This window comes from Pseudomonas sp. BF-R-24 (assembly GCF_019947335.1).
GTDB classification, from domain to species: Bacteria; Pseudomonadota; Gammaproteobacteria; order Pseudomonadales; family Pseudomonadaceae; genus Aquipseudomonas; species Aquipseudomonas jessenii.
In genome coordinates, this window is sequence record NZ_JAGYGG010000043.1 from 1 (window position 1) to 47,518 (window position 47,518).

At 58.6% G+C, this 47,518-nt stretch carries 41 protein-coding genes and 2 pseudogenes; 23 read left to right on the plus strand and 20 right to left on the minus strand.

Features of this window, described 5'->3' with window-relative positions:
• Positions 1-92: 92 nt before the first annotated feature.
• The 5 genes from KGA98_RS24485 to KGA98_RS24505 are packed head-to-tail and all read right to left on the minus strand — an operon-like array spanning position 93 to position 3,674.
• The gene (locus tag KGA98_RS24485) at positions 93-572 is read right to left on the minus strand and encodes an Lrp/AsnC family transcriptional regulator (RefSeq protein WP_007974731.1); all 480 of its coding nucleotides are present in this window, start codon (positions 570-572) and stop codon (positions 93-95) included.
• A gap of 12 nt (positions 573-584) precedes the next feature.
• A complete protein-coding gene (locus KGA98_RS24490) occupies positions 585-1,346 on the minus strand; it encodes an ABC transporter ATP-binding protein (protein WP_223504181.1) in 762 nt (253 codons plus the stop codon).
• Positions 1,347-1,402: 56 nt separating this feature from the next.
• On the minus strand, positions 1,403-2,113 hold the full coding sequence (locus KGA98_RS24495) for an ABC transporter permease (protein WP_102700408.1): 711 nt from the start codon (positions 2,111-2,113) through the stop codon (positions 1,403-1,405).
• Complete coding sequence (locus tag KGA98_RS24500; protein ID WP_263287921.1) at positions 2,110-2,877, minus strand: ABC transporter permease; 768 nt, start codon at positions 2,875-2,877, stop codon at positions 2,110-2,112. Before KGA98_RS24500 ends, KGA98_RS24495 begins: the two co-directional genes overlap by 4 nt.
• Before the next feature lie 17 nt (positions 2,878-2,894).
• Positions 2,895-3,674 carry a transporter substrate-binding domain-containing protein gene (locus KGA98_RS24505; protein ID WP_090455199.1) on the minus strand — a complete coding sequence of 260 codons (780 nt, stop codon included), beginning with the start codon at positions 3,672-3,674 and terminating at the stop codon, positions 2,895-2,897.
• 621 nt (positions 3,675-4,295) lie between these two features.
• On the opposite strand from KGA98_RS24505, the gene KGA98_RS24510 reads away from it, so the two are divergent.
• Together KGA98_RS24510 and alr are read left to right on the plus strand one after the other, a co-directional pair.
• Positions 4,296-5,342 (plus strand): ornithine cyclodeaminase, encoded by a 1,047-nt coding sequence (locus tag KGA98_RS24510; RefSeq protein WP_223504183.1) that lies wholly within the window; start codon positions 4,296-4,298, stop codon positions 5,340-5,342.
• Between the two features lie 249 nt (positions 5,343-5,591).
• Positions 5,592-6,830 carry an alanine racemase gene (gene alr, locus KGA98_RS24515; protein ID WP_223504185.1) on the plus strand — a complete coding sequence of 413 codons (1,239 nt, stop codon included), beginning with the start codon at positions 5,592-5,594 and terminating at the stop codon, positions 6,828-6,830.
• Positions 6,831-6,995: 165 nt separating this feature from the next.
• Here the strand turns inward: alr and KGA98_RS24520 are convergent, their stop codons facing one another.
• Positions 6,996-7,688, minus strand: a complete 693-nt coding sequence (locus KGA98_RS24520) for a GntR family transcriptional regulator (RefSeq protein WP_154909053.1) — start codon at positions 7,686-7,688, stop codon at positions 6,996-6,998.
• A 325-nt stretch (positions 7,689-8,013) separates the two neighbouring features.
• Between KGA98_RS24520 and KGA98_RS24525 the strand changes: the two genes are divergently transcribed.
• Positions 8,014-8,748, plus strand: coding sequence for an amino acid ABC transporter ATP-binding protein (locus tag KGA98_RS24525; protein ID WP_150813079.1), 735 nt, complete (start codon positions 8,014-8,016; stop codon positions 8,746-8,748).
• Positions 8,749-8,771: 23 nt separating this feature from the next.
• Here KGA98_RS24525 and KGA98_RS24530 read toward each other — a convergent pair whose 3' ends face one another.
• The 7 genes from KGA98_RS24530 to KGA98_RS24560 form a co-directional block, all read right to left on the minus strand.
• Positions 8,772-9,884, minus strand: a complete 1,113-nt coding sequence (locus tag KGA98_RS24530) for a CapA family protein (RefSeq protein ID WP_223504187.1) — start codon at positions 9,882-9,884, stop codon at positions 8,772-8,774.
• 89 nt (positions 9,885-9,973) lie between these two features.
• Positions 9,974-10,930: an ornithine cyclodeaminase family protein gene (locus tag KGA98_RS24535; RefSeq protein WP_150813081.1), complete on the minus strand. Its 957-nt coding sequence runs from the start codon at positions 10,928-10,930 to the stop codon at positions 9,974-9,976.
• A 160-nt stretch (positions 10,931-11,090) separates the two neighbouring features.
• A complete protein-coding gene (locus KGA98_RS24540; protein WP_150813082.1) occupies positions 11,091-11,480 on the minus strand; it encodes a RidA family protein in 390 nt (129 codons plus the stop codon).
• A gap of 11 nt (positions 11,481-11,491) precedes the next feature.
• Positions 11,492-12,583 carry an amino acid ABC transporter permease gene (locus KGA98_RS24545; RefSeq protein WP_159389913.1) on the minus strand — a complete coding sequence of 364 codons (1,092 nt, stop codon included), beginning with the start codon at positions 12,581-12,583 and terminating at the stop codon, positions 11,492-11,494.
• The gene (locus tag KGA98_RS24550) at positions 12,573-13,709 is read right to left on the minus strand and encodes an amino acid ABC transporter permease (protein WP_223504188.1); all 1,137 of its coding nucleotides are present in this window, start codon (positions 13,707-13,709) and stop codon (positions 12,573-12,575) included. Before KGA98_RS24550 ends, KGA98_RS24545 begins: the two co-directional genes overlap by 11 nt.
• Positions 13,710-13,771: 62 nt before the next feature.
• The gene (locus KGA98_RS24555; protein ID WP_154909049.1) at positions 13,772-14,794 is read right to left on the minus strand and encodes an amino acid ABC transporter substrate-binding protein; all 1,023 of its coding nucleotides are present in this window, start codon (positions 14,792-14,794) and stop codon (positions 13,772-13,774) included.
• A gap of 209 nt (positions 14,795-15,003) precedes the next feature.
• Positions 15,004-16,008: a LysR family transcriptional regulator gene (locus KGA98_RS24560; protein ID WP_154909048.1), complete on the minus strand. Its 1,005-nt coding sequence runs from the start codon at positions 16,006-16,008 to the stop codon at positions 15,004-15,006.
• A 160-nt stretch (positions 16,009-16,168) separates the two neighbouring features.
• Here KGA98_RS24560 and KGA98_RS24565 point away from each other — a divergent pair, with 160 nt between their 5' ends.
• The 12 genes from KGA98_RS24565 (at position 16,169) to KGA98_RS24620 (ending at position 31,718) form a co-directional block, all read left to right on the plus strand.
• Positions 16,169-16,924, plus strand: a complete 756-nt coding sequence (locus KGA98_RS24565) for a class II aldolase/adducin family protein (RefSeq protein ID WP_150813087.1) — start codon at positions 16,169-16,171, stop codon at positions 16,922-16,924.
• On the plus strand, positions 16,921-17,850 hold the full coding sequence (locus tag KGA98_RS24570) for a 2-hydroxyacid dehydrogenase (RefSeq protein ID WP_154909047.1): 930 nt from the start codon (positions 16,921-16,923) through the stop codon (positions 17,848-17,850). The genes KGA98_RS24565 and KGA98_RS24570 overlap by 4 nt, the downstream gene beginning before the upstream one ends.
• Before the next feature lie 22 nt (positions 17,851-17,872).
• A complete protein-coding gene (locus KGA98_RS24575) occupies positions 17,873-19,111 on the plus strand; it encodes a Zn-dependent hydrolase (protein WP_223504220.1) in 1,239 nt (412 codons plus the stop codon).
• 175 nt (positions 19,112-19,286) lie between these two features.
• The gene (locus KGA98_RS24580; RefSeq protein WP_095966169.1) at positions 19,287-20,615 is read left to right on the plus strand and encodes an MFS transporter; all 1,329 of its coding nucleotides are present in this window, start codon (positions 19,287-19,289) and stop codon (positions 20,613-20,615) included.
• Between the two features lie 80 nt (positions 20,616-20,695).
• The gene (locus KGA98_RS24585; protein WP_223504191.1) at positions 20,696-22,021 is read left to right on the plus strand and encodes an OprD family porin; all 1,326 of its coding nucleotides are present in this window, start codon (positions 20,696-20,698) and stop codon (positions 22,019-22,021) included.
• 59 nt (positions 22,022-22,080) lie between these two features.
• On the plus strand, positions 22,081-22,470 hold the full coding sequence (locus KGA98_RS24590) for a RidA family protein (protein WP_150758548.1): 390 nt from the start codon (positions 22,081-22,083) through the stop codon (positions 22,468-22,470).
• 3 nt (positions 22,471-22,473) lie between these two features.
• Positions 22,474-23,091: an RraA family protein gene (locus tag KGA98_RS24595; RefSeq protein ID WP_223504193.1), complete on the plus strand. Its 618-nt coding sequence runs from the start codon at positions 22,474-22,476 to the stop codon at positions 23,089-23,091.
• 214 nt (positions 23,092-23,305) lie between these two features.
• Positions 23,306-28,138, plus strand: a complete 4,833-nt coding sequence (locus KGA98_RS24600) for a M10 family metallopeptidase C-terminal domain-containing protein (protein WP_223504195.1) — start codon at positions 23,306-23,308, stop codon at positions 28,136-28,138.
• A 270-nt stretch (positions 28,139-28,408) separates the two neighbouring features.
• Entirely contained in the window at positions 28,409-28,864 is a 456-nt protein-coding gene (locus tag KGA98_RS24605; protein WP_154946429.1) for a glycine zipper 2TM domain-containing protein, read from the plus strand.
• 200 nt (positions 28,865-29,064) lie between these two features.
• Positions 29,065-29,880 (plus strand): AraC family transcriptional regulator, encoded by an 816-nt coding sequence (locus tag KGA98_RS24610; RefSeq protein WP_223504197.1) that lies wholly within the window; start codon positions 29,065-29,067, stop codon positions 29,878-29,880.
• Positions 29,881-29,990: 110 nt separating this feature from the next.
• Entirely contained in the window at positions 29,991-31,067 is a 1,077-nt protein-coding gene (locus KGA98_RS24615; protein ID WP_223504199.1) for a threonine aldolase family protein, read from the plus strand.
• Between the two features lie 192 nt (positions 31,068-31,259).
• Positions 31,260-31,718 carry a metallophosphoesterase family protein gene (locus KGA98_RS24620; protein WP_223504222.1) on the plus strand — a complete coding sequence of 153 codons (459 nt, stop codon included), beginning with the start codon at positions 31,260-31,262 and terminating at the stop codon, positions 31,716-31,718.
• A gap of 19 nt (positions 31,719-31,737) precedes the next feature.
• Here KGA98_RS24620 and KGA98_RS24625 read toward each other — a convergent pair whose 3' ends face one another.
• A complete protein-coding gene (locus KGA98_RS24625; protein WP_223504201.1) occupies positions 31,738-32,196 on the minus strand; it encodes a winged helix-turn-helix transcriptional regulator in 459 nt (152 codons plus the stop codon).
• A gap of 135 nt (positions 32,197-32,331) precedes the next feature.
• On the opposite strand from KGA98_RS24625, the gene KGA98_RS24630 reads away from it, so the two are divergent.
• Positions 32,332-33,609, plus strand: coding sequence for an MFS transporter (locus tag KGA98_RS24630; protein ID WP_223504203.1), 1,278 nt, complete (start codon positions 32,332-32,334; stop codon positions 33,607-33,609).
• Here KGA98_RS24630 and KGA98_RS24635 read toward each other — a convergent pair.
• Complete coding sequence (locus KGA98_RS24635) at positions 33,568-33,999, minus strand: GFA family protein (RefSeq protein WP_223504205.1); 432 nt, start codon at positions 33,997-33,999, stop codon at positions 33,568-33,570. The genes KGA98_RS24630 and KGA98_RS24635 overlap by 42 nt on opposite strands.
• Before the next feature lie 193 nt (positions 34,000-34,192).
• Positions 34,193-34,438, minus strand: a complete 246-nt coding sequence (locus KGA98_RS24640) for a hypothetical protein (RefSeq protein WP_150672513.1) — start codon at positions 34,436-34,438, stop codon at positions 34,193-34,195.
• 330 nt (positions 34,439-34,768) lie between these two features.
• On the opposite strand from KGA98_RS24640, the gene KGA98_RS24645 reads away from it, so the two are divergent.
• The gene (locus tag KGA98_RS24645; RefSeq protein WP_154909037.1) at positions 34,769-36,091 is read left to right on the plus strand and encodes a DUF1329 domain-containing protein; all 1,323 of its coding nucleotides are present in this window, start codon (positions 34,769-34,771) and stop codon (positions 36,089-36,091) included.
• Between the two features lie 354 nt (positions 36,092-36,445).
• Here KGA98_RS24645 and KGA98_RS24650 read toward each other — a convergent pair whose 3' ends face one another.
• The 3 genes from KGA98_RS24650 to KGA98_RS24660 all read right to left on the minus strand — a co-directional run bounded on the left by KGA98_RS24650 (position 36,446) and on the right by KGA98_RS24660 (position 40,853).
• Complete coding sequence (locus tag KGA98_RS24650) at positions 36,446-36,607, minus strand: DUF2986 domain-containing protein (protein ID WP_154946418.1); 162 nt, start codon at positions 36,605-36,607, stop codon at positions 36,446-36,448.
• A gap of 165 nt (positions 36,608-36,772) precedes the next feature.
• Positions 36,773-39,196 (minus strand): flavin-containing monooxygenase, encoded by a 2,424-nt coding sequence (locus KGA98_RS24655; protein WP_223504208.1) that lies wholly within the window; start codon positions 39,194-39,196, stop codon positions 36,773-36,775.
• Positions 39,183-40,853 carry a GMC family oxidoreductase gene (locus KGA98_RS24660; protein ID WP_223504210.1) on the minus strand — a complete coding sequence of 557 codons (1,671 nt, stop codon included), beginning with the start codon at positions 40,851-40,853 and terminating at the stop codon, positions 39,183-39,185. The genes KGA98_RS24655 and KGA98_RS24660 overlap by 14 nt, the downstream gene beginning before the upstream one ends.
• Positions 40,854-41,076: 223 nt before the next feature.
• Between KGA98_RS24660 and KGA98_RS24665 the strand changes: the two genes are divergently transcribed.
• Positions 41,077-42,102, plus strand: coding sequence for an AraC family transcriptional regulator (locus tag KGA98_RS24665; protein ID WP_223504212.1), 1,026 nt, complete (start codon positions 41,077-41,079; stop codon positions 42,100-42,102).
• 79 nt (positions 42,103-42,181) lie between these two features.
• On the opposite strand, the gene KGA98_RS24670 is transcribed toward KGA98_RS24665, so the two are convergent.
• Entirely contained in the window at positions 42,182-42,748 is a 567-nt protein-coding gene (locus KGA98_RS24670) for a nucleotidyltransferase family protein (protein WP_223504224.1), read from the minus strand.
• A 228-nt stretch (positions 42,749-42,976) separates the two neighbouring features.
• Here KGA98_RS24670 and KGA98_RS24675 point away from each other — a divergent pair, with 228 nt between their 5' ends.
• The 5 genes and pseudogenes from KGA98_RS24675 to KGA98_RS24690 all read left to right on the plus strand — a co-directional run bounded on the left by KGA98_RS24675 (position 42,977) and on the right by KGA98_RS24690 (position 47,347).
• The gene (locus tag KGA98_RS24675; protein WP_057714870.1) at positions 42,977-44,314 is read left to right on the plus strand and encodes an MFS transporter; all 1,338 of its coding nucleotides are present in this window, start codon (positions 42,977-42,979) and stop codon (positions 44,312-44,314) included.
• Between the two features lie 114 nt (positions 44,315-44,428).
• A complete protein-coding gene (locus tag KGA98_RS24680; protein ID WP_223504214.1) occupies positions 44,429-44,965 on the plus strand; it encodes an AAA family ATPase in 537 nt (178 codons plus the stop codon).
• A gap of 215 nt (positions 44,966-45,180) precedes the next feature.
• Positions 45,181-45,483, plus strand: a pseudogene (locus KGA98_RS28790) (PAS domain-containing protein); the annotation flags it as partial.
• Between the two features lie 288 nt (positions 45,484-45,771).
• Positions 45,772-46,746 (plus strand): annotated as a pseudogene (locus KGA98_RS28795) (methyl-accepting chemotaxis protein); the annotation flags it as partial.
• A gap of 265 nt (positions 46,747-47,011) precedes the next feature.
• Positions 47,012-47,347, plus strand: a complete 336-nt coding sequence (locus KGA98_RS24690) for a hypothetical protein (RefSeq protein ID WP_223504218.1) — start codon at positions 47,012-47,014, stop codon at positions 47,345-47,347.
• Positions 47,348-47,518: the final 171 nt, after the last annotated feature.

Here is a 47,518-nt window from a genome sequence, read left to right on the forward strand (position 1 = left end):
TCGCGAAGGCGCAGGGTCATCCAACATCAATGTCGACTGACACACCGCCTTCGCGAGCAAGCCCGCTCCCACAGTTTTTATCCGTTTGATGCTTACTCCATCGTGGTCTTGACCATCGCCAGTTCCGGGTGGCTGACCAGCTTGTCGATGTGCAGGTCCGGGTCGTCAAACCAGACTTCGGTCAACACCCGGTAATGTTCCATATCACGGCAGCGCATGCGCAGGCTGTAGTCGAACGCACCGCTGATCAGGCGACATTCCAGCACCTGAGGACAGGCGCGGACCTTGGCCTCGAAGGCCTTTTGCGCCGCGCGTCCGCTCTGGTTCGACAACGCCACCAGCACCAGCAACGACAATCCCGGCGTCAGCTTTTTCTCATCGAGAATCGCACCATAACCGCGAATGACCCCGAGCTGTTCCAGCTTGCGCACCCGTTCCAGACACGGCCTGGGGGTCAGGTGTACGCGCTCGGACAGCTTTTGATAGGTGATGCGCCCTTCGTGGCGCAACACTTCAATGATTGCCTGATCGATACGATCAAGCACGATCGACAGATCGCGGATATCCGCCATGTACGCCTTGCCTCACTTCAAACGACCCGATAGAAATTGCTGCAAACGTTCGCTGGTTGGCCGGTCGAGTATCGTAGCATCACCCTGCTCTTCGACCCGCCCCTGATGCAGGAACAACACCTGGCTGGAGACCTGCCGGGCAAAGCCCATTTCGTGGGTCACCATCAACATGGTCCGGCCCTCTTCGGCCAGTGCCTGAATGACCTTCAGGACTTCACCCACCAGTTCCGGGTCGAGCGCCGAGGTTGGCTCGTCGAACAACAGGATTTCCGGTTCCACCGCCAGGGCACGGGCAATCGCCACCCGCTGTTGCTGCCCGCCGGAAAGAAACGCCGGGTACTGATCGGCCACCCGTTGCGGCAGGCCGACTTTGTCCAGATACGCCCGAGCGCTCTCTTCGGCGGCCTTGCGATTCATGCCCAGGACTCGACACGGCGCCAGCATGATGTTCTCCAGCACGGTCAGGTGGCTCCACAGATTGAAATGCTGGAACACCATCGCCAGTCGCGTGCGCAAACGCTGCAACTGCTTCGGATTGGCAACGCGCATGCCGCCGACGCCCTGGCGGGTGAGGACTCGCTCGCCATCCAGAGCAATGGCGCCTTCGTCCGCCCGCTCCAGAAAGTTGATGCAGCGCAGCATGGTGCTTTTGCCCGAACCGCTGGCGCCGATCATGCTCACCACGTCCCCTGCCCTCGCGTTTAACGAGACGCCCTTGAGTACTTCGTTGTCACCAAAACGTTTATACAGATTTTCAACCGTGAGTTTGTACATGCGAATACTCCTGAAGCGGCACACTTATCGGCGCCGCTCTGGATAAAGAATGGAAGTCAGTGGGCCGGGCCTAGAAAGCTCAGCCAGCGTTTCTCAGCCAGGCGGAACGCACCGACCAGCCCGAACGACAGCACGAGGTACAGCAGGCCGGCGATACCGAATGCCTGAAACGTCATGAAAGTCGCGGCGTTGGCGTCCCGGGCGATTTTCAGGATGTCCGGAATCGTTGCGGTGAACGCCACCGAAGTCGCGTGCAACATCAGGATCACTTCGTTGCTGTAGTACGGCAGCGCGCGGCGCAGCGCCGAAGGCAGGATCAATTGCAGATACAGGCGCCAGCCACTGAGTCCATAGGCATGGGCCGCTTCGATTTCACCGTAGGGAATGCTGCGGATCGCTCCGGCGAAAATTTCCACAGTGTAGGCGCAGGTGTTGAGCGTGAACGCCAGCAAGGTGCAATTCATGGCGTCGCGGAAAAACGCTTCGAGCAATGGCTGCGAACGGACCACCGCAATGCCGTAGATCCCGCTGTAGCAAATCAGCAACTGGATATACAACGGCGTGCCGCGAAAGATGTAGGTAAACAGCTGAACCGGCCAACGCAAGACACCCCAGCGCGAGACGCGCAAGATCGCCAGGGGCAATGACAGGAAAAACCCCATGGCAATACTCGCCACCAGCAGCCACAGGGTCATCGCCAGACCGGTGAGGGTCTCGCCATCGCTGAACAGAAAGGGTTTCCAGTATTCGGCAATCAACTCGATCATCGCGCCATCCCCCGTACACCCTGGTTGTAGCGCCGTTCCAGCACACGCAAAACGTAGTTCGAAGCGCTGGTGATCAGCAAGTAAAGCGCGGCGGCCAGCAGCAGGAAATCAAGCATATTGAACGTACTTTTACCGGCCTCCTGCGCGACTTTGACCAGGTCCGACAAACCGATGATCGATACCAGAGCCGTGGCCTTGAGCAGCACCAGCCAGTTGTTGCCAAGGCTCGGCAATGCAAAACGCATCATTTGCGGGAACACCACGAAACGAAAGCGCTGCCAACGGCTCAGGCCAAAGCACGCCGCGGCTTCCTGTTGACCGCGCGGCACACTCAGAATCGCCCCGCGAAAGGTCTCGGTGAAATACGCCCCGTAGATAAAACCAAGGGTGATGATGCCGGCCACGAATGGGTCGATTTCCATGTAGGGCCAGCCCATGGCCTCGGTCAGGGCGCTGAGCCAGCCTTGCAGGCTGTAGAAAATCAGCAGCATCAACACCAGGTCGGGCACGCCACGGATCAGTGTCGTGTAAAAGGTCGCCGGGAGATTCAACAGTTTCAGCGGCGACAGTTTGGCCGCCGCGCCGAGCAGCCCCAGCGCCATGCTCACCAAAAGTGCGAGCGCCGACAGTTTGAGGGTGACCCAGGTGCCGTGCAGCAACAAAGGGCCATAGCCTTGCAGGGCCGAAAGATCGAGCCCCAGAATATTCAGGAAGGAGTTCACGCCAGTCACCTGTCTTGATGCGCCCCGGTCGCAGCGATACATCGACCGGGGCACGAGGATCAGTTGTTGTAGAGGTCCAGATCACCGAAGTGTTTCTGCTGGATCTGCGCGTAGATGCCCTTGTCGTGCAGGGCCTTGATGGCGGCGTTGAGCATGCCTTTGAGTTCTTCGTTGTCCTTGCGCACACCAATGGCGATTTCCGACGGCACCAACGGGTCGCTGATGCCTTCGCTGTTTTGGAAGTCCGCCCCTTGTGGCGAGGTCAGGAAACTCATCTGCGCTTGCAGCTTGTCCTGGATCGACGCATCGAGACGGCCAAATACCAGGTCGGCATAGACCTGATCCTGATTCTGATAGGCCCGCAGCTTTACCCCGCCTGGCCCCAGTTTCGCCTTGGCGTAGGTTTCCTGAATCGTGCCCTGCATGTAACCGATGGTTTTTCCGCGCAGCGATTCGGCGGTAGGCAGCAGTCCGGAGTCTTTGCGGGTGACGATGGCGGTCGGTCCTGCGTACAGGCGATCGGTAAAGTCGATCTGTTTTTTGCGCGCGTCGGTAACGGTCATCGAAGATTCGATGGCATCGAACTTACCGGCCTTGAGCCCCGGAATCAGCCCGTCGAAATCATTGCTGACCCACACGCAGGTCAGCTTCAGCTCGGCACATATTGCATTGCCCAGGTCCACGCCGAAGCCCTGAACCCCGCCATCGGCCGTGGTGGATTCAAAGGGTGGGTAGCTTGGGTTGACGCCAAATCGCAGCTCCTTCCATTCCTTGGCACTGGCGCCCGTGGTGCAGCAAAGCAACGCGAGTGCCGGCAAAGTCAGCCATTTGATGTTCATTTTCTAGAGTCCCGGATTATTTGGATTTATAGCGATCCGGCGCTTGCGTCGGACCACACTTTTTTGACAGGGGCAGAGAGTCGATGCGGTCTTCACCGCAGCCGTTTTTGTTGTTGTTTTCGACTGGAAGGTGCCAGTCGTCGGAGTTGCACTCCATCTCGGACAGCGATCAACAAGCGCTTGAAATGGACCGTCAGAATGCCAATTGCCGGGAGGGTGCTGGTGTCGTAACCCCACGTTCAAACAGCGTGCCTGTGCTGAACGAAGGGCATTCACAGCCGATTCTGTCGCCCACTGTGTCCCCACATAAAAGGGAGCGGCACAGGACATGTGCTTGTCTTTGAGGCCTTCTTTACCTGCATGACGATGCTTCGTGAAGCACATCGCGCTTGAGCCGTGCGAGCGAGATGCGAGTGGTCACTGTCCCCCGGCCGATTCCGCTGTGCGCTCTGTGTTTTTCGACTTCTCTCGCTGTGTCCAGGGTCAGTATTGGCCGAAATCTTCTCTCCATTGCCTCGACAATAGGTCCGTTGCAAACACATGGACCGCCTCCTGAGTCTCAGCCGCCAAAGCGAAAGGCAGTCCAGACCGGCACACCATAAAAGCCCAAAGGAACCCAATATGACCCGTTACATTGACGTCAATGATCTGAGCCGTCTCGTCCAGGAAAAAGGTTTGCCTCGTTGCCTGATCGAAATGGCCGAGTACATCCGTCAAGACTACGTACGCTGGCCGGATTTCGAAAAATGCGCGCGCCTGGCGAACCACTCCCCCGAGGGCGTCATCGAGCTTATGCCTGTGTCCGATGCCTCGCTCTATGCCTTCAAGTATGTCAACGGGCATCCGAAGAACACGCACAATGGCATGCTGACGGTCATGGCGTTTGGTGCACTGGGAGACGTCGATACCGGCAAGCCTGTCTTGCTGAGTGAAATGACCCTGACTACCGCCATTCGCACCGCCGCCACTTCTGCACTCGCCGCCCGCTACCTCGCCCGACCGGAAAGTCGCCGAATGGCACTCATCGGCAACGGTTCACAGAGCGAATTCCAGGCCCTGGCATTTCATACGCTGCTGGGCATTACTGAAATCAGCCTCTACGACATCGATCCTGCCGCGACGGCGAAGCTGGTAGCCAACCTGCGGGCCTACCCCGCCATACAGGTGACCGTTGCCAAAACCGTCGCGGAAGCCGTACGTGGGGCCGATATCGTGACCACGGTCACGGCCGACAAGGCCTACGCAACGATTTTGACGCCTGAGATGATCGAGCCCGGGATGCACCTCAACGCAGTGGGCGGCGACTGCCCCGGCAAGACCGAACTGCACCGAGACATCGTGGAGCGTGCGCGAGTCATGGTTGAGTACGAACCACAAAGCCGCATTGAAGGCGAAATTCAGCAGATGCCCGCCGACTCACCGGTGATCGAATTCTGGAAAGTCATCAATGGTCAGACCCAAGGTCGCCAGCATGCCGAGGAAGTCACCTTGTTCGACTCGGTCGGCTTCGCCATCGAGGACTACTCCGCCTTGCGCTATGTGCTGGATGTTGCAAGAGCGCTCAACATTGGCAGCGACATCCAGCTGGTGCCGGAGCTGCAGGATCCCAAGAACCTGTTCTCGTTGCTGCAACCTTCAGCAACTGACGATGTAAGGCTTCGGGCTTAACTGCACTCGACACTTCGAAGCGTTTACCTGGCGGCCCCTTCGGCTGCCAGGCGGAACCTTGAACAACCCCTCGGTCGTTTGAGCCATTTTTACAGCGCCATCCGCTGCGCCAGCGGCCTGGATCCACATAAACAAACGACGCCTTTGCATAAAAATTCCATGGCTGCTCGCCCCATGCCTGATGGACCTGGCTGATGCCAAATCCACGCCAGCATGCGGGCTTTCCTCATCCACTATGGAAGACTCGATATGCCACGTTTCATGCTCAGCACGCTGACGCTCGCCCTGGCCTTGACGGCAATGATGCCGGTAGTCAATGCCGCCCCTTTACTCGATCCCACACCTGCACACGCTCGCGTCGACAATCAATCAGGCCAGGCCAATACCTGGCTGGAGATTGATCAGGCTGCCTTCGAAGGAAACATCACCAGGCTTCAGCAACGGCTGGCGGGTAAAAGCCAGATGTGTGCCGTGATGAAAGCCGACGCTTATGGAAATGGCATAGGTTTACTGATCCCTTCCGCCATCCGGATGGGCATCACCTGTATCGGCGTGGCGAGCAATGAGGAGGCGCGTGTTGCACGGGAAAAAGGCTTCAAGGGACGCCTGATGCGTTTGCGCAGCGCTACCGTTGATGAAGTCGAGAATGCACTGCGCTACAACATCGAAGAACTGGTAGGCAATCTGGAGGTTGCACGCCAGCTCAATGCACTGGCCACCCGCAAGGGCGTGAAGCTGCCGGTCCACCTGGCGCTGAATTCGGCGGGCATGAGCCGCAACGGTCTGGAAATGAGCACGGCTGAAGGACAACAACAGGCGGTGGATCTGACCAGGCTGGATCATCTGAATATCGTCGGAATCATGACCCACTTCCCAGTCGAGGAGCGTGAAGATGTGCTGCAGGGCCTGGCGAAATTCAAGGAGCAGTCCGGCTGGTTGATCGAGCACGCCAAACTGGACCGCAGCCGGATCACCCTGCACTGCGCCAATACCTTCACCACCCTTGAGGTGCCGGAAGGTTGGCTGGACATGGTTCGCCCAGGGGCAGCACTTTATGGCTACCCGGTGGGTGGGCATAACGAATTCCAACGGGTGATGCAGTTCAAATCACGGGTCGCGGCGGTCAATGCCTACCCGGCGGGCAGTACGATCAGCTACGACCGCACCTTTACCCTGAGCAAAGACTCGTTGATCGCCAACATCCCGGCCGGCTGCTCCGATGGTTATCGAAGAGCGTTTTCCAACAAGGCTTCAGTTCTGATCCGCGGCCAACGCGCGCCGGTGATCGGCAAGGTCACCATGAACACGCTGATGGTCGACGTCAGTGGTATCAAGGGCGTGCAGGCGGGAGATGAGGTCGTTCTCTACGGCAAGCAAGGTGATGAAGAGATTACCCAGACGGAGCTTGAGACCATCAACGGCGCATTGCTGGCGGACCTGTACACGATCTGGGGCAACTCCAATCCGAAAGTCTTGAAGTCCAAATAAGGGAAGCCTGATACCAGTCACTTAACGAACGCAGGACATCTGTAGGAGCCGAGCTTGCTCGCGATGGACGTTAACGATAACGCGTGTTTTCTGAATACACGCGCCGCCTTGAGTCCATCGCGAGCAAGCTCGGCTCCTACACAGACCTCATCGATACAGTCCCGATCAGTTTTGCTCAAAGTGATCTTTCAGGTACTCAGCCGCCTCATCCGACGCTTGCTTGACATGCTTTGTCATCAACGCAACCGCCGCCTCCACATCTTTAGCCCGATACGCCGCAAGGATCGCGCGGTGCTCGTCCTGGCTATCAATCCCTGCTGAGCGCAGCTGCATGTAGATATGTGTATAACGCTGCGCGACGGTGTGCGCACGGATGATCATGTTTTCCAGGTGCTTCATTCGCGCAGGAGCATATAGCGCCGTATGAAGCGAGAGGTTCCATTGGCTGCTCAAGATCGGATCGTGAACTTTCTCGAACTCATCGATGATGCGTTCGACAGCATCAAGTTGCTCGGGTGTCGAAAGCGGTACCGAATGGCGCACAGCCAGTGGCTCCAGAACCGCCCGCAACTCAAAGCACTCATTCATTTCATGCCGGGAGGGCTGCGTCACCATAAAGCCACGGTTTGGCAGGAATTGGACCAGTCCCTGCCCTTCAAGCTCGCGCAGCGCTTCGCGAACCGGCACCTTGCTAGTGTTGAGTTCGGTAGCGATCAGGTCCTGACGCAGAGGTTCGCTACCGGAGAGCGCGCCGGTGACGATGGCTTCTCTGATAACGGCCGCAACAAATTGCGGTGCGGACACGCGTGCCAGCGGGATCAGTCCTGCAATGTATTTCAGTGGTGATTGGTTAGACATATGACACTAAGTGGCCAGGGGCGATTTAAAGGCGTGTCTGGGTTTGGCAGATACGAGGAACAACTACATCACTGTGGACAACCGTATACGATTATACGAAAACGGACAAGGACGGCATCCTCGGCCTGCCCTCTCGAACTTCAGTCCAATCCCTCGCCCCATCCATCTGAAATACAAGTCTCATTCATCGTTTTGTTGTTGTCGCTGACGGATCTATAATCGTATACTTTCTACAGTAGGACGGAATGAAAACACCCTGGTTTGCCGTTTGCGATCAGGTCCTCGTCCCTCTTGCGCCATCTGCAACCACATCAGGACAACCACCGTGATCAACATAAAAAATGTTTCCAAGTGGTACGGTAACTTTCAGGTACTGAGCGACTGCTCTACCGCAATAAAAAAGAGCGAAGTCGTCGTAGTGTGCGGCCCTTCCGGCTCTGGCAAATCAACGCTGATCAAAACGGTCAATGCGCTGGAGCCCTTCCAGAAAGGCGAAATTGTCGTCGACGGTATCAGCCTCTCGGACCCGAAAACCAACCTGCCCAAGCTACGCAGCCGGGTCGGCATGGTGTTTCAACACTTCGAGTTGTTTCCGCACCTGTCCGTGACGCAAAACCTGACGCTCGCCCAGATGAAGGTGCTGGGCCGTGGCCAGGACGAGGCGCTCAAACGTGGACTGAAAATGCTCGATCGTGTTGGCCTGAGCGCCCACAAGGACAAGTTCCCAGGGCAGCTCTCAGGTGGTCAGCAGCAGCGTGTGGCAATTGCTCGTGCATTATCCATGGACCCGATCGTCATGCTGTTTGACGAACCTACCTCCGCCCTGGACCCGGAAATGGTCGGAGAGGTTCTAGACGTCATGATCAAGCTCGCAAACGAGGGCATGACCATGATGTGCGTCACCCACGAAATGGGCTTTGCCAGGAAAGTCAGTGATCGTGTGATTTTCATGGACGCGGGAAAAATCATTGAAGACTGTAAAAAAGAAGAGTTCTTCGGCTCTCCCGAAGCACGCTCCCCTCGTGCCAAGGACTTCCTGTCAAAGATCCTGCAACATTGATCACGCGGAGTCGCCAAGGGGACTCACCAACGCAACTCAAAGGCATTTTTCGCGCCCGGCTGGATGCTGCTGCCCAAGCGTGCGCACTCGCGAGAAAGGGTGTCGTGCAGCCATTGACGGTCATCCCCTTCGGCGCGACAGATGCGAAAGCGACGCAGGCGGGTGGGTACCAAGTCCAGCGACTGCAGGTGCCCGCCCGGGTCCAGCGAGGCAAAGTATAGAAACCCCAGGTCGCCGCGAAAGGCTGTGTAGCCCTCGATGCCTTCGTAATCGTTCAGAAGATCACCGCAGCCATAGAGAATCAGGCGTTCGCGGTAGACCTCGATGCCTTTGACGTGGTGCGAGGAATGCCCGTGCACCACGTCAACTCCGGCCTCGTCGATCAAGGCATGGGCGAACCAGCGCTGCTCGCGCGGGATATCGAACCCCCAGTTGTCGCCCCAGTGAATGGAGGCGACCACCAGATCCCGCGGTTTTTTGCCCTCGAGAATCCGTTTGGCCACAGGGCGCAGGCTTTGCATCGACAGATCCTCCAGCCGCGCGACGCCCGCGCCCCTATCCGTGGCGGTCCAGTCCGACGCAATGCCGCTGTCGGGTGTGCCGAGGCCAAACACCAGCAGGCGCCGTCCGCCAGGCTGCAGCAACACGGCGGGCGCTTCGGCAGATTGCCGGTTGTGCCCGGCGCCGGCGCTGCACATACCATTGCTCGCCAGGGTATCCAGCGTGTCGGCCAGGCCGGTTGCCCCCCAGTCCAGCACATGGTTGTTGGCCAGCACGCAGCAGTCGATGCCGGCTGCGCCGATGGCCGGGAAGTTCTCCGGGCTCATGCGGTAGTTGATGCCTTTTGGCTCCGGTCGTCCGCGGCGAGATACCGCAGTTTCCAGATTGATGATGCATGCGTGTGGCTGGCGAAGTTCGAACTCATCCAGCGCAGCGCCCCAGACATAGGTGAAATCGACTGGGCGAGGAATCGGGCCATTGACTCGTTCTGCCAGCCGGACGTAGTCGCCGGCATTCTTGACGTAAGCTTCGTAAAGCCGCGGATCGCCAGGATGCGGCAGTACTGCATCGATGCCGCGGGCAGTCATGACGTCGCCGCAGAGAAACAGCTTAAGCGTATCGGTAACAGCTGCCATGGCACCCTCCCGAATATAAGCCGGGGGATGTTTCCATCCCCCGGCTTATTATTACGCTGAAATAGGCAGAACGACTTCTGAACCTCTACTCAGTTGTTCTTCATATGCAACTGATAAAGCTCATTGGCAATGGCGATATCCTCCAGCCCCAGCCCGATTGAGCGGAAGAAGGTATGGCGCTCGGGATCGGGAAGTCGGGCGGCTCCCGTCATCAGCTCGGGCAAATCTCCGCAAATACTCTCGGGTAACCAGCCATGCTGGTCTTTTGCCAAGCGCATTTCCCCTGCGCTGTCGGGCGTTGTAGCCCGGTAATCGCAATAGACGCTCATGTTCAGCAAGGACTCTGGCGGTACTTCATGTGCCAAGGGTGCATTGGTACAAATGGAAGTGATCAGCGCCGGTTTTTTCAGCGTGACAGGGTCAAGCACCGTTCGACCGGCCGAGGTGCACAGCATGATGACATCCGCATCTTCGACCGCACTGGCCAGTTCGGTATGAATGCTCACGCGGGGATCTATGTCCCGGAGCGCCTGCTGTTCGGACGCTGGCAGAGCGTCAATATTAGGTGCATACAACCTGATATCCCCCCATTCGCGCAGTGCCAGGACATGCCGGGCATGAGCCTGGCCCAGCCGCCCTACTCCCACTACCGCCAGCTTGCTGACATGCGCGGGCGCGAGCAAATCGACGGCGAGTGCGGTGGTTCCCGCCGTTCGCTCAACCGTCAGTTGTCCCGAATCACAGAGCAAACGGGGTTGACCGTCATCCATCGACATCATCAACGTCCAGGCCGTCACCAGAGCCCCTTCCGGAAGCGGGATATAGGGCGAGAGCTTTGCACCAAAGACCCGCTCCTCGGCAAGCGTTCCGAGGTAGCTGATAAAGTTGCCCTGCCCATTGGGAAACGGATTGCGCAGTTGTGGCGGTTGCACAGCCTTTTCCTGTCCCAACGCCAGGAACATACGACGCAATGCGGACAGCACATCAATCTGATCGATCAGTTTGGCCACTTGAACTGAATCAAGTACGGCAATGTCATTTTTCATCGAATTCATTCCTTCATCGAGCATCTGACAGAAAACCTAAAACGTCGAAACCACTCGGTTCGAGTTCATGGGAAAGAATATTCAAACAACTAGTTGAATAGCTTGAAGCTACCAAGAGAACTGATACTTCTTACTCAATACAACCCTACACATCGGTTTTCTAAAGATGGGCAACCACATCGATTTCAATATCAAACGGAAACGGCCAAGGCTTGACTGCAACGAATGAGCGGACGGGTGGATTCTCAGGGAAATACTTGCGATACACTGTGTTTACCTCATCCATCATCGATGGATCCGTCACGAAGATCGTGGTTTTCACGACGTTATCGAGGCACGATCCTGCCGATTCAAGAACAACTTTCATCACCTGCAATACAGCATGCGTCTGTTCAATAATAGTGCCTCGAACTATATTCCCGGTCAGTGGATCGAGCGGCGGCAGGCCACAGGTATAGAGCATCGAACCCGAACGAATCAGCAAAGAAGTCGGTGTATTCAAACGTCTGAGCGCGTCAGATAAAAACGGTACTTCTATTATTTCTTTCATGGAGGCATCCATTATTGATACAGGCGGGCCCTACGTTCACGCTCAATCGACGCAACGTAGTGTTGGATATACATGCAGATAACGAAGTAGATGACGCCGACAAACAGATAGAGCTCTTTGTAGAACCCTTGCCAGTTTTCGTCATAAAGGCTTGATCTTGCCGATCCAAGCAAATCGAAAAGTCCGATGATCATCAACAGCGAACTGTTCTTGACGAACGCGATGGCGATGTTGGCAATCGGTTGCAGCGAATGGGCGATGACTTGCGGCAAGATGACGTAGGCATGACTGCCCCAATAACCGAACCCCAGGCTTGCCGACGCTTGGCGCTGACCGACTGAAAGTGCTTGCAGGGCACCGCGCAAGGCTTCGGAAAAGTAAGCGGCGGTAAACAACGAGAGACCGATACCTGCCCGAAAAAGCTTGTCGAAAATAAGCTCGTCCGGAAGTATCAACGGAATGATCGCAAAGGTCATGAAGACAATAGTGATCGCCGGAACACTGCGAATGAGATCCACATAAAGCCGGCACGGAACAGAGACAAGCGGCATCTGCGACCGACACCCCAACGCCAGCAGCACACCCAGAGGGAACGCACACACGAGGCCGGCAATGCTGATCAGCAGGGTGATCGGCAGTCCACCCCAACGCGCACGATCCACTGACTCAAGACCGAACAGTCCGCCACTCATCAATAGATAACCAATCAACGCGGCCAGTACCCACAACACAATGGCCACTGTGTGATGGCGGACTCGAATCAAACACCAGAGCGCAACGGCCGCGATCAATGCAACGAAAGTGATCGGACGCCAAAGCGATTCCGGAGGATAGGCCCCGAACAGGATGAGATTGAGCTTGGTGCCGATGAACGCCCAGCAAGCGCCTCCGTTCTGGTGGCATTGCGCGGCATCGCCGCTAAAGGTTGCATCAAGCAACAGCCATTTGAAGATATCTGGGCCAACCAAAACGACGCCCCAGAGAAAAAGCGCGCCGAGCACAATCCGGCTTGGCATACCCGAGCCCAGGCCTTTCAGACGCTGGATCAGCGTCAAGGGTGCGACAATCGACACTTGGGCACCATTATTCAGATCACCAGACATAATGTTTCTCCCAAAGACCGATTACCCGCGTCGTAATAATGTTTACCGTGACGTAAACCAGCATGAAAATGCTGATCAATTCGATGGCCTGCCCCGTTTGATTCATGGCGGTATTTCCCGCCGAGACCAGTTCCGGGTATCCCACGGCAACACCGAGCGAACTGTTTTTCATCAAGTTCAGGAGTTCACTGACCACCGCCGGCATCGCGATCCGGAAGGCTTGTGGCATCACGATGTAACGCAGCACGCCAAAGTGCGTCAGGCCCAGCGCATAACCTGCGGCAATCTGTCCCTGGGCAATGGACTGCACGGCCCCACGGATCGCTTCGGCTATATAAGTGCCCGTGTACACAGAGAGCCCGATGAACATACTCATGAACTCGGGTGAAAAGTGCCCGCCGCCGCCGATTGAAAACTTGCTCGCTGTGGGCCATTCAAATGTCATTTGCCCGGACCACAGGGCATAGGCCGTGGACACAACAGCAACCAGGCTCAGGAGTATCAGCAACGCTCCCGGGTTTTTCAGTGTGCTGCCACCGGTGCGCACGCTTCTGAGGACAAACGCCACGACGGTGCAAAAGATCGCGACGATTGCTGTCAATGCGAAGGGGGACGGCCACGGGAAATTGATCCCGCGATTACTGATGAACACACCCGGTACCGGCTCCAGAGCCTCCCGGACGACTGGTAGACCGTAAGTAAAAACAGCGAACCAGAAGAACAACTGCAGCAGTAGCGGTGTATTGCGGATCGTCGAGACATACACTTTGGCAATTCGTCTGGCCAGGCCGAATTTAGATAACTGAGCCAGCGCCGCCAATACCCCGAGCAGCACGGAGAACACGATGGCGCAAAACGCCACTTTCAACGTGTTTGAAAACCCCGCTAGCAAGGCGTACGCATATGACTTGTCACCGCTGAAAGCAATCATGCTTTCGCTGAGGTCGAAGCCGGCGCGAGTCCACAGAAAGCCGAACCCGGTATTGATCCCTTTCTGTGTAAGGCGCTCGTTAATCAAGTGCCCGAAATACCAAACCGCAATCACGACAGCCGTGAGTACTACAAGCTGGACCAACACCGTGACTGCCCGGTGTTGGTGTTTAACTGCGCCATCTCTTGCCGACATGACCTTCACCTCTCGTTTCTGATTCGCCATCTACGCGGCGTTTGAGCCATTCACATCGCGGATCAGAAAAGCGGGGCGTACAGCAGGCCACCGTCCGACCACAGGGCATTCTGGCCACGCTTCATCTGCAAGGGAGTATTGGCACCCACGTTGCGCTCGAAGATTTCTTTGTAGTTGCCTACCGCGGAGATGACATTGATCACCCAGTCATCCTTGAGACCCAGCCCTGCCCCAACGCCAGGTGTTACACCCAGAAGACGCCGGACGTCTTCGTTGTTACTGGTGAGCATTTGTTTAACGTTTTCTTTGGTGATACCGAGTTCTTCTGCAGTAAAGGTTGCGAAGACGGTCCACTTGACGATGTCTGCAAAGTGCTTGTCATCGCCCCGCACAACTGGACCCATTGGCGACTTCGAGATCACATCCGGAAGGATGGCGTAGTTTTCAGGGTTGCCTGAGTTGAGCCGGATAACCGCCAACTGCGACACATCGCTGGTGATTACATCGCAGCGGCTTGCGAAAAAGGCCGAGAAGAATTCAGTCCCGCTTTCGATCACCACAGGTTTGAATGTGATCTTCAACTTGTCGAAGAAATTGCGAACCACATACTCGCTGGTGGTGCCCTGCTGAATGCAGACCGTAGCGCCATCGAGTTCTGCCGCCTTGGTGACGCCCAGTTTCTTGTTGATCAGAAAGCCTTGGCCGTCGAAGAAGTCCACCACCGGAAATTGCAGCCCCATCGTGGTATCGCGCGTCAGGGTCCAGGTGCTGTTCCGAGAGAGGACATCCACTTCGCCATTCTGCAGCGCCGTGAAACGTGCCTGATCGGACAGCGGGACAAACTTGACTTTCGGCTTCTCGAAAATCGCCGCCGCAAAGGCTTTGCAGAAATCCGCATCAAACCCCTGCCAATCACCTGCACTGTTGGGCGCACCAAAGCCGACCAGGCCCGGGTGCACACCACAGACAAGCACTCCACGCTCTCGAATTTTCGACAAGGTATCGGCCTGTACCGGTGCAGAAATTGCCAATGAAAGCCCCAGGGCTGCTGCGGTAGATGCGAAAAGAACTCTTAGACGTGTCATCAGATTCTCCACTCGGTAGAAAGTATACGATTTCAAGCTATATGACTTTGCGAGCGGCTGTCAAGCCACAAGAATGGTCGCATTGGCAATTTGTTTTGAGTTTAGATCGGGTGCGCTGCGAGGTGGCTGATCACCGGCGTGTGTCGCAATGGCTCAAGCAGCCCATCGGGATTGCGCAGACCCAAATCACGGATGATGCCCATCAAAAGTCAGACTTCCTGGTCGACCTTCTGATCAACGGATTGTTCTGCAACTGCGATGGCATGCTGGAAGCTTTCAAGAAATACAGTTTCTGCATGGGTCATTTTTTGCTCGCGGTTCCACAACAAGTGAATGTCCACGTCGGAGACTCCATCCCGGGGCGGCAGGCGCCAGAGCATGCCGTTGTAGAGGTCAATATCGAGTAAGTGCTCTGGCAAACAGCCGATACCAAATCCTGCGATCACCAACCTGCGTATTTCTTCAAAGTTTGATGACGACGCGACGATCTTGCCGGTGAAGCCCTGTTGGTCACGAAACACGGTAAGCGGCGAAAGATTGCCGCCAATCTGGTCGCTCGTGAAGCTGACAAAATTTTCCCCTTGCAGCTCAGCCAGATCCAGGCCCCGCACGCCAAAAAAGCGATGGCGTTTTCCGCAAAAGAACGCATATCGCTGACGTATCAGACAACGCTGCTCAAGCTTGGGTTGAGCGATGCGGCATAAACCGACACCGACGGTGGCGGTCTTCTGTATCAGCGAACTGAGAATGTCGGAGCTGCGCATTACCTCTATTTCCAACTCCACACGCGGATGATTGAGATGAAAATTCGCGAGAAAATCATCATAGACCGTCGATTGCACCCGGCTGATCGAGAGCAGGCGAACCTTCCCCACCACATCATCCTGGGGGCCTTCGATGGCCGAGCCGATGCGCGACACGTTGCCGTACATCTCTTCGGCAATCCGCAGTATTTCTTCCCCTGCCTCAGTGAGATCGAAGCGTGGCCCCTTGCGCGAAATCAAGGCGCACTCCAACTGCTCTTCCAGCCGCTTGAGCGATTGACTGACGGCTGATTGGGTAATGAACAGCCGCGCCGCAGCACGGCTGATGCTCCCTTCCTGACCAATCGCCAGGTACGTGCGCAACAAATTCCAGTCCAGACGATCGTTGAGGAAACGCCGCCCTCCCCATCTAGCCTGCATTAGCTCTTCATTCGAGTTTTTGCTGCTCATCTTAATGTCCATTATTAGCGTGACTTAATCAGCGCTTAAGGATTAGCAAATTGCTTAATTATAGAGGCTACGAGATAAAGCACGAAGGCGCCAGAGGGACAGAGCGTTACCGTGATCCGATTGATCCCTGTCGGTAAAATAATCAGAGAAAGGAACTTACATGTACACACCCGACAACATTGCCCCCGCCGAGTGGAAAGCCCGCTGCGAGCTGGCCGCACTGTATCGACTGGTCGCGTACTTTCGCATGACCGACCTGATCGACACTCACATCACCCTGCGCATTCCAGGCCCTGAACACCACTTCCTGATCAACCGCTACGGCGTGATCTTCGATCGCATGAAAGCCAGCGACCTGGTGCGCATAGACCAGTATGGTCAGGTGGTGGGCGGTGCGAACGAGCGCACCCGTGTCAACGCCGCAGGCTTCGTGATTCATTCGGCGATCCACATGGCCCGCCCGGATCTCAATTGCGTGGTGCATACCCATACCGCAGCCGGGATGGCTGTGGCCGCCCAGGAGCAAGGTCTGTTACCGATCAGCCAGCATGCGCTGAAGTTCTACGGCAAATTGGCTTATCACACCTATGAAGGCATTGCGCTGTCGCTGGCCGAGCGTGAACGATTGGTCGCCGACCTGGGGCCACACAAGGCCATGATCCTGCGTAACCATGGCCTGCTGGCGGCCGGTGGAAACGTGGCTGAAGCCTTCCACGAAATTCACTTCCTGGAGCGCGCCTGCCAGGCGCAGGTCGCGGCGCTGGCCGGCGGCAGCCAGCTGGTCTACCCCAGCAAAGAAGTCTGCCAACACACAGCAGAACAGTTCGGCCGCGACGAAGCCGAGGAAATCATGGGGCTGAGCTGGAATGCCGCCTTGACCTTGATTGAAGACCAGCGCGAGTCCTATTGCTCATGAACACCGTCGTACTGCTGTCGCGCGACAGCATCCTGCTCGGCCAGCTCCAAGCGGCCTTTGCCCGTCAGGCGCCAGACATACGGGTAGTGCTGGCCGATGACCCGGTCGCCAGTGAAGCACTGGTCGCGGCATGCTGGTTCCCGCCGGCCAACAGTTTGGGCGCGCTGCCCAATCTGCAACTGGTGCATTCGGTTGCCGCGGGTGTTGATCACTTGCACACCGATCCCAGCTGCCCGAACTTGCACGTGTGCCGAGTGGTCGATCCCGCGCACCGCCAAGGCATGACCGAGTACGTACGCTGGGCGGTGATTCACTATCACCGACGTTTCGATCAGGTCTTGCAGCAGCAGCCTGACCAGCTCTGGCAGCGCCCGATACAGATTCAGGCAAAGGATTTCAAGGTCGGTGTGATGGGCTTGGGTTCGCTGGGCGCAGCCATTGCCGAAGACCTGGCCAGTGCCGGCTACAGCGTTCACGGCTGGGCGCGCAGTGTCAAAAACATACCCGACGTGGTCTGCCACAGCGGCGACCAGGCGTTCAGTGGCTTTCTCGAAGGCCTCGATCTATTGATCAACCTGCTGCCGTTGACCCCGGCGACCCGAGGCATTCTCTGCACTGAAACCTTCAAGGCCTTGGCGCCTGGTGCTGTAGTCGTCAACTGCGGTCGCGGCCAGCACGTACGCATCGACGATCTACAACAGGCATTGAGCAGCGGTCAGCTGCGCGGTGCGGTGCTCGACGTCTTCGAGCATGAACCCCTGCCGGTCGATGATCGCCTGTGGCGCATGCCCGGGGTGATCGTTACCCCGCACATGGCATCGGCGGCGTCCCACGACTGCATCGCCAGCCAGATTGCCGAAAACACGCGGCGGCTGGCCCGTGGTGAACCCCTGAACAACCCGGTCGATACGTCCCTGGGCTATTAAGACACGCGACAAGAGGTGAATGATGAAAGTATCCAAGGTCAACGGTGAGCGCCTGTGGGGCAGCCTGATGGACATGGCCAAAATTGGCGCCACCGAGCGTGGCGGCAACTGTCGCCTGGCCCTTTCCAGGGAAGACCTGGCTGGCCGCGAGTTGTTCATGGGCTGGTGCCGTGAGGCTGGCTTGAGTATCGCGTTCGATGCCATTGGCAATCTTTTCGCCCGCCGCGAAGGCCAGGACAATGCCCTGCCGCCGATCGTCATGGGCAGTCACCTGGACACCCAGCCAAAAGGTGGTCGCTTCGATGGTATCTACGGCGTGCTGAGCGGACTGGAGGTGGTGCGTTGCCTGAATGATCAAGGCATCGAAACCCGCCAGCCCATCGAAATCGCCGTGTGGACCAATGAGGAAGGTGCGCGCTTTACTCCGGCCATGTTCGGTTCGGCGGTGTTCACTGGCATTCTGCCGTTGCAAACGGCATTGGATGCCCGTGATGTCCAGGGCATCAGCGTCGCTGAAGCCTTGGCCGATATTGGCCATGGTGGAGACCTTCCCCTGCAGCGGGCCTTCGATTCTTACTTCGAGGCTCATATCGAACAAGGCCCAATCCTGGAAGACAACGGCCTGCCGGTAGGTGTTGTCACTGGCGGCCAGGCAATCTGCTGGCTGGATGTGCAGGTTGGCGGTGTCAGTGCCCACGCCGGCACCACACCGATGCCGTTGCGCAAGGATGCCCTGTTCGGTGTCGCTGAAATGGCCTGCGTGTTGGAATCAATCGCCAGAGACTTCGCGCCCAAGGGGCTGGTCACAGTGGGCCAGCTGGAGATAGCCAAGTCTTCACGCAACACCATCCCTGGGCGGATCAACTTTACTGTCGATCTGCGCCACCATGAAGACCAACAGATCGCCGCCATGGAGCAAGCCGTATACGAGCGCTTGCAAATCGTGGCTGACAAGCGCGGTTTGAACCTGGCGATCAGTCGTCACTGGCTCAGCCCGGCGACACCCTTTGATGCCGATTGTGTGGCCGCTGTGCGCTCGGCGGTCCAGGCGCTGGGTTACCCCCATCAAGACATCGTCAGCGGTGCCGGGCATGACGCCATTCACCTCGCCGGGCATTGCCCCACCACGATGGTCTTCATTCCCTGTGTCGGTGGCCTGAGCCACAACGAAGCCGAAGACGCCCTGCCTGACGATGTCCGCATGGGCTGCGACGTGCTGCTCAATGCGGTGCTGCAGCGAGCTCAGCACCTGAGCGACTGATTATGTAATTAACACCGAACCTCTGAGTTTGCGTCATTCACACGACCTCCGAGGCAGGGCCCGTTTGCGCCTGAAAAACAATAAAACCGATCTCCAGCTACAGCATCACCGTTACTCACACTGCCAACCAATAAATCAATCCACTGAGCCCAACGCTCAATTTGGAGAAAAAGGCATGAACAGCTCCGCGTGCATCCAGACCGCTACCCCGACGGTCGAACCCAGCGTCAACATGAAAAAAGTCGCCGTCGCCAGCGTCATCGGCACCACGGTGGAATGGTACGACCTGTTTGTTTTCGCCACGGCTTCCGCCCTGGTGTTCAACAAGATTTTCTTCCCGGCGTTCGATGCCTTGATTGGCACCCTCCTGGCCTTCGGCACCTTCGCTTCGGCTTATGGTGCGCGCATCGTCGGGGCTGCCTTGTTCGGCCACTACGGCGACAAGCTTGGGCGCAAATCGATGCTGCTGATTTCGCTATTGACCATGGGTGCGGCAACCTTTGCCATCGGTCTGTTACCGGATTACGCCAGCATTGGCATCTGGGCACCGATCCTGCTTTTAACCCTGCGGATCATTCAAGGCCTGGCACTGGGCGGTGAATGGGGCGGTGCGGTGTTGATGGCCGTCGAACATGCCCCCGCCAACCAGCGTGGCTTGTATGGCTCATGGGTACAGATCGGCGTGCCGGCCGGTACCATGATTGCCAACCTGGCCTTCCTGGCGATCGCCTGGTTGCTGCCGGCTGAAGACATGCTTGCCTGGGGCTGGCGCATCCCGTTCCTGGCCAGCGCGCTGCTGATTGCCGTGGGCCTGTACATCCGCCTCAACATTACCGAGACACCTGCGTTCCACAAGGCTCAAACCAGCGAGCCGCAAATCAAGCTGCCGCTGGCCGAAGTCTTCAGCAAATACTGGAAGCAAGTCCTGCTCGGCGGCGTGGCAACCATGTCGACCGGCGCATCTTTCAACATCATCGTCGCCTTCGGCCTGACCTATGGGACCCAGACCCTGGGCTTCAGCCGCACCATCATGCTCAGCGTGGTACTGGCCTCCTGTGCGCTGTGCATTGTGCTCTTGCCAGCCTTCGGTGCACTGTCTGACCGCTTCGGCCGCAAGCCGGTGATCATCGCCGGTATCGTCGGTGAAGCGCTGGTCGCCTTCCCTATGTTCTGGCTGATGGATACTCGCGAGCTGCCGCTGGTGTTTCTCGGCTATGGCCTGTTGATGACCGCGTTCGCCGCCAACTACGGGCCCATCGCAACCTTCCTCGCCGAGCTGTTCGGCACCCGTGTGCGTTACTCCGGCCTATCGGTGGCTTACATGCTCTCCGGGCTGCTGGGCAGCGCGGCCACGCCTATCGTGACCACGGCCCTGCTGGCAATGACCGGCAAAGGCTCGTCAGTGGCCTGGTACCTGATTGGCTCTGCGGTCATTTCCCTGATTGCCCTGTTACTGCTGACCGAAACCTTCAAGCGCGACTTGAGCGCTGGACGGGCTGAATAGCACCAAGTGACCCACAACAAGAATAAACCCACCCGCACTTGATCCTGCTGCCATTCACGCTCCCTCTGGATTCGTACACCATGGAAAAAACTCTGCACCTGTTTGGCATGAGCGCCGGCGCTTGCCTTTTGACTCTGAGCCAGGTCGCTTCAGCCGATTTCATCAGCGATAGCAAGGCCACACTGGGCTTGCGTAACTTCTACTTCAACAACGACTACCGCGACCGGCCCGGCAGTGCCGGCCAGAGCAAGACTGAGGAATGGGCGCAGGGACTCATGCTCAATTACTCCTCCGGTTTCACCGACGGCACCCTGGGGTTTGGCGTCGATGCGCTGGGGCTGGTGGGCCTCACCCTGGACAGCGGCCAGGGCCGCCATCGCGGCAGCTCGATGATCCCGACTGAAGGTGATGGCGCTGCCGATGAATGGAGCCGCCTGGGCGTGACCGCAAAAGCCCGTTTGAACAAGACCGAAATGCGTTACGGCACGCTGACGCCCAAACTGCCGATCCTGATAGCGAACGACGGTCGCCTGTTGCCCCAGACCTTTGAAGGCGGCCAGATCACCAGCAACGATCTCGACAAGCTGACCTTGACCGCCGGCCGTCTGGAGCACGCTACCGGGCGTGGCTCCAGTGATAGCACCGGGTTGGCGGTCAGCGGTGGGCGTCAGGAGAGCAACCAGTTTCTCTTCGCCGGTGCCGACTACAAAGTCACTAAAGATCTGACCGCGCAGTATTACCTGGCCAATCTCGAGGACTACTACACCCAGCACTTTTTCGGGCTGCAGCATGTGCTCGCACTCGGCGAAGGCCAGTCGTTGAAGACCGACCTGCGCTACTTCGATACATCTTCTGACGGCGCCAACAGCACGGTCAGCGGACGGGCCGACGGTTACCGGGTCGGTGGCTATAGCCGAAACGGTGCCGGTGAAATCGACAACCGCACCTGGAGCGCCCTCTTCACGTACAGCCTTGGTGGCCACGGGTTGACCGGCGGTTACCAGAGCGTTTCCGATGGCAGCAACTTCGTCCAGCTCAACCAGGGCTCCCTGGTGGACAAAGGGGCCGGTGGCGCAAGCCTGTATCTGTTCACCGACCGCATGCTCACCAGCTTCAACCGGGCCGGCGAACGCACCTGGTTCGGCCAGTACGCCTATGACTTCGCCGCCTCGGGCGTACCGGGCCTTCGCGCGTCGATGGTTTATCTCAAAGGCAGCCAGATCAAGACCACTTCTGGTAGCGATCAGCAGGAATGGGAGCGTGACCTGGCCCTGGATTACGTTATCCAGGACGGCACGTTCACAGGCCTGGGTTTCGGTTGGCGCTATGGCGTTCTGCACTCCGAAGCCGACGCTAATCAGGACCAGAACCGCTTGTTCGTCAGCTACACCCTGGCATTGTTCTGATTCACCGGCCCGCCGCCCATGCCGGGTCGGCGGGCCTCTATTCTCAGCGAGGTTCATTAATGAAACGTATCCAGGCAGCACCCGGCACAATCGGCCCGGTCGGTCCTTACTCCCAGGCAGTGGTCAGCGGCCATCTGGTGTTCACTGCCGGTCAAATACCCGCAGTCGGCGGACTGGATCAGCAACCCGAAGGCTTCGAAGAGCAAGTGCGCCAGACCTTGCGTAACCTGGAAGCCATCCTGATCGCGGCAGGTTCGGACTTCGATCACGTGATCAAGGTTAACGGCTATCTCACCGATCCAGCTCAACTGGAACCCTTCAACCGGGTCTATACCGAGGTGCTCGGTCATGCGCCGCCGGCACGCACCACGGTCTGCGTGGCACTCTGGGGGGTGGCACTGGAAATCGATTGCGTGGCCGAACTCATTGATTCAGCAAAGCAGAGGTAAGCCATGAACGCCCCTATTCAATTGCTTGAAAAACTCCACCAGGTCAGCTTCGCCACCCTCGGGCATTTGCTCGAAGACGGCTTTGTCAGTGCCGAAATTCGCTCCATGCTGAGCGCCGTCAAAGTGGTAGGTCGCGCCGTGACGCTGAGCGTGATCGACGCTGATGCCATTGCTGTCAACCGCGCCTTGGCAAGCCTGCAAGACGGCGACGTGCTGGTGATTGACATGAACGGTGATCGACATCACGCCTGTGTCGGTACGGTCACCGCCTGTGCGGCTCAAGCGCGAGGCGCCAGAGCCATCGTGGTCGACGGCGTGGTGACCGATATCCTTGAACTGCGCGAAGCCGGTCTGCCGGTTTTCGCCCGTGGTACCAGCCTGCTGACCACCAAACTGCACGGCAACGCCGAGAGCCAGTTGAACGTACCAGTGCAGTGTGGCGGGGTTCAGGTGCACCCGGGCGATCTGGTGCTGGGAGACGATAACGGGTTACTGATTCTTGACAGTCAGGCACTCGCCGCAGTCATCGACCAGGCACTGGCCAGTGATCGTGCAGAACCCGGTCTGCTGGACCGTCTTGAAGCCGGAGAGCCAATAGCATCCGTACTGCGTGTTCAATGATTGATCGCTTGTAATGCGGACCGCCGCGCGGCGGCGAGCGTCAACAAAACGTTATTTTTTGAAATGCTTCACAGCCGCTAATCAGTTAGTTCGGTTTTTTGACACTCCCCCGATATGCGGTCACAACTTTTGCGCTCCGTTGGGTCATAACACGGTAGCTGCCGATGGAATATTGGCATCTGCCGAGGTTTTCGCCTGATACGGAGATAAACTCATGATTTTCAATGTACAAATTTTTGGCGCCAAAGGAGATGGCATCACTGACGATACGGCGGCGATACAAAATGCAATTGATGCGGCGGCCGCTGCAGGCGGGGGGCAGGTGTACATGCCGACCGGAACTTACATCGTTTCGGGAGGTGAGGAACCCTCCGACGGCTGCCTGATGCTCAAGAGCAACGTCTACCTGTACGGCGACGGCATGGGCGCAACCACCGTCAAGGTGGCTGACGGCTCCGACACCAAGATCACCGGAGTCATCCGCTCCGCCTATGGCGAGCAAACCCACGACTTCGGCGTCAGCAACCTCACCATCGACGGCAACCGTGACAACACCACGGGCAAGATCGACGGTTGGTTCAACGGCTACATTCCAGGCGAAGCGGGCTACGACTCTAACGTCACCCTCGACAGCGTCGAGATCAAGGATTGCTCCGGGTACGGTTTCGACCCCCACGAGCAGACCGTGAACATGGTCATCAGCAACAGCGTGTCCCACGGCAACGGCCTGGACGGTTTCGTTGCCGACTTCCTCAGCGACAGCACCTTCGAAAACAACGTCGCCTACGATAACGACCGGCACGGTTTCAACATCGTTACCAGCACCCACGACTTCACACTCACCAATAACGTTGCCTACAACAACGGCGGCACTGGCATCGTCGTACAGCGCGGCAGCGAGGATATCCCCTCCCCCAGCAACATCACCATCACCGGTGGCGAGGTGTACGGCAACGGCGCCGAAGGGGTCCTGATCAAACTGTCCAGCGAGGTGACCGTCAGTGGCGTCGACATTCACGACAACGCCAGCGCCGGGGTCCGCATCTACGGCAGCAACCACGTCGAGATCATCGACAACACGCTCAACAACAACTCCCTGGGCAGCCCCGTACCGGAGATCATCATCCAGTCCTACGACGACACCCTGGGCGTGTCCGGCAAGTACTTCAACGGCAGCGATAACACCATCCAGGGCAACCTCATCACCGGCAGCGACCTGTCGACCTACGGCGTTGCAGAGCGCAATGAAGACGGCACTGATCGCAACGCCATCATCGGCAACACCATCAGCCACACCAGCAACGGTGCCACGCTGGTCTATGGCGACGGCAGCTACGTCAGCGCCACGGTGCCGATGACCACCGTGCAAGGTACGGCTGGCAATGACACCCTGCTGGGCAGCGCCGCCAGCGAGATTTTCTACGGCGTTGCCGGCAACGACACCCTCAATGGCGGGGCCGGTGGCGACATTCTGGTGGGTGGTGCAGGCATCGACAAACTCACCGGCGGTACCGGCGCCGATACGTTCCGTTTCGCCGCTCAGTCCGACAGTTACCGCAACGCGACCACAAGCTTTGATGACACCATCACCGACTTCGACGTCACCCAGGACAAGATCGACCTCGCCGGCCTCGGCTTCACAGGCCTGGGCAATGGCCGTGGCGGCACCCTGCAGGTCAGCTACAGCGCCAGCAGCGACCGCACCTACATCAAGGACTACGACGCCGACGTCAGTGGCAATCGTTTCGAGCTGATCCTCTCGGGCAACCTGACCAGCACCCTGACGGCCGATAACTTCATCTTTAATCGGGTGATTACCGGCACCAGCGGCAGCGACTCGCTGTTGGGCAGCGATTCGGCCGACACCCTGCTCGGCCTGGCGGGCAACGACAGCCTCAGTGGCGGCGCGGGCGACGACAAACTCGACGGCGGCGCCGGCATGGACACCCTCACCGGCGGTGCCGGGGCGGACACGTTCGTGTTTTCCAGTCGCCTGGACAGTTACCGTAACTACAACACCGGCGGTGCCAACCTTGGTGACTTGATCACCGATTTCGATATCACCGTCGACAAGATCGACCTCTCGGCCATGGGTTTCACCGGCCTGGGGGATGGCAAGAACAACACCGTGTACGTGGTGCTCAACAGTGCCGGCACCAAGACTTACATCAAGTCCCTGACCGCCGACGCCAATGGCAACCGCTTCGAAGTGGCACTGGACGGCAACTACCTCAACAAGTTGACCAGCGCCAACTTCGTCTTCGCCACGTCGTCACCAACCAACCAGGCGCCGGTGCTGGCCGCGCCGCTGCTGGATCAGAACGCCACCGAAAACACCGTGTTCAGCTACGTGGTGCCGGCCACCAGCTTCACCGATCCGGACAATGACAGCCTCAGCTACACCGCGAGCCTGGCCGACGGCAGCGCCCTGCCCGCGTGGCTGAGCTTCAATGCCAGCAACCTGACCTTCACCGGCACGCCGACCAGCACCGCGTCCGGTAATTACAACGTGCTGGTCAGAGCCACGGACCCGGCCGGTGCGTCGGTCAGCGATAGCTTTGCCCTGGTAGTGGCCGATGCGCCCGCCAACACCATCACCGGCACCAACAATGCCGAAACCCTCAACGGCACGGCGGGTGCCGACATGATCCTCGGCCTCGGTGGCAACGACACGATCAAGGCCGGCACTGGCGCCGACACCGTCGACGGCGGCGCCGGACGCGATTCGCTGTACGGCGGCGACGGTGCCGACACCTTCCGCTACAGCAACGTGCTCGACAGCTACCGCGACTACGACACCGGCGGTGTCACGGCCACCGACACGATTTATGACTTCACCGCCGGCGTCGACAAGATCGATGTTTCGGGCCTGGGCTTTCTCGGCCTCGGCGATGGCAGCAATGGCACGTTGTACATCACCCTCAACACGGCCGGTGACAAGACCTACATCAAGTCCGCCGAAGCGGATGCCGATGGCAATCGTTTTGAAATCGCCCTCATCGGCAACCACCTCAACACCCTGACCGCCAGCGACTTCGTGTTCGGCGAGAGCACCCGGCAGGACATCCTCTATCTGCCCACCCTCGGCCAATCCAATGCGCGCCTGCTGCGCATGACGGAGGACGACGGTCAGTCCGGCACCTCGATGCTGGTCAACGACCTGGACCGCTACACCCCCTATGACGTGCGCAGCCAGTTCACCGATGCCGATGGCAACGGCATCGACATCGCGGTGGGCGGCAGCACGGTCACCGGCCTGTCGACGCTCAGCGCCGGGGAACTCGAGTTGTGCTGGTGGCTGACCGACACCAACCAACCCGGGGCTGCGCTGTTGCGCGCCGTGACGCTGCTGCGGGACCAGCGAACCGAACTGCAATCCATCGATAACGTCACCATGGGCATCATTTGGGGCCAGGGCGAGGAAGCTGCCCAGGAGATCGCCCGAGCCACGGACAAAACAGCGGCAGCAGCGGCGTACAAGGCCGCGACCCTGAAGGTGTTTGATTACCTGCATGCCCAGTTCGGCAACTTCAGCGTGTACATGATGGAAACCGGTCACTACGAACAGGACGCAGCGCGTGCCCGTGGTTATTCGGAGGAGAAAATTGCCTCCATCGTCGAGGGGGGTGGCTATGTCCGCGCCGCCCAGGAAGCCATCGCCGCCGAGCGCGCCGACGTCAAGCTGGCGGTGGACTACACCGACCTCCCCTTGCGCTACGAAGTCGATCCGCTGGCGTATCCCGACGACGTCTGGCACCTGCACGAGGAGTCGGCGGAGATCGTCGGCCAGCGCTTGGCCGACTACATCGCCGGTGACCTTGGCTTCCAGGGCGACCCCAACGACAACAACAGCGTGCAGGATATTTTCGACAACGCCCGGAACATGATTTCCGGTACCGACCAGGCAGACACCTTGGTGGGCAGTTCGGGCAACGACACGCTGGATGGCGACCTGGGCGCCGACACCATGACCGGTGGCAATGGCAATGATATCTATGTGGTCGACAACGCGTTCGACCGCGTGGTGGAAACCAGCACCTCGACCTCGCAGATCGATACAGTGCAGGCTTCCGTCAGCTGGACCCTGGGCGCGAATCTCGAGAACCTGGTGCTCACCGGCGTGTCGGACATCAACGGCACCGGCAATGAGCGGCACAATTTCATCACCGGCAATGCCGCCAATAACGTGCTCGACGGTGCCGCAGGGGCCGACAGCATGAGCGGCGGCGATGGCAACGACACCTATTATGTCGACAACGCCGATGACACCGTGATCGAGACCAACAGCAATGCGGCGCCTGGAGGAGTCGACAGTGTGCACAGCAGCCTGGCGGCCTTTACCCTCAGCAATAACGTTGAACATCTGTATGTCGATAGCACTGGCGCCGGCAATGGCACGGGCAACGCGTTGGACAACACGCTGTTCGCCGGAACCGGCAACAACGTGCTGGACGGACGCGATGGCAATGACACGGTGTCTTTTGAGCGCGCCCTGTCCGGCGTTACCGTAAACCTCTCGACGTCAGCGCAACAAAACACCACGGGTTCCGGGCTCGACACCTTGAAATTCTGCGAAAACCTGACGGGAAGCGCCTATGCCGACAGTCTGTCGGGCAACAGCGCCGCGAACGTTCTGAACGGTGGTGCGGGCAACGATTCGCTGGTGGGTGGTTCGGGCGATGACCGGCTGATCGGCGGTACAGGCACCGACAACCTCATCGGTGGCACTGGCGCGGATACCTTCGCGTTCAGTGCGCTGTCGGACATGGGCGTCGGGGCTTTGCGCGATGTGATCAACGGTTTCAAGAGCACCGAGGGCGATCATCTGAGTTTCACCGGCCTGGACGCCAACCCGCTGACCGCAACCGTCGACGCCTTCGCCTTCATCGGCAGCAATGCCTTCGACCCTGCCAACGCCACCGGTCAACTGCGCTTTGCCAATGGCATTCTCCAGGGCAGTGTCAACGCCGACGCCACCCCCGAGTTCGAAATCCAACTGGTGGGCGTCCAGGAGCTGCACGCCAGCGATTTCACAGCCTTGGGTTAAGCCCACACCCTGCGGTAGTGCGCCTGGGGCGGGTGTGCGCGATTGAAGCCAGCCGTATCTCCCTCGAAAGGGGCAGCATCGCTGGAGATCCCGGCGCCCTTTACATCGACTGCGCGGATCAGTGGCCATCCTGGTCGTGCGCTGGCGCTGGCGCGCTTTCTCGACCTCAAACGCCTTGCACAGCCAGACAAGCGCATGAACCGGACTTTTTCGTCTAACGTCATTGGATGCGTTTGCATGATCCACTTCCTCTGAAAATGGAGTTCGACGATGAAAACAATCTTTTCCTGGCTGACGATTTCGCTTTTTGGTCTGTTGCTTGGCGGCTGTGCCGCGGTGGGGGCCGGGAGCGGAGGCGCTGGCGAGATGGAGATCCGCTCGGGGAAAATCGAGCAGATCACACAGACCCAGATGCAGACCAATCACGATAGCGGCGTCGGTGCCATCTTGGGGGGTATTGGCGGTCTGGGCCTGGGTAGCCTGATCGGCCAGGGTACCGGCCGGGATGTGGCGATGGTCGCCGGAGCCCTCGCAGGGGCGGCAGGCGGCAACTACGTCGAAAAGAAAAAATATGATCAGCCCGTGGACGCACAGCAGATCATCGTTCGCACCCAGAGCGGCGTACTGGTTTCGGTAACGCAGCCGATCAACCCGACGCTGAGAAAAGGCATGAACGTGTACGTCGAGGGTGCCGGAAACGAAGCGCGGGTGGTACCACAAAGCTAGGACGGCTACCGGGCGTTGCGCAGCGGACAAATGAGCCGTCGTCACTTGCTGCGCAACATCCTCATGGCGAGCGAGTTCGGTTGACACTCAATGACTCATGCTCGACCTCAGGCCAATTGCTGGCAACCCATGGATCTATACCTCTTGCGCACTTAAACTTTGAGTCTTTCGCCCTCCTCGCCGATTGTTGAACGGGTTTCATGACTGAGCAAGCCAAGTACCATCACGTGTCCGAAGTACCAGGCTTGGTGCTGGGGTCCGCACGTTTTGCGGATGTCGGCTTCGATCGCCATTACCATCTCGATTTCCACATTGGTTTTGTCACCGAAGGCATCCAGCGTCATCGAGCGAAAGGCGAGTCGTTTCTTTTGGGGCCGGGAAGTGTTGCCCTGATGCCGCCGGGTGAAATCCACGACGGTGTATCCGAGGGCGGCGGCACTTATACGCTCAAGACATTCCGTCTATCCCAGGCGCTGGTCGCGAGCCTGGCCGAGGAAATCAGCGGTCAACCGAAAGAGCTTGAATTGACCGGTGTGTTGCTCGAAGACACGGGGCTTGCCGGCAACCTGCGCGGTTTGCACGAAGCGATGCAGCAGGCCGTTGGCCCCGGCAGCCTCGCGGTGCAGACGCAATGGTTCACCCTCCTTGAACACCTGTTGAGCCAGTCACGGGCGATCAAGCCCGAAACGATTACCGGCTCGCTATCGCCCCTGCAATGGTCTCGCGTCAGGGACTATTGTTTCAGCCACATCGATGAGCGAATCACCCTCGATGATCTCGCCGGACTATGTGGGCTGGGGCGTTTCCCGTTTCTCAAGCAGTTCAAGCGGACCATCGGCATGACACCACACGCGTGGCTGCTTCGCCTGCGTCTCGAACGGGCCTGTGGCCTGCTGTCTGGCAGCGAGCAACCGATCATCGATGTCGCCCACGCCGTCGGTTTCTACGATCAAAGCCATTTCAACCGCGCCTTTCGACAGGCATTCGGCGTCGCGCCATCACGCTACAGGACTTAGGCCGTCGACCATCAGGCGAGCGTCAATTTTTTACAAGCGCAACAACCGTCCCCCTCCATAGGATGCGCCAATCCGGGCGAAACACCTTCGCCTGCGCAGCCGAGAACTGGATGATGAACGGTGAAACAAGCAGACCGCCCGCGCTGGGTTTTTCAAGTGACAACATCGCCGGTGCATCGCCGGAGGTGGCACAAGCCCTCGTCAAACACAGTTCGGGCCAGGCGGGTCCCTATGGCACCGACGAGTTGACGGCACAGGTCAAGCGCAAGTTCTGCGAGATCTTCGAGCGCGACGTGGAGGTCTTTCTCGTGCCCACCGGCACCGCCGCCAACGCCCTGTGCCTGAGTGCGATGACACCACCCTGGGGCAACATCTACTGCCACCCGGCCAGCCATATCAACAACGATGAATGCGGCGCGCCCGAGTTCTTCTCCAACGGCGCGAAGCTGATGACCGTCGACGGCCCGGCGGCCAAGCTGGATATCGTCCGGTTGCGCGAGCGGACTCGCGAAAAAGTCGGCGACGTACACACGACCCAGCCCGCCTGCGTGAGCATCACTCAGGCCACCGAAGTCGGCAGTATCTACACCCTGGATGAAATCGCAGCCATTGGTGACGTCTGCAAGTCCTCTTCCTTGGGATTGCATATGGATGGATCGCGCTTTGCCAACGCCCTGGTGTCGCTTGGCTGCTCCCCGGCCGAGATGACGTGGAAGGCCGGCGTGGATGCCCTGTCGTTCGGTGCCACCAAGAACGGCGTGCTGGCGGCGGAAGCCATCGTCCTGTTCAACACCTCCCTTGCCACCGAGATGAATTACCGCCGCAAGCGTGCAGGCCATCTCTCTTCCAAGATGCGTTTTCTGTCGGCGCAGATCGATGCGTACCTGACCGACGATCTCTGGCTGCGCAATGCATGCAAGGCCAACGCTGCCGCCCAGCGCCTGGCGCAAGGGCTTGAGGGCCTGGGTGGCGTCGAGGTGCTCGGCGGCACCGAGGCGAACATCCTGTTCTGCCGGCTGGACTCGGCAATGATCGATGCGCTGCTGAAGGCCGGCTTCGGGTTCTACCATGATCGCTGGGGACCGAATGTCGTTCGCTTTGTCACCTCGTTCGCGACCACCGCCGAGGATGTCGATCACCTGTTGAACCAGGTAAGGCTAGCTGCTGACCGCACACAAGAACGATAGTCGGTGGCGGGTGGCGGCTGTGCTCGCTCTGGTTTCAATGAGCAGCCGCCAAAGCGGAGTTTACGCCTTCGATGTCATTTACCGCCCCGGCCCGGCTGCGATGTGGTTGAATTGACTGCTTCGTTCAACAATGCTCAGCACAGGAGACATCCGCTTGAACCTGGAAGCAGAATGCATCTCGAGCCGCCCGCGATGAAAATCGGCGTCATCTCCGACACCCACGGTTTGCTCCGCCCCGAAGCCATTGCCGCCCTGCAAGGCTGTGATCGCATCCTTCACGCGGGTGACATCGGTAGCGAGGCGATCCTCGACCAATTGGCCGCAATCGCGCCGGTGGATGCGGTGCGGGGCAACAATGACCTGGACGCATCCTGGGCGCGGGGGTTGCCCGATTGTCTGCACCTGGAGTTCAACGGCTGGACTGTTCTGCTGGTGCATGACATCGCCGACGTGGCGGCCGATCTTGATAGCCGCATCAAGCTGGTGATCACCGGTCATTCGCACAAACCGTACATCGACTGGCGCGGTGAACGGCTATTCCTGAATCCCGGCAGTGCCGGGCGCCGACGCTTCAAGTTGCCTGTCACCCTGGCGTTGCTTGAGGTGGTTGACCGGTCAATCGAACCGCGGCTGGTGTCGCTGCTCGACTGAATCGCCTTCACCGTTCGATTCACGACTCGCTGGCAACCACCCTCACTCTGTGGCAGTCGGACGGTCCAAGTTTTTGGCCGCTCGAGGAGCGAACTTCAATCGGCATCAGGGACTGGCCGTACTCATTGTCCAACAGCACTGAACGCGTCTCGTCCCCCGTGAACAGAAACCGTTCGCCCCACTGCCTCATACTGACCACCACAGGAAAGATCTCACGCCCTTTCTCCGTCAGGACGTATTCCTTGTAGGCACTTCCATCCGACGCCGGTTGAACGTCGAATACACCGACCTCAACCAACGTCTTCAGGCGCGATGCCAGAATGTTCCTGGCCACCCCCAGGCTTTTTTGAAATTCGCTGAATCGGCGAATGTCGTCAAACGCGTCGCGAATGATCATGAGCGACCACCGATCCCCGATAGCTTCCAGTGTTCGTGCTACCGGGCATTCGCTGCTTGGCGATGAAGGGTCTACGACCATCGTGTTTACCTTTTTGGATAACGACTGCCAAGTCCGTCGACCGGTCTTGAGCAATGTGGTTGCAATATGAAACCCGATTCGACAACAATGAATCCAGTTGCTAATTGAAACCAGTTTAGCGCCACGGAGGCTCACGTGAAAGCAGATACCGATTCAGCCACCCATCCTTTCCTCGCGCAGGCTTCGGGGCTGTCTGCGCAACTCACGTTTCTATTTTCTGTCACCTGCGCGCTTGCCGTCGCCAACGTCTACTTCGCACAACCCTTACTCGATTCAATGGCCCGCAGCCTTGATGTTGCCCCATCAATGATCGGGTTTGTGGTGACGGCGACTCAAGTCGGTTACGCGCTGGGGTTGCTGTTCATCGTCCCTCTGGGCGACTTGTTAAACCGAAAAGGGCTGATTCTGACGCAAATGCTGCTGTCTGCGATTGCGCTGGCGGGAGTCGGCGCCGCACAGCAATGGCTGACCCTGTTGGGGGCCATGATCGCCGTGGGTTTGCTGGCAGTGATGGTTCAAGTGCTGGTGGCCTGCACCGCCGCGCTGGCAACGCCGTCACAACGTGGTCAGGCCGTGGGAACCGTCACCAGTGGCATTGTCCTGGGTATTCTTCTGGCGCGCTTCACGTCCGGGCTGATCGCCGATCTGGCGGGCTGGCGCGCTGTGTATTTCGCTTCCTCTGGATTGATGCTGACCCTCGCGGCGGTGTTCTGGAAAGTGTTGCCTGCGGCAGTGACGCCACGCAGTCGATACACCTATCCGACACTCATCCGCTCGCTCTTCACGCTGTTCATGACTGAACCGGTGTTGCGCATCAGGGGCCTGCTGGCCTTGCTGATCTTCGCCGCTTTTTCCGTGCTTTGGACATCCATGGTGCTGCCGTTGAGCGCCCCACCACTGTCGCTTTCGCACACGGTCATCGGCCTGTTTGGCCTGGCGGGCGTCGCCGGCGCCCTTGCGGCCAGAAGATCCGGGCGCTGGGCCGACCAGGGTTTGGGGCAACGCGTCACCGGCATTTCGCTGGCGATCCTGACGCTGTCCTGGCTGCCCATCGCCTTTGCACAGTCGTCACTGATCGCGCTGGTTTGTGGAGTGGTCTTGCTCGACTTCGCCGTGCAGGCCGTACACGTCACCAACCAGAGCCTGATTTTCGCGGCACGGCCCGACGCCCATAGCCGCATGGTCGGCGCCTACATGTGCTTTTACTCGGTGGGCAGCGCGCTGGGTGCCGCCGCCGCGACGCAGGTTTATGCGCTATGGGGGTGGATTGCCGTCAGCTTGCTGGGCGCTTCGATCAGTGTGGCGGCCCTGGTGCTGTGGTTGTTCACCTTCCAACTGTCAACGGGTCCCAAAGCCGACCACGCGCCTGAATCAAGCATCGACCTGCAACTCATGCAGAAGAAACCCCAGTGAATCCGGGGCTGCGCAATGACTTTTTGCCGAGCGTTGTTCATCCCACGACATCGCATCATCGGTGCAGAAATCTCCAACACACTCCATGCTCAACTCGCCATCGAGAAGTCCAAGCGGAATCCAGTAGTAAGGCGTTTCGCGAAGAACATTAGGCACGGTCGAGCCACATCGTGAGCAAAAGTCATTTCTGTACCCGCTGGGTTTGAGCCACCCCGTGATCATCCCTTGCCCTTCCTCCCACCGGAAGTCGCGAGCGTTGACCAGCGTGGCAAGATTATGGCCAACCCCGGTTTGCTTGCGGCACAGGGTGCAATGGCAGCGATAGAAAAATCGGGGTTCAACCGCCAGGGAAAAACGTACCGCCCCGCAAAGACATTGCCCTGATGCCATGAGTATCTCCCTTGAAAATTGATTCATCCGTATTTGCCGGTCAACGGGTTGGTATTGGAAAAGGGGGGCCGTCCTGTTACTGGCCCCTTATTGCCATGTCGGCTTGGCAAAATGATAACCTTGGGCTTTTCCTGCCCCTATTTCACGCAGCTCCCCACTAGCCCCCCCCTGCATTTCAATGACGTTGAACCTATCAGTCGTCGTTGTCATCGCGATCACGGTAGCGACGGTGATCGCGATCATAGTCACTGCGATCATAGTCACGACGATCATAGTCACGGTCATAACCTCGATCATCGTCCCCTCTCTGGTCGTAACCACGTCGATGGTCATGATCGTGATATCGCCCGTACCGCTCTCCGTCATCCCAGTGCGGGCCGCACCCTCCCAACAAGACGGCGCTGGAAATGGCCACGATCAAGATTACTGCACGATTCATATGAACGTCCTAAACGTCGGAAGTATGGAAGGGTCATGGCTGCTCGAAACCTTCGTCCGGGCAGTGTTCAGACATAGCTATGACCATTCGGTAACCCAATGATTCCGCTGAAAAATACAAACAAGTGACAGTCACTCTCCCATCGAATGCCCGCCGAGACAGCCCGGGCCTGTCATCAATAGCCAAGGGGCTGTCGTCGAATGAAAAGCGCCCCTGATAAGGGGGCTATCTAATGGCAGTACTGAAAAAGTCTCTGGTGATGAGTCGACGTAAGCGACTGCTGCGCCTGAGTCACGAGTTGCCTGGTACGCCAGGCAGGAGAATAACAATATGAAATTCGTGAAAAGTCTTCTGGCTGCCGTACCCCTCATGGCACTGGCCATCGATGCCCGCGCCTATGTATCGAGCCAGGAAGCCGCCCGGCTGGGCACCAGCCTGACGTGGGTGGGAGCCGAAAAGGCCGGTAATGCCGACGGTTCCATTCCGCCCTACAACGGTGGCCTGACCACTGCGCCGCCCGGTTTCAAGACCGGCGACAGCATGCGCCCGGACCCCTTCGCCGGCGAAAGACCGTTGCTGGTGATCAACGGCAAGAACGTCGAAGCTTACAAAGGCATGCTGACCGCCACCACTGTAGCGTTGGCCAAGCGCTACCCCGCCTTTCGCGTCGACGTCTATCCGACCCACCGCACGGCATCGCTCCCACAGGCGGTACTGGACAACAGCCGCAGAAATGCCACCAACGCCAGGTCCCTCAACGGCGGGATCGCCATCGACAATGTGATGCCCGGGGTGCCTTTCCCGATTCCGCAATCCGGTGCCGAAGCGATGTGGAATTTCCTGCTGCGCTACCAGGGCGTCAACATCCATTCCAAGTACGACTCCTGGAGCGTCGACACGGCGGGCGTACCAAGCCTGGCGGTCACCGGCGAGGCATTCGTCTCCTTCCCGATCTACGAGAATCTGTCGAAACCGTTCAACAGCTCCGACATCTACTATCAGTTGAAGCTGTCCTATACCGGACCTGCGCGCCGAGCCGGCGAGTCGATCATGCTCAAGAACGCGACCAACCCGGCGGAGTTCCCTGGCCGCGCCTGGCAGTACATGCCTGCCCAGCGCCGCGTCAAACAGATCTCGATCCTGGCCTACGACACCCCCAACCCCGGTACTGCCCGTGCACTCGAGCTGTACGACTGGACGCTGGTGGGCAAGCAGGAAATGATCGTGCCCTACAACACTTACAAACTCACCTACGCTCGCGCTGCCAAGTCGCTGACCACGCCTGACTTCATTTCCCCGGACTTCGTACGCTGGGAAAAGCACCGGGTCTACGTCGTGGAGGGCAACCTCAAGCCGGGGGCGAAGCACATCTACCAGAAGCGCCGCTTCTACCTGGATGAAGACACCTGGGCCGCGGTGGCCTCCGATCAGTACGACACCAGTGGCCAGCTATACCGCGGCTCCTTCGCGTTCTTCAGCCAGAGCTACGACCAGCAGGTCCCGGACGCCACCCCTTTCATGACTTACGACCTGTCCAAAGGCACCTACAACATCAATGGCGTGGTGGGCCCCCATGGCGGCATCCGCTACATCGAGCCGCTATCGACGGCGCAGTGGGTGCCAGAATCCATGGCGGGTGCCGGTATCCGTTAGGTCCGCGGCGAAGCAACTCCCGATCATGCATGACCGATGAATAACAAAGCCCCCAAGATTCAACGGAACCGAGGGCTTGAGATGTCGGGTGAATGTTTTTGTGCAGATTGCGAGGATTAGCCAGCGGCCAATTGTAATCGCTGGCGAGTGCCTGAAATGGATCGATTGCAGGCCAACTGAATCACTCCGGAAATTGCAGACGCAAATGACCGACTGCTTCACGCCTTTCGAGACGGCAGAAATCGTCCCGAAGTGGCCGGTCAAATGTAGCGAGGGGGATCTGGTCATTCAAAGCCGCGAAGCGGCTTCGACTTGAAGGAAGGGGTCGACCACGTCTACGCGGTCCGATCTGAATCAGCTCTCAGAGGCGATCGCTGACTCGTCAGTGGTTTCTGCCGCCAGCTTCAATCGGTCCGCTTTACAAATGTATTTAGGCTTGCTCTTCGGTGCCAGTTTGGCACTGGCCTTTTTGGCCTTAGCCTTGAACAGTTGCTTTAGTTTCTTTTGACGGTTCATTTTTTCTACTCGGTATGTCAGGTCTTGAATGATATCAGCTTAAGGCATTGGCCCAATTGTGCCGTTACAGACCAGCGAGTAAGAACGCCCATTAAAACGCCGAAAAGCCCGCCACCCTCAAGAGGATGGCGGGCTTTTGTGTTTTTGGCGTTACGTCACCTCAGGCTACGTGCGTGCCAGTTGCTCCCGGGCAAATGCGCCGAGGGTCTTCAACGCCTTGGCCGCCGAACGCAGGTAGAAGGCTTGCAACTGGAACACGTGCCAGCGTGCGGCATACACCTCCAGGCGGCAATTCACCCCGCAGTCAAGCGCATGCTCGGCCAATCGGGTGGCGTCAGACAACAACAGCTCATGGTCACCGACCTGGATCAACATCGGCGGCAGCCCTTGCAGGTCCACCTCAAGCGGATAGCCCATCACCTGCGTACCGGCATACCAGCCCAGCCCTTGCTCCAGCCAGCCGCGACGGATCATCGGATCCTGTTCGACCCGCGAGGTCATGGAAGCACCGCTCAGGCTGTCGTCAGTCACTGGCGACATCAGAAGCATGCCGGCGGCAAAACGCGGGTGAAGATCACGCAGCTTGAGCGCCAGAGCCAACACCAGCGCGGCACCCGCCGAATCGCCGGCCAGGAAGATTCGGTCAGCGGCATACCCCTGAGCCCGTAGCGCCTGATAGCAGGCCAGCGCATCGTCCAATGCCGCCGGGCAAGGATGTTCTGGCGCCAGGCGATAATCAGCTACCCACACCGACATCCCCGAAGCCTTGGCCAAGCGGCCGGTGATGCTCCAATGTGTATCCGGCGAGCCTAGGCAGAACGCTCCGCCATGCAGGTACAGAATGACCCCGCCGTTTTCACCCTGCTGCGGTGCGACCACTTGCACGGGAACGCCGTTGGCCTGCTGACGATAACGAATCACGCCGCCAGTGCCTGGCATTAACCTGGACAATAGGTTCACGACCTTTCTCTGCGCAGGCGCCGCCAACCCCGGCCCGATCAGCGAGCGAAACGTGGTGCGAAGAAAAACCCTCAGGAATCCGGCGCTCAATGTTTCCGGCCAGTCGCGGGATTCGACTACGGTCGCGCCGCCTTCAAACTCGCGTGTGAAGCGGTATGCATGCAACCCGGAAAACCGCGTCAGCCAGCGATAGCTCAAGGTGAACCCCGGCCAGTTGGTGCTGTTGTTGCCAGCGTCATCCACATACCAGCTCTTGCAGCCGTTCCACACCGTGTTGACCAGGCGTTGCTGGACCTGCCCATGAAAGCGGTCATACACGCTGGAGTCGACTTCCACGGTGTTGGCACCTGTGCCCTTCATCGTGCGCCAACAGCGCATGACGTGGGCAATCTGGCTTTCCAGCATGTAGACAATCGAGTTGTGACCCAGGTTGGTGTTCGGCCCATACAACATGAAGAAATTGGGGAATTGCGCAACCGTCAGCCCCAGATATGCGCGGGTGCCATCGCGCCAGGCATGGTTAAGGTCCACGCCATTTCGCCCGACGATACGCATCGGCGACAGAAACTCGGTAGCCGCGAACCCGGTGCCGTAGATGATCGCATCGACTTCATGCCGCTGGCCGTCAACGGTTTCAATGTCGCTTTCAGTGACTCGCGCAATGCCGTCGGTCACCAACTCCACGTTGGACCGGCTCATGGTCTGGAGGTATTCGCTCGACAGCAGGATACGCTTGCAGCCGTATGGATAATCCGGGGTCAGTTTGTTGCGCAGTACCGGGTCCGGCACTTGTTCGGACAACAGTCGACGGAACGGAATTCCCACGGCCCACTTCATCAAGCCCTTGAATCGGGTGAACGCCAGCGCCCGGGACTCGTAGCGCATGTATATCGAGGCACGGTAAGCGGTCATCATCCAGGGCACGTTGCGCAGCAATGATTTTACCCGCTTGGAATAAGCCCGATCCGGTCGAGGCATCAGGTACGCCGGCGAGCGTTGGAACACCTTCATGTGCCCGACAGTCCCGGCAATCGCCGGTACGAACTGAATGGCCGAAGCACCGGTGCCGACCACCGCCACGCGTTTGCCTGCCAGCGAATAGCTGTGGTCCCAGGTCGCCGAGTGGAACACGTGCCCCTTGAAGGTTTCCATACCTGCCAGCTTCGGGAACGCCGGGCGACTCAACTGACCGGTGCCACTGATCAACAGCGATGCACTCAGGACGCTGCCATCCTGCTGGGTCACGTGCCACAGCGACGTGCGTTCATCAAACTCGGCGGACACCACTTCGGCGCCGAAACGAATGTGCTTGTCCAGCCCGTACTTGTCAGCGCAATGCCGCAGATAGGCGTGAATCTCGGCCTGGGGCGCGAACACCCTGCTCCAGTCCGGGTTCGGCTCAAACGAAAAAGAATACAGGTGCGAAGGTACGTCGCACGCGGCGCCGGGGTAACTGTTGTCCCGCCAGACACCGCCGACATCCTGTTTCTTCTCCAGGATCACAAAGTCCTTCACACCGGCCTTTTGCAAGGCAACGGCCATGCCGATACCGGCAAAACCGCTGCCGATGATGATGGCGCTCAAGGCTGTTGCCGACTGACTGCCGGTTCCAACTTCATGCAACGACATAAGATGCCTCATTGTTGTTTTCAGTGGTGGCTGTCGTTTCAGTCCGGGCGGACGAACACACCCGCCCAATGCCGCGGATAAGGTCAACGGCTTTCTCGGCGATCATGATGGTCGGTGCGTTGGTGTTGCCGCCGATCAGGGTAGGCATCACCGATGCGTCAACGATTCGCAGCCCTTGCAGACCGTGTACTCGAAGTTGCGCGTCGACCACGGCCAGTGGGTCATCGCCCATGCGGCAAGTGCCCACCGGGTGATAAACACTGTCGGTACGACGACGCAGTACGGTGCGGATCTGCTCGTCCGTCTCGACCCCGTCGGTGTACAGGTCGCGGGTGATCCAGTTGGCCAGCGCCGGTGCCTGCATCAAACGGCGTGTCAGTTTGAATGCCGCGACCATATCTTCAAGGTCCTGCGGGTCCTGAAGGAACGCCGGATCAATCAGCGGTGCTGCTTGCGGGTCTTTGCTGGCCAGAGATACGGTTCCGCGGCTGCGCGGACGCAACAGGCAAACGTGGCACGACAACCCATGACCCAGACGCAACTTGCGCGCATGGTCCTCCACCGGAGCCACGACAAAATGCAATTGAATATCCGGTTTATCCAATCCTTCGCGCGTTTTGAGAAACGCTCCGCCCTCGGCAAAATTCGAGGTCAGCATGCCTCGACGTTCCCGGCGAAAACGGCCGGCTTCCTTGAGCATTCTGGTGCTGCCTGCAAATGAAACGCCCATGGCATCCAGGCTTGAGGTCTTGTAGACGAAAACGAAATCCGGATGGTCTTGCAGGTTCTGCCCAACACCAGGCAGATCCTGCAAGAGCGGGATGCCATGGCGTTGCAGTTCCTCTTTGGGCCCCACGCCCGACAACATCAACAGTTGCGGGGTCTGGAAGGCCCCGGCGGCGAGGATGACTTCCCGCTTGGCACGCAGGGTGAGAACCTGACCGTTTTGCAGCACCTCGACAGCCACGGCGCGAGTGCCTTCAAATAAGATGCGTTGCACCTGGGCCCGGGTTTCGACGGTCAGGTTGTTGCGCACGCCCACATACGGCAACAGATACGCCCGCGCCGCGCTGCAGCGTTCACCGTGCTTTTGCGTGACTTGATAGATGCCAACGCCTTCCTGTTCCTCACCGTTGAAGTCGTCGTTGAGCGGTAAACCGGTCTCGCAGGCCGCCTCCAGAAAACGTTGCTGGAATGGATTGTCCGAACGCAAATCGCTGACCCACAACGGCCCACCCCGCCCGTGCAAGTCGTTGCCGATGCGCTCGTTGTGCTCGCTGCGACGGAAGTACGGCAAGACATCCTTGAACCCCCAACCGGTATTGCCCAGGGCGGCCCAATGGTCGTAGTCCCATTGATGACCCCGCACGTAGATCATGGCGTTGATCGCAGAGGAACCACCCAGTGCCTTACCCCGTGGCTGGTAGCCCTTGCGCCCTTCCAGTCCCATTTGCGGGACGGTGTCGAAGGCCCAGTTATTCATCGAAGTCGGGACCATTGCCACCATCGCCGCTGGGATATTGACCAGGCTGGACTGCCCGCCACCACCGGCTTCCAGCAAACAAACACTGACGTCCGGATCTTCGCTCAGCCGACCGGCAACCACACAACCACCGGAACCGCCGCCCACTACGATGTAATCGAAGGTCTTTTTCATTGTTGTTCTCCCTTGTGCAAGGCGGTGCGAGATTTGCGGGGTTACCCGAAAACACACAACTGCGCCTCCTGGTTTTCGCCAGGTGCCGCAACGGCCTTTTATTGATGGTTAAACGACGAACCGTGCGCAAAGGATGGTGACGGCCATTGATAAAGAACCGAATGCTGGAATGGGACAATTGCTTTATTATTCGGGCCAACCTTTTCGCCACAGGGACATGGGCATGAGCTTTCGGGATTTTCTGCGTGGCCCGGCCAGCGCCTTGCTGCTGGTGGAGTTCGGCGTCGAAAAAGGCTTGGCGGCCAGCGCGATACTGGCCGGCTCGGGGCTGACGGCAGCGCAACTGGCAGACCCGAATCTGGAGCTGACTGCCGATCAGGAACTGCGGGTGACCGGCAATCTGTTGCAGTTGCTCGGTCATCCTCCGGGGCTTGGCTTCGAAATCGGTGCGCGCTATCACTTCTCGACCTATGGCCTGTTTGGTTACGGCCTGATCAGCAGCGCGACCACCGGGGATGCACTAGCCCTGGCACTGAGCTTTTTGCCGCTGACCTACGCATTCACCGTGGTGACCTATGAAGAGCAAGGCAGCGAAGGTGTGCTGACTTTCGCCACGCCCGGGCTGGCACCCGACCTGCGGGATTTTCTGTTGGCCCGGGACATGGCAGCGGGGGCGCTGTTGCTCAAGGAACTGGGGGGCGATGACTTTTCGCTGTCGCGCTTCACGTTGCGTGCCGGTCCTGCTCACGAGTGCGATAACGACCGTTTATTGGGGCTGGCGCCTGTCTACGCAGCCAGCAGCAACAGCCTGGCCTTTGATCGTTCATTCCTTGTGCGCCCCTTGCCGCAAGCCAACGCCGTCACAGTGAGCATGTGCGAGCAGATGTGCACACAGTTGATGCAACGGCGAATCGCCCGTTCCGGCATGACGGCGCTGGTCCAGCACTACCTGACCAATACCGACGCGACGCCACCGGACCTTTGCGCCATGGCCCGCCTGATCCACGTCAGCACTCGCACCCTCAAGCGCCGCCTGCACCACGAAGGCACCACTTTCCGTGCCTTGCTGGCCGAGGCCCGAAGCCGCAGTGCCATCGAAATGCTCAACGACGAACGCCTGAGTCTCACCGAGATTGCCGAGCGACTGGGGTTCAGTGACCTGTCGAGTTTTTCCCAGGCATTCAAGCGCTGGTATGGGGTAGCACCGAGTCATTTCTCGCTGCGAAAAAGCAGCAGCGGCGTGTGCTAGATGACGCACTCGGTGTCGAATGTCCGTTAAGCGGGCGTTTGCAGCCCGATGCGACCGGCAGCAATCGGCTCCCCTCGATTCAACATTGCTGTTCCACGATCCTGAGCCACGGCCAGCGAGCCTGATAACTTCGCGCCTTCTGATCGAACAGCTCTGGCTTGAGATTCTTTGGGTTGATTCGAAGTAGCCCGTGCTCGGTGTCGGCCAGGCCGTTGGGCGCATAGACCTCACCCGTTTCGATATCCAGGCCAATGCAGGTGCCGGCAATCAGGTAGCGATCTATCCCGTCTTTAGCCGACTGAAGCCTTTGATAATCCCCACCAAAGCGCTGGCGGTACCACAGGTGGACGCGGGCCTGATTCTTGATCTCAATGTTCACGTCCAGGTCCTGGAACAGACGCTGACCTGATTCGATGACCTCATTCTCAGCTTCCCATGACAGGTCATCATCGAAGTAAAAGACGTCGTAATCCTTCACGCCCCACTCTGGCGGTCGCTGTGCCTGTTGATTCCAGACGGCCTGGAACAAACAACCGGCCGTGAGCATGCACTGGTTCAAACCGAGCTCCGGCAAACGAGCGGAAATTTCTGCGTTTACCGGATTGGTCATTGCGATCCTGACCAGGCTTTCGACAGTCAATGTCATCTTCATCCCTTCTGATTGATCTAATCCCTGCGACCGACAATACCCTCAACGCTTTTCAAATTTGCAAAAAAGTCGCCCTTTTCTCTCCCTCGGCCAATCTGGCGCGAATCATGCCTGATTCAATAGCCTGAAGTCGGTACTGACTATGTGGGTGACACTTTTGAAGTGAACCACCTCAGTGCCTGCCCCGATAATCGATAGCTTACTGACGAACTGTCGAGGTCAAGCATGACGAACGCAACTACGGAACAAGTCAGCCCACAAACACTGAGAAGAGTAATTGTGGCTGCCGGCATCGGCAATTTCGTCGAGTGGTTCGACTTTGCCGTGTATGGCTTTTTGGCCACGACCATCGCCCAGCAGTTCTTCCCCAGCGGCGATGCCAGTGCCGCGCTGCTCAAGACCTTTGCGGTATTCGCCGTGGCCTTTGCGTTTCGGCCTCTTGGAGGGATTTTCTTCGGCATGCTGGGCGACAGGATCGGCCGCAAGCGCACCCTCGCGATGACCATCCTGCTGATGGCCGGTGCCACGACCTTGATCGGCCTGCTGCCCACTTATGCGGCAATCGGGGTCATGGCGCCGATTCTTCTGTCCCTGATCCGTTGCGCCCAAGGCTTTTCCGCCGGGGGAGAATACGCAGGTGCCTGTGCCTACCTGATGGAACATGCGCCGAGTGACAAGCGCGCCTGGTACGGCAGCTTCATTCCGGTGTCGACATTTTCCGCCTTCGCCGCGGCCGCCGTGGTGGCCTACGCGCTCGAGGCGTCATTGTCGGCCGAAGCAATGGGGAGCTGGGGTTGGCGCCTGCCGTTCCTGATTGCCGCGCCCCTGGGCCTGGTGGGGCTTTACCTGCGCTGGAAGCTCGATGAGACACCGGCATTCCAGGCGGTGACTCAGGAACATGCTGTCGCACATTCTCCACTCAAGGAAACCTTGCGCAACCATGGTGCGGCGATCTGTTGCCTGGGCGCTTTTGTGTCACTCACGGCACTTTCGTTTTATATGTTCACCACCTACTTCGCGACCTACCTGCAAGTCGCCGGAGGCCTGAGTCGCGCAACAGCGTTGCTGGTGTCACTGATTGCATTGCTGTTCGCTGCGGCGATCTGCCCGCTGGCCGGGCTGTATTCGGACCGGGTCGGGCGTCGAGTCACGGTGATGACCGCATGCGCGCTGTTGATCGTGGTCGTGTATCCATCGTTCCTGATGGCCAGCTCCGGTTCGTTCGCCGCGTCCATCGTCGGCGTGATGCTCCTGGCGATTGGGGCGGTGTTGTGTGGCGTGGTAACCGCAGCCTTGCTCTCGGAAACCTTCCCTACCCGCACTCGGTACACCGCCTCGGCGATCACCTACAACATGGCGTACACCCTTTTCGGCGGCACCGCGCCGCTGGTCGCAACGTGGCTGATCAGCACCACCGGCAGCAACCTGTCGCCAGCGTTCTATCTGATTGCGATTGCATTGCTCGCATTGGCGGGCGGGCTGGCATTACCGGAGACTTCAAGGATTTCCCTGCACGACGTTGCGGCGCAGGAGAAAGCCGAGGGCGTGGGCGCATCCGCCTGAAAACACGAAACGAGCCGGCCAGGCGTCACGTGATCGAGGTTTCCCTAAGCGGCCGTTGACTGGTCGTCAAAACCCTGCACAATTGCCGGCTTTTTTCGCGACAGGACGTCACTCATGCAACGGATTGTAATTCTAGGCAATGCCGGTAGCGGCAAATCCACCCTCGCCCGCGCCCTTGGCAAGCGTCTGGGCCTGCCCGTGGTGCACCTCGACACCTTGTTCTGGGAGCCCGGCTGGATAGAACCCGACGCGGAGCAATTCCGCGCGCGGGTCAGCGCCGCGATCGCAGCGGATACCTGGATTTGTGAAGGCAACTATGCCCGGCGCACCTTTGACCTTCGCCTGCCCCGGGCCGACCTGATCATCTGGCTCGATACGCCGCGACTGACCTGCTTCGCCCGAGTGATCATGCGCAGCGTCAGCAAGCGCCCTCGCCCTGACCTTGCAGCCGGTTGCCCAGAGAAGCTCGACCGGGCGTTCCTGACCTTTCTGAACTTTGTGTGGAATTTCGATCAGGGTTATCGCCCCGGTATCGAGGCGGTGCGCCTGACCACAGGCCCGCGGATTCCTGTGGTGCATTTGCGCAATAGCCAGCAGATTGCCGCCTTTCTCCATGGCTTGCCCGCAATGCCAGGCACCTGCCCTGTATAGAGGGCGCATGATTTCACATTGATATCGCCGTTTTGTCATGAAATGAAAAGAAATTGTCGTCGAATGAATGGTCGATAGCCTCCCCCGTCCATAAATTCCTCTTCGGGCCCGCGCGTTGAATCCCCCGATCTGACGCCTGGCCCGGCTGGCGCAATGCCTGGGCGCATTTCTGATTTGTATGCTCAACATAATAATAATCCGAGGGGTCGCATTGTATGCGTGTGAATTTACCCGTAACCGAGCATGAAAGAGTTTTCCCCACCGAACAGCGATTGATCTCCACGACCGATCTGGATAGCCGAATCACTTACTGCAACGACGCCTTTGTTGCCATCAGCGGTTTCACCTACGACGAACTGGTGGGTCAGACCCATAACCTGGTTCGACACCCCGATATGCCACCCGGGGTATTCGTGCATATGTGGCACACCATCAAGCAAGGCAAACCCTGGATGGGTATTGTGAAAAACCGCTCGAAGAATGGTGATTTCTATTGGGTCAGTGCCTACGTCACGCCCATCTATGAAAACGGACGCATGAGTGGCTACGAGTCGGTCCGCTCGGTGCCCAGCCGCGACCAGGTCCGCCGGGCATCAGCGCTCTATTCCAGGATGCGGGCCGGCAAGCCGATCATTGCGCGCAGCGCGCGGATTTTCCGGCCACTGCGACAGGGATGGCCATTATTGATGGCTGGCGGGGTTTCACTGCTGGGTATTCAGTGGCTATCGACAACCGCGGCACAAGGGGTCCTGATCGCGAGCCTTGGAGTTGCCTGGTACCTGATCGAGTCCCGAAATCGCAAGGCCATCGAGCGTACCCTGGCCGAGCATCCGAAAGCCTTTTCCGATCCGTTGGTCGCCCTCACCTACAGCGATAACCACGGCCCCCAGGGGCAACTGGACATGGCCATGGTCAGTGAGGAAGCGCGCCTGCAGACAGCCCTGAGCCGGCTCGTCGATGCCGGGGTCAATGTCAAGGCCAAGGCGGCGCAATCATCCGAGCTCTCAGGTTCCCAGGCACAGTCGCTTGATCGTCAGCGCAGTGAAACCGATCAGTCTGCCGCCGCCATTTCACAGATGGCCGCCACCATTCAGGAAGTCACGCAAAACGTCATCAGCACCGCACATGCCGCGTCGGAGGCTGACCAGTTGACCCGTGACGGTAGTGAGTTGGCCCGGCAAAGCCTGAGCGCCATGAAAACCATGCATGAGGCGGTCAACGAGATTGGCCAGGCGGTCAATGCATTGGCGAGCGAAACGCAATCGATCGGCAGTGTCGTGGATGTCATCACCTCCATTGCCGAACAGACCAACCTGCTGGCGCTCAATGCGGCCATCGAGGCGGCCCGGGCAGGTGAGCAAGGTCGCGGATTTGCCGTGGTTGCCGACGAGGTGCGTTCCCTTGCACAACGCACCCGCACCTCCACCGAACAGATCCACGGCATCATCGCTTCACTGTATGCCGGTGCCGATCGCGCCGTATCAACGGCCAATCGTGGCGAGCAGATTTCCCGCGAGAGCATGCAAAGTGTCGAGGCGGTGCAGTCGGCGTTGGTCGGCATCAGCCAGGCCGTCACCCGGATAACCGGCATGAGCCAGCAGATGGCCTCGGCGTCTGAAGAACAAAGTCACGTGGCTGAAGATATCAATCAGCAGATCACCCGGATTGCCCAACTGTGCGACCACAGTGCCGGGCAGGCCAAGCAAGGCGCCGCGATCAGCCAGGATCTGGAAGTCATGGCCGATTATCTGCACAGCCTGGCCGAACGCTTCAGCCGATAGCCATTAGTGCCTGTTGACCATCTTGCATCCGGACAACAGGCAGCCATCGGCCAGAAGCACTCATTCAATATCGGACTCTGTTTTGCCAGACACCGTAGGGGCGATTTAGCGTGGCGTCACATTGCGCCCCCACAAATTCATTCAGTGGAAAACAGCGACGCGTCCCTCAACGCCCCTAGTCCCAATGATAGAATCCTGTTTTGAAAAAGGAGTTTCATCTGTGGAGGCTGGAAAAATGAGTTGCCCATATTGCGCGGAAGTCATCATGGCTGAAGCCATTCTATGCAAGCACTGCCAATCCGACCTCAGGCAGAAAATACAAATCCCGCCTGGGCGGCCACTACCGTCAGAAAAGAGAATGGGCCCTGTCAGCAAGGTCCTCATCGGAGCCATTATCGCCATCACCTTGTACCTGGCTTTCGGCTCTTCTGTCAGTAACAGGTCGCAAGACAAGGAAATGATGCAGGCCCGAGATGCCGTCGAACTATGCCGCCAGGAAGTAAACAGCTACTCCGGCCCTGCAGTCGGGAAAAGCATAATCGTAGAAACTTGTCAGAAGCTTGAAGACGAATTCCGTAAGGGTTTTGGCGACGCTCTATAGGAAAAGCCGATTACGAAGCCCGCCATTGAGCGGGCTTTTTTGCCTTGTGCGCCAGGCATGGCGCGTTGCGCGTAAGCGCAACCAGCTTGGCTGTGGTGGCCTCGCTGGTGACTTGGAGGTGAAAGTCCTCTACACACCCGGCAAGGGGAAGTGTTAGCCAGAGGCAAGGGT

Bases quoted from the DNA above. Each gene is read 5' to 3' on its own strand.
- KGA98_RS24600 (WP_223504195.1), top strand. From the start codon at position 23,306: ATGATTTTCAATGTACAAATTTTTGGCGCCAAAGGAGATGGCATCACT.
- KGA98_RS24610 (WP_223504197.1), top strand. From the start codon at position 29,065: ATGACTGAGCAAGCCAAGTACCATCACGTGTCCGAAGTACCAGGCTTG.
- KGA98_RS24505 (WP_090455199.1), bottom strand. From the start codon at position 3,674: ATGAACATCAAATGGCTGACTTTGCCGGCACTCGCGTTGCTTTGCTGC.
- KGA98_RS24500 (WP_263287921.1), bottom strand. From the start codon at position 2,877: ATGTATCGCTGCGACCGGGGCGCATCAAGACAGGTGACTGGCGTGAAC.
- KGA98_RS24605 (WP_154946429.1), top strand. From the start codon at position 28,409: ATGAAAACAATCTTTTCCTGGCTGACGATTTCGCTTTTTGGTCTGTTG.
- KGA98_RS24545 (WP_159389913.1), bottom strand. From the start codon at position 12,583: ATGTCTGGTGATCTGAATAATGGTGCCCAAGTGTCGATTGTCGCACCC.
- KGA98_RS24495 (WP_102700408.1), bottom strand. From the start codon at position 2,113: ATGATCGAGTTGATTGCCGAATACTGGAAACCCTTTCTGTTCAGCGAT.
- KGA98_RS24670 (WP_223504224.1), bottom strand. From the start codon at position 42,748: ATGACATTGACTGTCGAAAGCCTGGTCAGGATCGCAATGACCAATCCG.
- KGA98_RS24615 (WP_223504199.1), top strand. From the start codon at position 29,991: ATGATGAACGGTGAAACAAGCAGACCGCCCGCGCTGGGTTTTTCAAGT.
- KGA98_RS24680 (WP_223504214.1), top strand. From the start codon at position 44,429: ATGCAACGGATTGTAATTCTAGGCAATGCCGGTAGCGGCAAATCCACC.
- KGA98_RS24485 (WP_007974731.1), bottom strand. From the start codon at position 572: ATGGCGGATATCCGCGATCTGTCGATCGTGCTTGATCGTATCGATCAG.
- KGA98_RS24580 (WP_095966169.1), top strand. From the start codon at position 19,287: ATGAACAGCTCCGCGTGCATCCAGACCGCTACCCCGACGGTCGAACCC.
- KGA98_RS24675 (WP_057714870.1), top strand. From the start codon at position 42,977: ATGACGAACGCAACTACGGAACAAGTCAGCCCACAAACACTGAGAAGA.
- KGA98_RS24635 (WP_223504205.1), bottom strand. From the start codon at position 33,999: ATGGCATCAGGGCAATGTCTTTGCGGGGCGGTACGTTTTTCCCTGGCG.
- KGA98_RS24660 (WP_223504210.1), bottom strand. From the start codon at position 40,853: ATGAAAAAGACCTTCGATTACATCGTAGTGGGCGGCGGTTCCGGTGGT.
- KGA98_RS24650 (WP_154946418.1), bottom strand. From the start codon at position 36,607: ATGAACCGTCAAAAGAAACTAAAGCAACTGTTCAAGGCTAAGGCCAAA.
- KGA98_RS24590 (WP_150758548.1), top strand. From the start codon at position 22,081: ATGAAACGTATCCAGGCAGCACCCGGCACAATCGGCCCGGTCGGTCCT.
- KGA98_RS24565 (WP_150813087.1), top strand. From the start codon at position 16,169: ATGTACACACCCGACAACATTGCCCCCGCCGAGTGGAAAGCCCGCTGC.
- KGA98_RS24645 (WP_154909037.1), top strand. From the start codon at position 34,769: ATGAAATTCGTGAAAAGTCTTCTGGCTGCCGTACCCCTCATGGCACTG.
- KGA98_RS24510 (WP_223504183.1), top strand. From the start codon at position 4,296: ATGACCCGTTACATTGACGTCAATGATCTGAGCCGTCTCGTCCAGGAA.
- KGA98_RS24640 (WP_150672513.1), bottom strand. From the start codon at position 34,438: ATGAATCGTGCAGTAATCTTGATCGTGGCCATTTCCAGCGCCGTCTTG.
- KGA98_RS24625 (WP_223504201.1), bottom strand. From the start codon at position 32,196: ATGGTCGTAGACCCTTCATCGCCAAGCAGCGAATGCCCGGTAGCACGA.
- KGA98_RS24575 (WP_223504220.1), top strand. From the start codon at position 17,873: ATGAAAGTATCCAAGGTCAACGGTGAGCGCCTGTGGGGCAGCCTGATG.
- KGA98_RS24595 (WP_223504193.1), top strand. From the start codon at position 22,474: ATGAACGCCCCTATTCAATTGCTTGAAAAACTCCACCAGGTCAGCTTC.
- KGA98_RS24585 (WP_223504191.1), top strand. From the start codon at position 20,696: ATGGAAAAAACTCTGCACCTGTTTGGCATGAGCGCCGGCGCTTGCCTT.
- KGA98_RS24555 (WP_154909049.1), bottom strand. From the start codon at position 14,794: ATGACACGTCTAAGAGTTCTTTTCGCATCTACCGCAGCAGCCCTGGGG.
- KGA98_RS24655 (WP_223504208.1), bottom strand. From the start codon at position 39,196: ATGTCGTTGCATGAAGTTGGAACCGGCAGTCAGTCGGCAACAGCCTTG.
- KGA98_RS24540 (WP_150813082.1), bottom strand. From the start codon at position 11,480: ATGAAAGAAATAATAGAAGTACCGTTTTTATCTGACGCGCTCAGACGT.
- KGA98_RS24620 (WP_223504222.1), top strand. From the start codon at position 31,260: ATGAAAATCGGCGTCATCTCCGACACCCACGGTTTGCTCCGCCCCGAA.
- KGA98_RS24550 (WP_223504188.1), bottom strand. From the start codon at position 13,709: ATGTCGGCAAGAGATGGCGCAGTTAAACACCAACACCGGGCAGTCACG.
- KGA98_RS24520 (WP_154909053.1), bottom strand. From the start codon at position 7,688: ATGTCTAACCAATCACCACTGAAATACATTGCAGGACTGATCCCGCTG.
- KGA98_RS24490 (WP_223504181.1), bottom strand. From the start codon at position 1,346: ATGTACAAACTCACGGTTGAAAATCTGTATAAACGTTTTGGTGACAAC.
- KGA98_RS24530 (WP_223504187.1), bottom strand. From the start codon at position 9,884: ATGGCAGCTGTTACCGATACGCTTAAGCTGTTTCTCTGCGGCGACGTC.
- alr (WP_223504185.1), top strand. From the start codon at position 5,592: ATGCCACGTTTCATGCTCAGCACGCTGACGCTCGCCCTGGCCTTGACG.
- KGA98_RS24690 (WP_223504218.1), top strand. From the start codon at position 47,012: ATGGCTGAAGCCATTCTATGCAAGCACTGCCAATCCGACCTCAGGCAG.
- KGA98_RS24570 (WP_154909047.1), top strand. From the start codon at position 16,921: ATGAACACCGTCGTACTGCTGTCGCGCGACAGCATCCTGCTCGGCCAG.
- KGA98_RS24665 (WP_223504212.1), top strand. From the start codon at position 41,077: ATGAGCTTTCGGGATTTTCTGCGTGGCCCGGCCAGCGCCTTGCTGCTG.
- KGA98_RS24535 (WP_150813081.1), bottom strand. From the start codon at position 10,930: ATGAAAAATGACATTGCCGTACTTGATTCAGTTCAAGTGGCCAAACTG.
- KGA98_RS24560 (WP_154909048.1), bottom strand. From the start codon at position 16,008: ATGAGCAGCAAAAACTCGAATGAAGAGCTAATGCAGGCTAGATGGGGA.